The following is a 57,671-nucleotide window of genomic DNA, read 5'->3' on the forward strand; positions in this document are numbered from 1 at the left end:
ATCATCAAAGATAAAACCAGTCCCAATAAAGAATTTTGGTTTATTTCTAATGAATTTGATCTTCCTGCCCAAGAAATAACACGGTTTTACAGGAGAAGATGGGATATTGAAGTGTTTTCCGGTTCATTAAGCAAGAAGTCCATGTAAGCCATTTGGTTTCCATGAATAAAAATGGTATCGAAGTAATGATTTACATGACATTGATTGTCTCCATGCTTATCCTTATCTATAAAAAACCAAACAATATCGCTTATAAAACAGCCAACACAAGATTTAAAGTGGAACTAAGGAATTTAATTATTGCAATGATAGTGACCTTTTCCGGAGGAGATCCCAACAAATTATTTAAAACTTAAAGTGGCCGGAATTTCTTCCGACCACTAGTGGCTTAAAGCCGGTTTTTTTATATATAAAAGATTCTCATTAATCTAGATCTTCTTTTTCTTTAACTCTCTTCTCCCATTTCCATGCACTTGCTAAAGCGGTATCAAGATCGGTATTGGCTTTCCAGCCTAAAATTTTATTAGCTTTAGTAGTATCGGCATAAGCGGCTATTACGTCTCCTTCCCTACGCGGCGCTATTTTGTAATTCAATTTTTCATCTGTAGCGTTTTCAAAAGAATGGACTACTTCTAAAACCGAACTGCCTTTTCCCGTTCCCAGGTTAAAGACCTCGTATTTTGGCGCTTCTTCATTTTCCAAAAGTCTGGTTAACGCAGCTACATGAGCTTCTGCTAAATCCATTACATGAATATAATCTCTAATACAGGTACCATCTTCAGTTGGATAATCATCTCCAAAAATGGATAACTCATTGCGTTTGCCAATGGCCGTTTGTGTGATAAACGGAACTAGATTTTGAGGAGTTCCGAGAGGTAGCTCTCCTATTTCAGCCGAATAATGCGCTCCAATAGGGTTAAAATATCGCAGAGAAATTGCTTTTAATCCCTCAGCAACTTTGCAGCTATCTATAATAATTTCTTCACCTATTTGTTTGGTATTTCCGTAGGGAGATTCTGCTTTCTTTACAGGAGATTCTTCTTTTATCGGTAACTCATCAGCTTGGCCATACACTGTGCAGGAGCTGCTAAAAATAAAATTCGCTTTGTCTTTTTTACTTAATTCCTGAAGTAGATAGATTAATGAGGCAAGATTGTTTTCGTAATATAATAACGGGTTTTGCACACTCTCACCTACTGCTTTAGAAGCTGCAAAATGAATCACGCCTTCAATATCAGTATATTTTTCAAAAAAATCCTTTACAGCACTTTTCTCTCTAAGATCAAGTTTTTCAAATTCAGGAGTTTTTTCCGTAATCCTGGTTATTCCGGCTAATACGTCGATAGAAGAGTTAGACAAATTGTCTATAATGACAACATCATAACCTTTTTGTTGAAGTGCGACCACGGTATGTGAACCAATAAAACCAAGGCCTCCGGTCACTAATATTTTTCCACTCATAATTTATGGTTGATTAACCTGCAATTTAATGAAACTATAGGAAATAATGAAGCTACTTGGGCATCTTAATTGTAATATAATACAGGGCAATTATCGATGATCTTAAACAAAATTCATTTACAAAGACTTATATTTGTAGTCAAAACTTTTGACATGGATAAAGATAAAGTTATTCGTTTATTTAAGATCATTAGCACCTTAGAGGCCATATCATTTTTAGTCTTATTACTGGTTGCCATGCCGCTCAAATATATTTGGGAAATGCCAGAAATGGTGCGTATGGTAGGAATGGCACATGGGGTATTATTTATTCTATATATCCTGGGCGCCTATTATTTATATGAAATTTTAAATTGGAAACTAAAGCAGCTTTTTATTGTAGTACTGTGTTCAGTTTTACCCTTGGGACCATTTTATGCTGAAAGAAAATATTTATAATGATTCAATTAAATGAAGATATAAAGCAACTATCCTGTTTGCTTGAAGATTTTTTACTGAAAAATGGTGTTAATTATAATATTGCTCATTACGCCAATCTATTGCTTAATATTCTTGTATTAATCCTAATTATTCTTGGAATTAATTATCTTATTAAGCGTTTTGTAATACAAACATTTAAGACTTTTACAGATAAAACAAAAACAACTTTTGATGATTTTTTGATTCAAAGTAACTTTCCGCGGTATGTAGGTCAGATCTTACCTTTAATGGCGCTTTATTATCTGATGCCTATCATTTTCGTGGATTATTCGGCAATACTAGCTATTTTCGATAAACTCTTCGATCTTTATGTAATTATCCTGGTTGTCTGGATATGTAGAAGTATACTAAGAACATCCAAGCACTACCTAAAAACCTTACGTCAATTTAATGATAAACCGGTAGATAGCTATATTCAGGTAGTCATGATTTTGGTTTGGGTCATTGGGCTCATGTTTATTTTTGCTGAAATTACCGGAGAATCTGTTCGCAGTTTCATTATTTCTTTAGGTGCGGCTTCGGCAGTTTTAATTTTAGTATTTAAAGATACCATTCTTGGATTTGTCGCCTCAATTCAGGTTGCCGTTAACGATATTGTTAGAATTGGTGATTGGATTACTTTTGATAAGTATGGGGCAGACGGTAATGTGACCGAAATAAGTCTTGCCACCGTAAGAGTTCAAAACTGGGATAACACTTTTACAACGATTCCTACCTATAGCTTAATTTCAGAATCTTTCCAGAACTGGCGTGGAATGCAGGAATCTCCCGGTCGTAGAATAAAAAGAGCGGTTTATATTAAGCAGAATTCCGTAAAATTTATGACTTCTGAAAATTTGGAAGAACTCAAAAAGGTAGCTCTCATCAAAAAATATATAACTTCAAGACAGGAGGAGATCGATAAATTTAACACCGAAAATAATATTGATAAATCGCTGCCGCTAAACGGAAGAAATCAAACCAACTTAGGGATTTTTAGAAAATATGTTGATTCTTATTTAAATGAGCATTCCGCTATTCATAAAGAACTTTATATCATCGTAAGACATCAGGCCCCTACTGATAAAGGAATTCCAATAGAAATTCTGTGTTTTAGCCGTGATAAAAGATGGGAAAATTTTGAGTATATCACTGCAGATATTTTTGACCATGTGATCGCCGCCATCCCTTATTTTGGATTGCAGTTATTTGAATCACCTTCTGGAGATGATATCACAAAATTATACGGTTTCCAACAAGAGAATTAACCTAACTTAAACATAGCGGCTTAGCTTTTTAGTATAAATTGCTGGATATGAAACTACGCCGCATTTTTCAGATCTTTGGTATTTTTACCATCGTTCTAACTATTTTTCCGTTTGTTGCCGCCGATTACTGGTGGATTCGTGTTTTTGATTTTCCACACGTACAATTAACAGTACTAACAATTGTAGCTTTATTGCTCTATTTTATCAAATTTAATTTTCGATGGATAGAAGATTATGTATTTGTCGTTGTCCTTATAGTATGCATCGTGGTACAGATGGGTAAAATTTATCCGTATACTCCGTTTAGCCCAACCGAAATTGGAGATAGTGGTAACCATAAGAAAAGTATCAAATTGCTCACGGCGAATGTTCTACAAAAAAATAAGGATCACCAATCCATATTAAAAGAAGTAGATCGTTTAGACCCCGATCTTTTGATTCTGGACGAAGCTAATTTAAAGTGGGTTAAAGATATTTCACCCTATCTTTCTAAAATATATCCTTATAAGAAAGAGGTACCTTTAGATAATACGTACGGAAAATTATTTTATTCCAAATTTAAACTTATAGATCCTAAAGTCCATTTTATGGTAGAAGACAGTATTCCGTCCATAGATACCAAATTGCTTTTTGAAGGAGACACCTTACAATTTTATAGTATACATCCAACTCCGCCTATGCCCCAGCATAATCCAAGTTCCTCAGATCGCGATGCTGAAATGATGAAAATCGCACTTAGAACTTATGATGCCAAATATCCGGTGATTGTTATGGGAGATTTTAACGATGTGGCCTGGTCCCAAACGACCAGGATTTTTAGAAAAGTTGGCGGCTTACTGGATTTACGTATTGGCAGGGGCTTTTTTAATACTTTTAGCGCTAATAATATTATTATGCGTTGGCCTTTAGACCATGTTTTTACTACCGAAGAATTTAGAGTTAAGCGTATTGAAGTTGGACATGATATTGGCTCTGACCATTTTCCCGCATTTGCCGAAATCACTTACGAACCTGAAAGAGCACAGGAACAAATACCTGAACCACCCACTGAAAATCAGCTAAAAAATGCCAGAAAGCAAATTAAGGCTGAAAAGGAAGAAGACCAGGAAAAAGCTAAAGAAAAAGCTGAAAAAAATAAAGAATAAATGATTTTTCAAGAACCAAATCAGATAGAGGATATCACCGAGGCAACAAATACCTATTATAACAATTTCATAGAACAATTGCCAGGTATAGGATTCGGACTTTTATTGATTATTCTGGGTGTTTTAATAGGTTCTGCTATAGGTAATTTCCTAACCAAAAAAATTGCAAAGCGAACTCATGATCCATTGATGAGCCGTTTTCTTGGAAAAGCGATTAAATTCGTAATTATTGTAGTTGCGATTATTCTGGGATTAAAAGCAGCCGGTCTTGGTGCCATAGCCACCGGGATTTTTACTGCCGCAGGGGCAAGTGCGTTAATTTTGGGATTTGCATTTAAAGATATTGGAGAGAACTTTATCTCAGGTATAATATTAGCTTTTAACCGACCTTTTAATATTAACGATACTGTAGAAATCGGTGGTAATTTTGGAAAAATAAAGGCTTTAGAATTCAGGTATACCAAATTAAAAACTTTTGACGGTAAAGATGTATATATTCCGAATAGCGACGTTCTTAGAAAACCCGTCACCAATTATACGGAAGACGGATTCTTTCGCTGGGATTTTATAATTGGTATCGCCTATGAAGATAATATTGATGCCGCCAAAAAAGTGGTTATGGAAACGCTTGCAAAGGAGCCCACTGTAATAGCGGATGATTTGCACGAAAATTTTGTAATAGAAGACGAACTAGCAACCAGTACAGTGAACTTAAAAGTTTTCTTTTGGGTAGATACCACCGATTTTAGAAAAATGGCGCTTATCACTAAAGGAAACGTGGTAAGAACCATTAAAGAAGCTTTAGAAGCTCATGGTTTTTATATGCCTGCCGATATACAGGAAATCAAACTTTATGGAGACGAAAAAGAATTTCCCGTACGACTGGCAAAAGACACACTCCATAAGAATTAACTTTATTTATCGGCTAAACGATCTTTTACAAATTCTACTTTTGTTTTTCCGTGAGGTTTTGGTTTTCCGTTTTCATCCAGTGCGACCATTACAATTTTATCTACCATAATAATGGTTTCCCTGGTCATCTTATTTCTCACTTCACATTTTAGCGTTAAAGATGCTGATCCAAACTTTACGACCTCGATACCTATCTCTATAATATCTCCCTCTCTGGCCGAGCTTCTAAAATCGATCTCACTCATATACTTAGTAACCGTTTTAGGATTTTCTAATTGAATGATACTATAAAGTGCACATTCTTCGTCAATCCATTCTAATAAACGACCGCCAAAAAGGGTTTGATTTGGGTTTAAATCCTGTGGTTTAATCCATTTTCTTGTATGAAAATTCATTTTTTGTTTTAAAGTTAAAAAGAAATGAGCTATTATCGGGTAATCCTCAATTCTGAAATATAATGATAATATAGAATTAGTATATAGTTACAACTGGCTTTTATGACATTATAAATATTGATAAGCAATTTTTACAATTTCAGCATGATCAAAAGCTAATTCTGGCAGATTATCAATTTCAAACCATTCCGCTTCGGCAGCATCATCATCGGCATGGAGTTGCTCCTCACCATGAATCAAACTAAGGTAAACTATGGAAATGGTTCGTCCTCTTGGATCCCTTCCCGGTTTTCCAAAAGTGCCTATTTGTTCATTTTTTTCAACAATTAAACCGGTTTCTTCCTGTAATTCTCTTTTCGCAGCCTCGGCCAGTTCCTCGTCCTGCTCTACAAATCCACCAGGTAAAGCCCATAAATCTTTAAAAGGATCATTTTTACGTTTTACCAAAACAATCTTAAATTTATCCTCTATTTTGCATAATATTACATTATCTACGGTTACTGCTATCTCTGCTCTCATCTCGTTATTTTTTTGAAGCTAATGTTTGTGGGATCACGATATCTGTCCCAAATTTTTTATTGAACTTTTCAATAAAATAAGCGGAAAGTAACGGCGAAGCCTCCTCCAGATTTTGGTGCACATAAAAGTATAGTTGCTTTAATCCTTGCTCGTACCACTCTCCTATTCTTTCCAGCCAATCATCTAATCGCGTATAATCTGATGGGTGGTTTGCTCCATTATAGCGTATAAATGCTGTAGCATTAGTTAAACGCATATGAAGCAAATCTCTTCTTCCGGCAGCATCTACAATGACGCTCGCTAAATTATATTTTAGTAATAAATCGTTTAATTGATCCGCTATATGTTGATCATTATACCAATCGGTATGACGCAACTCTACCGCCAGAGGGATTTCTTTTGGCCAGTGCTTAAAAAATGGTTCCAATCGTTCCATCCATTTGGGCATAAAATTATCTGGCATTTGTAAAAAACAGCAGCCCAACTTTTCTTTTAAAGGAAGCATATTCGCAACCACATCGTCTACCAGTCTTTCAGTATCATTTAGACGTTTGATATGGCTAATAATCCTTGGAATTTTAGGAGAAAACTGAAAATCTTCAGCAGCTTTGCCATACCAGGTCTCAAATTGAGCATCCGGAAAAATTCGGTAAAAAGAAGCATTTAATTCAATCGCATTAAACTGTGTCGCATAGTACGAGAGTTCATCTTTCGTTCCTCTTGGGTAAAAATTTTTAAGATCCTGCCTGTTCCATTTAGCACAACCAATTCTTACATTTTCAAATTTGCCCTCTTCATACCTGTTTAATACCTCTTTTGTTTGAGGGTGATCCGGAGGAAGCGTAAAATCTACGCTCCCCGGATCGTCAACCTTTCCAAATTTCATGGATGTGTTTTTAAATTAATATTTATTAAAATATACGGTCTTTCTATTTACAAATTCCTGAATACCATGCGAAGAAAGTTCTCTGCCATATCCAGAGATCTTGGTACCCCCAAAAGGTAACCTGGGATCACTTTTCACCAGCTCGTTTACAAATACAGCTCCATCCTCAAAGGCCGGTACGATCTTCTCTGCAAATGTAAAATCTTCGGTAAAAATAGAAACTCCCAAGCCAAAGTCAGAATAATTTACCAGATCTATTGCTTCCTGATCTTCTTTAAAAGTACTTACCGCCATGGCCGGCCCAAAAGTTTCCTGGTCGAAAACAGGCATTCCTTTTTTGACGTTTGTAATAATGGTTGGCTCATAATAAGCTTTATCTCTTTTTCCTCCCAGCACTATTTTTGCCCCCTGTTTTACAGAATCCTGAATTTGTTTTTCCAGATCTTCAGCAAGATCTTCACGGGCGAGTGTTCCTATAAAGGTATCTTCATCCATAGTATCCCCACTTTTTAACTCTCGTACCTGCTTCACAAATTCCTCCATAAATTCATCTTCTATACTTTCATGAAGTAACAGGCGTTTTCCGGCAATACAGCTTTGACCAGTATTTTGAAATCTTGCCTGTACACATGTTTTAACGGCTTCTGCAATATTAGCATCTTTAAATACCACCAGTGCATTACTCCCCCCAAGTTCTAAAACAGATTTTTTAATTTCACTTCCTGCAGTTGCGGCAACGGCGCTTCCAGCCGGTTTACTTCCGGTTAAGGTTACAGCTTTAACGCGTTTATCTTTTAGAATATCCTCTATTTTACTACTGGATATCACCAAATTTTGAAAACAACCATCGGGAAAACCAGCTCTTTCAAACACCTTTTGGATATTATTTGCCGAACGCATCACATTACTGGCATGTTTTAATAAGCCTATATTCCCGGCCATAAGTGCAGGAGCGGCAAATCTAAATACCTGCCAGAAAGGATAATTCCATGGCATAATAGCTAAAACAATACCTATGGGTTCGTAACTTACATAACTTTTTTGAGCATCGGTTTCGATGATTTCCTTTGCAAGATGATTTTCAGCGTTTTCAGCATAATATTCACAAACCCATGCACATTTTTCTATTTCGGCTAAAGCCTGAGCTATAGGTTTTCCCATCTCCTTAGTGATATCTTCAGCATAGGATTGTTTATTATCGCGTAATTCTTTTGCTGCATTTTTCAAAAGTTTACTTTTTTCTGAAAAACTTACTTTTCGCCAGGTTTTATAGCGATCATCTGCCTTCTTTATAGCATTATTTATTTCCTCTTTAGTGTATTCTTTAAATTCTTCTATGACTTCTCCTGTATAAGGATTTTTTGAAGTGATCATAACATCATTTTTTTGTTCTTATTAAAGGTAATAAGAAGCAAATGGTGAATAGAACGATTAAGAGGATTTTAACTGACTTTATCACTTTTTAAAAATCTTTTCATATAAACTAAAAACTTAAATCATCGAAACGTTGAACATAGCAGAATGGCAAAAAATTTGTTAATTGTTTATAACCGGTTTACAATTAATTTTATTGATATTATAAAGCGTCCTATTTATTGTTAATTTAGAACAAACGCCTTTATTATGAATCCACGTGATTACCAATTACTCCAATTAAGGCCAGAAATCCCATCAGCAAAGATTTCAGAGAACATGAGTTCAGAAGAAAAGTTCCAAAACGGAACGCTTAGGCCCATTGTTAAACTTCAAAATGATTTATTAGTAGAAGCATTCAGGAACTACATTACCAAGCACAAAAATGCGTTTTATGAGCTTGGCCTTCAGAAGCGCATTAGTTATATTGAAAATACTATTCAGCGTGATATTAAATTCCGTAATAGTTTAAAAGGAATGATTATAGGCCAGTTTACCATTGAAGAATACCGTACATATATTGAAAATTCTTCTGCCTTAAATAAACGAATGATGAATTTGGTAAAGCAGAGAATACAAGATAATATACAACTTTTAGAACGCGATATGGCGTACTACTAGTCCTATAATTATCGTGATTGAGAAACTCATAAGTGTCCCGATAAGCACATATTCTGTTTGTTTACGGGCACTTGCTTCGTTTTTATCGGCAAAGCGTAATATTGACTTGGCCGCGATTAAAAATCCTATTGCCGAGAAGTTATCGGTTAAGATAAAAGTTAGTACTAAAATACGTTCAAAAATACCTATATAGCGTCCTGCTGCTTTTAAGCTCAGGGGTTCTTTTGTATTTTTTAAAATCTCATCATGCCATTTCTCAGTGGCTTTTCCTATAATAAATCCAACCGGAAAAATAATCAGTAAGTAAGCTATTAGTATGGATAAAAATGAATAAGAATCCAATAACTGAATAAGTCTGGGGCCAATTTGTTCGAAACTAGAACTAAGGTATAAGCAGGCGATGATAATTACTAAAACATGTAGTAATTGATCCAATAAAAAATATTTAAGATTGTCTTTTTTTTGGTTCAGTTTCCAAAGATCAATAACAAAGTGGGTAATGCTAATAAAAACAGGAACAAGAATTTGATCCCAATCCCTTAAAAGTAAATACGATAAAAACCCTGCTAAAAAAGCATGAAGATAAAGGAAAATAGATTTCGATTTTTTCTTTTGCTTCTGTTTTACCCATTTTGAGGTTTGAAAAACAAAATCAGTAAGAACATGCGCTAAAAAAAGTTGTAGAAATATCATAGATTTCCTTTAAAAGTTGCTGAAATTTTTTCATCAAAACGCTTTAATAATCCTGAAATGGGATCCCATCCTGCTGTTTTTTTTCGCTGATTTACAGCACTTTGACTTATCCCTACAATCTGTGCTATTTCTTTTTCTTTGAAGCCCTGAAGCAGATAGTAAATCACTTCGGCTGAGGCGGTACTCCAACGATCTGTAATAAAATCGAAAAGGGCTAAACTGGCATCAAATTCGGCATTGATATCCATATTTGGTGTTTTTAACATCATTTTTCTAGAACCCGCTTTCATTTTATCTAAAGTCCTGCCCGAAAATTGAAAAGCTTCCCCATTACTTTCGGAAATTTCCTCCCGTTTTAAATCAAAACTACCAATTCCTATCGCTAGTTTCAAATCGGCTTTAATAATATTCGACTTCTGGTTCGATTCAAGTTTATTTAGGGCTGTTTTCAATAAAAAAGAGCATAACAGTGATTTTTCAGGCCTATTAATAATTCCCTGAAGGCTATCACCCCGATAAATACTGAAATTGCTTTTCTTTTCCTCTAATTTTTCTTCAAAGTAATCAAACTGCAATTGTAGCGTTTCGATAACCTGCTCTAAAAATTTAGGCTTATAGGTTGAAGAATCAATTAAGTCGGCGGTTAATACTGCGATCATATTCCAAATATAAAAAATATAAGTCAAATATCTAATTTTTGTAAAAAATAAGTCTTAAAGCTTATAAATAATAATTATAAGTATTTAAGCTTATACAATGTCAATACAAACATAATTGCATACTAAACTTTTACTAATTCTTATTAAAGGGAAAAACAGATACTTATTTTTAGGTAATAACTAAAAAAACAAATATGAAAACGAATAAGAAAGAGTTATTTCTAAAATGTATAGATGCGATTAACGATAAAATCGATCAATATCAAACTCGAATGGATGAAATTAAAGAATCCATGGAAAACAATGATATTAAGACCGATTACGATGAAGACAACAAAGGGGAAATGCTAAGTGATTTTGAAAAAAACGCAGGCTATTTAAGTGAAGCGCAAGAGCAAAAAGAAGATCTTAGTAAAATAGACCCTGACTATAAAAATGAAAGAATTGGTTTTGGTAGTGTAGTAGAAACCAATAAGAATTACTACTTCGTTTCTATAGCACTTGGAGAAATAAGTATGGAAAATGGAAGCAAAATCTTTGCAATTTCCACAAAGGCTCCAATTTATAAAGCACTAGAAGGAAAAACAACAGGAGACACCTTTACATTTAACGACGAGGAACATAAAATTACCGGAATAGAATAAAATTTACTCCGGGTATTCAATTCTTAAGTGATAAATATTCTTCAGTTTACGCTTAAGAATTTTCTTTATCATCTGGATTTCTTTGAATGTAATATTTGCATTTAAAAACTGGCCTTCTTCCATCTGTTTATTGATAATTTTCTCAACAAAACCATCAATGAGTATGGAAGTAGGCTCTTTTAAACTTTTACTTGCCGCTTCTACACTATCACACATCATTAGGATAGCTGTTTCTTTACTAAAAGGAATAGGTCCGGGATATTTATAATCATCTGGATCTACATCATCATCGTCCTCCTTAGCCTTCATATAGAAATAATAGACTGTACTTGTCCCATGGTGTGTACGAATAAAATCGATCACCCGGTCTGGCAAATTATTTTTACGGGCAATTTCTATTCCTCGAATCACATGATCAATGATAATTTCAGCACTTTCCTTTGGGGCAAGATCATCGTGAGAATTAACCGATGAAACCTGATTTTCGGTAAAATACGTTGGATTTTCCATTTTCCCGATGTCATGATATAACGCGCCTACCCTAACCAACATGGCATTTGCATTAATTTCGTTAGCTGCAGCTTCAGCAAGATTAGCTACGTTTAAGGAGTGGTGAAAAGTTCCCGGTGCTTTTTCTGACAGTTCTTTTAGTAAAGAGCTGTTAGTATCAGAAAGTTCTAAAAGTGACATATCTGAAACCATTCCGAAAATTTTCTCATAAATATAGATAAGCGGCTGAACAAACAACGTGGCGAGGCCACCTAATAAAAACGTCAAGAAAACTTCGGATTTTATATCGTCGATAGTTCCTTCCTGAATAATGGTAAAAGCAAAATACGAAATAATATAAACCAGCGTAATCTGCCCTACAGAAATAAATAGATTTGCTCTTTTATATAATTCAGATATCGTTAAAATCGTGACAATACCCGCAATGATTTGGAGAAACATATATTCATAGCTATTAGGTACTATAAAACCTAAAAGCAATACGGTGATCACATGCGTAAACATTCCTAAACGCGCATCAAAAAATGCTTTTAAACTAAGCGGAAGAATACATAAAGGCACCACATATACATAATTCACATCAAAATTCACCACTAAGGTGGTTAACATCACCATAAAGATAATGTTAAAGAATATAAATGTAACCTTCACGTTATTTTCGAAAATCGCCGGTCTGTATTTCTGAATAAAAAGCAACAGCATTAATAAAGCCATAGCTACCAGTGCACTATAGCCTACAATAATCCAGCTATAGTTCGATTTACTCCATACCTGAGATTCATATTCAGCCTTTAAAGAACGTAAGATATCATACTTATTTCCTTCTACAACTTCACCTTTGGCAATTACCCTGCTGCCCTGTTCTATATTCCCACGAGTGTAAGATATATTATCGAGCTTACTTTGCAGTACACGCTCGGTAAACTCATTATCGTAAAACATATTTGGTGAGATACTGTTAAAGAATATTTCCAACAGCTCATTGCTAAACCTATCCAGATTAGCATCGTAGATTTTCTGGTTAATATAATCTCTAATCTCCCCTTGTTTAAAAACATTTTTATAAGGAATCTCAAAAGCTTCATTTCCTTTTCTAAGGTAGATAAGATCCCCAGGTTCCATGCGGTCGTTTTCCTGAGCTAAGCCATAGCGATAAATTTCGTCGAGTCTGGAAGTAACAAAATTGGTAATAAGCCCCCGGTAATTCCCCAGGATACTATCGCTAAAAACTTCATTAATTTCCTCTAACGCACGGTTTTTTACACGATCAGCTATTTCCTGATCATATTCATAATAAGGAATATTATGAGCGGCAATTTCTTCGCGTTCCAGCTTTAGCTCCTCATCAGATTTTAAAATCGCAAAATCGAATGGGGCATATAAACTCTCATGCTGCCATGGTTTTCCCTTTGGAATTTCATATTTGAATTTCCCTCCTTTGGGCAGTAAATAAACAATTAAAACTGCCGTTAGTATGAATAAGAAAACTTTGTAAAAAAGCGCCTGATTTTTGTATAGCTTGTTTACGAAATCCACCATATAAGTCGAAGTATTCGTCAAATGTACTAAAAAATAGTGGTCATTAAATAGGTCTTGCCAAGTTCCTTATAAAATCACTAAATTCGCAAAACAGGAATAGCTAAATTACATAATTATGAATAATGAAGTAGTAATTGTAAGCGCTGCAAGAACACCAATAGGAAGTTTTTTAGGCAGCTTATCAGATATACCAGCCACGAAATTGGGATCTATTGCCATAAAAGGGGCCTTAGATCGAATAAACCTAAAACCTGAATTAGTAGAGGAAGTACTCATGGGGAATGTGGTGCAGGCAGGCAATGGCCAGGCTCCAGCCAGACAGGCCGCTTTAGGAGCAGGAATACCAAGCAGTGTGCCCTGTACGACCATTAATAAAGTTTGTGCTAGCGGAATGAAGTCTGTGATGCAGGCAGCCCAATCTATCATGCTGGGAGATGCGAGTATCATTGTGGCTGGAGGAATGGAAAATATGAGTATGATTCCGCACTATCTTCATCTTCGTAAAGGACAAAAATTTGGACCTGCAAATATGGAAGACGGAATGCAAAAAGATGGCCTTGTAGATGCATACGATAAAAATGCGATGGGAGTTTGTGCGGATCTTTGTGCTAATGAGTATGAGTTTTCAAGAGAAGATCAGGATAACTTTGCGATAAAGTCATATGAACGTTCCGCTGCAGCCTGGGCTGCCGGGAAATTTAACGAAGAAGTCGTTCCCGTTGAAGTACCACAACGAAGAGGTGAGCCGGTTATTTTTAAGGAGGATGAAGAGTACAAAAATGTACGTATGGACAAAATCAGAAGCCTACGACCTGCTTTTTCCAAAGATGGAACCGTAACCGCAGCTAATGCCTCTACTATTAATGATGGTGCGGGAGCCGTAGTTTTAATGAGTAAAGCAAAAGCACAGGAATTGGGATTGGAAATTCTTTGCACTATTAAGGGTTTTGCGGACGCTGCACAAGAACCAAAATGGTTTACCACCGCACCTGCAAAAGCATTACCAAAAGCTTTAGCAAAGGCTGGAGTATCGCAAGATGAAATAGATTACTTTGAATTTAATGAAGCATTCTCTGTAGTTGGACTGGCGAATATGAAAATATTGGGATTGTCTGATGAAAAAACCAATGTTAACGGTGGTGCTGTTTCTTTAGGACATCCTCTTGGATGTAGTGGTGTTAGAATTTTAATTACTTTAATTAATGTTCTTAAACAAAACAATGCTAAATTGGGCGCCGCTGCCATTTGCAATGGCGGAGGCGGTGCATCTGCCATGGTAATTGAAAGAAATTAATCCTTAAATTAGAAATATACGTCTTTGATGCAATACGGTATTTGCCCTCTAAGCATTGTGCCACTTCGCTTTGCCCCATCTAATGAAAGCGAAATGATTTCACAACTTCTTTATGGAGAACACTTTAAAATACTTGAAGAACGTGCAAAATGGAGTAAAATTCGTGTTGCTTTTGATGCTTTTGAAGCCTGGGTTCAGAATAAACAAATCAAAAAGATAGAAGAGATTGTTTATGAAGATTTGGACACTCAGGCTCCAGAATTATCGGCTGATTTAATTGAATTTATCATTGATACAAATCAGCAACTCACCCCTGTTCCCATGGGGGCATCTTTAAATGCAAATGCTTATTTAAATCATAAATTCGATGGTCATAGCGTAAGCGGTGTACTGCCAAAAGCACATATCATTCAATCTGCTTTATTTTATCAGAATAGTCCGCATTTATGGGGTGGCAGGTCTCCTTTAGGTATCGACTGCAGTGGTTTTACCCAGATGGTCTATAAATTAAATGGGTATAGACTGAAAAGAAATGCCGCCGAACAGGCAAAACAGGGGGAAGCCTTAAGCTTTATAGAAGAAAGTGAAGCCGGTGATTTAGCTTTTTTTGACGATAATGAAGGCATAATTAACCATGTTGGTATTATGATGCAGGATAATTATATCATTCATGTTGATGAAAAAGTTAGAATAGATAGAATCGATCATTCGGGGATATTTAATACAGAATTACGCAGGCACACCCATAAATTAAGAGTTATTAAAAAGATCATTTAAATTATTATAATGCTATCGAATATTTGTAAAATCAAAAAAGCCCCAAAATTGGGGCTTTTTTGATTGTTATCTCTATTTCGTGATTACTCAAGCAATGCTTTCATTTCAGCAGCTTTTTCGTTCTCACCAATCTGTGTGTAAATATTCATCGCCGTTTTAACAGCATCCTTATTGTCAGGATTTTTCTTTACGATTGCCTCTAAATAAGGAATGGCTTCTCTATAAATCTCTTTACGTTCTTCCGATAATTCTTCGTAACGCTCGTTATCTTTTTTACTCATCCCAAGTCCGTTCATCTCATCGATGATTTCACGTTCTTTACTCAAGATAACGGCAGCAATATTCATACGGGCATTATCCATATCAGGATCAATTTCCAATGCTTTTTTATAATATTCAACTGCTTTTTCCTGATTTCCAAGCTCTGCCGTACTCACCCCTAAATTATAATAAAGGTTTGCATCATTAGGGTTCTTCTTAACAAGCTCGTTCATAAGCTCGTTATATTTTGCTTTGTCTCCCATTTGATAATACATATTGGCTTCTGCCTGTAAAAGACCTAAATCATCTGGATTATTGGCTTTAGCATCGTCCATTGCCGAAATGGCTTTATCATTATTACCTTCCTGGATATGTATTAAAGCAATATTCTTAGCAATCTCCCCTCTTTTAGACGGCTGCTTTTCATCTTTTGGATCAGTGTACTGATCAGACTTTGCCATCATATCTCTTTGTTCTTTAGAACCAAAAGATTCAGTTTCTCCAGATTCACTGTTTACCGCTGTATAACTAATTGAAGATCCATCGTAGTTTAGATCCTTCAATTGCTCATAATACTTTAACGCAGCGTTATAATCCTGAGCGTTTAAAGAGTTTGCGGCGGCATAATAAAGATAGATTGTATCTTGTTTATTTAACTCATAACTCGCTACCAGTTTGTCTGCTGCACTCGTATAATTTTCGGTATTTTGATCATCGATAGCACTTTGAACCAACTGATTTCTAAGACCTGCTAATCCTTCCTGAGCTTCTTCGCTTCCCATCTCTACAGCCTTTTTATAGGCTTCTCCGGCAGTTTTAAAGTCATCAACAGAGGTTGATTTACCATCTCCTAAATAAGCCTTTGCTTTGTACAGGTAAAATTTTTCAGTCCATTTGTCATTAGCTTCAGAAAGTTTTCCTTCAGCAGTCGCCAATTCTGTTTTGGCCTGAGCGAAATTACCATCCTCGATAAGATCTTCAGCATTTTTAATTTCATCTTTTTGTGCTATTGCCGAGAGACCTATGAAAGACAATAGCGACAATGTCAAAATATTCTTTTTCATTGTTTTGGTTTATTAATTTAGTTTATTCTTCTGAGTCATCTTGAACAATATCTGTGCCATCTAAGGCTTCTCCTGCATTATCAGGGTTTTCTACATCTTCAATATCCTCTACTTCTATCTCGTCTTCCTCATGCAACACTTTGGCCACCGCGGCGATAGAATCTTTTCCCTTCAAATTAATTAATCGTACCCCCTGTGTGGCTCTTCCCATTACCCGCAGGTCACTTACTTCTAGTCGTATAGCAATACCGGATTTATTGATAATCATTAAATCATCATCATCTGTCACGTTTTTAATCGCTACAAGGTTCCCTGTTTTCTCGGTAATAGAAATCGTTTTTACTCCTTTACCACCCCGGTTAGTAATACGGTAATCCTCTAAACTAGAGCGTTTTCCGTAACCATTTTCAGAAACTACCAGAATATTAGACTCCATATCGTCTACAGAAATCATTCCTACTACTTCGTCATTATCATCTGCTAAAGTAATACCACGAACCCCTGAAGCATTTCTACCCATAGGTCTTGTCTTACCTTCTTCAAAACGAATGGCTTTACCACTTTTTACGGCTAACATTACCTGACTGTCACCGGTAGTAAGTTTCGCTTCCAGTAATTCGTCGTCTTCTTTAATAGTAATTGCATTAATACCATTAGTTCTTGGACGGGAATATTGTTCTAACGAAGTTTTTTTAACCTGACCTTTCTTAGTGGCCATGATCACAAAGTGATTGTTGACATATTCCTCATCTTTGAGGTCTTGTGTGCATATAAAGGCTTTAACCCGGTCGTCTTGCTCTATATTAATAAGGTTTTGGATCGCTCTTCCTTTAGATGATTTGCTACCTTCAGGAATTTCGTAAACCCTCATCCAGAAACATTTTCCTTTTTGAGTGAAGAATAGCATATACTGGTGATTGGTACCAGAGAATAAATATTCAAGGAAATCTTCATTTCGGGTATTTGATCCTTTTTGTCCTACTCCCCCTCTATTTTGTCTTTTGTATTCGTTTAGTGAGGTTCTTTTAATGTATCCCGCATGAGAAATAGTGATAATTACTCTCTCATCAGGAATCATATCTTCGATACTAAGATCGCCTCCTGCATATTCGATGGTAGAACGTCTACCGTCACCGTACTTTTCTTTTACTTCGAGCAATTCGTCCTTAATCACCTGCATTCTACGCTCTTTACGTGCCAAAATGTCTTTAAGGTCCTTAATGGTCTCTATTATTTCGTCGTATTCAGCTCTTAATTTATCCTGCTCCAGTCCTGTAAGTTGTCGTAATCGCATTTCTACGATAGCTCTAGCCTGTAGTTCGGATAGTTCAAATCTATCGATTAACTTTTGTCGGGCTTCTTCAGCATTATTGGAAGAACGGATAAGCGCGATTACTTCATCAATATTATCTGATGCAATGATTAATCCTTCCAGGATGTGCGCTCGGTCCTCAGCTTTCTTTAATTCGAATTCTGTTCGACGAACAACTACTTCATGCCTGTGCTCAACAAAGTGATAGATAATATCTTTAAGATTCAGCATTTCAGGTCTTCCTTTTACCAGTGCAATATTATTTACACTAAAAGAAGATTGTAATGCCGTATGCTTAAACAAGGTATTTAAAACGATATTTGGGATAGCATCACGCTTTAATTGATAAACGATACGCATACCATGACGGTCTGATTCATCCCTAATAAGACTAATCCCTTCGATCTTTTTATCGTTAATAAGGTCTGCCGTCTTTTTAATCATATCAGCTTTATTAACCTGATATGGAATTTCAGTAACTATAATACACTCTTTGCCGTTTACCTCTTCTAAAGAGCTTTTGGCACGCATAACAACACGTCCTCTTCCGGTCTTAAAAGCTTCACGAACGCCATCGTAACCATATATAATACCTCCTGTTGGAAAATCCGGTGCTTTGATGTGTTGCATTAACTCATCAATCTCAATATCATGGTTATCGATATAGGCTACTGTACCATCAATTACTTCCGATAAATTATGAGGTGCCATATTTGTCGCCATCCCCACCGCAATACCACTGGCTCCATTAACCAATAAGTTTGGGATTCGGGTTGGCATCACGACAGGCTCATTTAAAGAGTCGTCGAAGTTTAACTGAGTGTCTACCGTTTCTTTATCGATATCAGCAAGCATATCCTCACTGATTTTTCGCATTCTAGCCTCGGTATAACGCATTGCAGCTGGACTATCACCGTCAACAGATCCAAAGTTACCCTGTCCATCCACAAGCATATAGCGCATACTCCATTCCTGCGCCATCCTAACCATGGTGTCGTATACAGATGAGTCACCGTGTGGGTGATACTTACCTAATACCTCTCCTACAATTCTTGCTGACTTTTTATATGATCTATTAGAAAGTACACCTAATTCGTACATTCCATATAATACTCTACGATGCACCGGCTTAAGACCATCACGAACATCCGGTAACGCACGTGACACAATGACCGACATTGAATAATCAATGTAGGCCGATTTCATCTCTTCTTCAATGTTGATAGGAATAAGCTTTTCTCCTTCAGCCATATTACAAAATTGTTTAGTTCACAAATCTAACCGGCTAATTTACATATTTTATGTATGTATAATGGCACTTCAGAAAGAGTTTTCACAGTTTTTATTAACAAAATTTTATTGTGACAAAGTTGATAAGTTAACACTCCTATATTTTGATTTTTGGAAGTATTTTTGTCAATTAGCTATATATTCGGGCTTAGGTATAGTTTTTGACTTAATTCAGAATAAAAATTAACATAGTAGAGAAAGGAAAAAACATGGATGATAATTTTTCACCTAGGGTAAAGGATGTAATAGCGTACAGTAAAGAAGAGGCTTTAAGATTAGGTCATGACTTTATCGGTACGGAACATTTGATGCTTGGATTATTGAGAGACGGTGACGGGAAAGCCATAGACATCCTAAACGCTCTGGATATCGATTTAAGCCATTTAAGAAGAAAAGTAGAGATTTTAAGTCCTGCTAATCCAAATATGACAGCGGTTTCGAATGAGAAAAAGAACCTGCATTTAACAAGACAGGCAGAACGTGCCCTTAAAACCACGTTTTTGGAAGCTAAGTTATTTCAGAGTCCAAATATCAATACGGCGCACCTGTTATTGTGTATTTTAAGGAATGAAAACGATCCCACCACAAAATTGCTTAACAAGCTTAAGATTGATTATGATGGGGTAAAAGATCAATTTAAATTTATGATCGCAAACGACGATACAGATTATACTCAGGGCCCTTCAGCAGATTCATTTTCTGATGAAGATGGTACAGATGATGCCACTAAAGATAATCCTTTTAGTGGATCAGGTGCTACTGGTAGTGGCGCAGCCGCAGGTAAATCAAATAAGAAATCCAAAACGCCGGTTTTAGATAATTTCGGTCGTGATTTAACCGCAATGGCAGAAGCCGATAAACTTGATCCTGTAGTAGGCAGAGAAAAGGAAATCGAACGTGTGTCTCAAATTCTTAGTAGACGTAAGAAAAACAACCCTCTATTAATAGGAGAACCGGGAGTTGGTAAATCTGCAATCGCAGAAGGTCTTGCTTTAAGGATCGTAAAACGCAAAGTTTCAAGAATTTTATTTGATAAACGTGTTGTTACCTTAGATTTGGCAAGTTTAGTGGCCGGTACAAAATATCGTGGACAATTTGAAGAGCGCATGAAGGCGGTGATGAACGAGCTTGAAAAGAATGATGATATTATTCTTTTTATTGATGAAATTCATACTATTGTAGGTGCAGGTGGTGCTACCGGAAGTTTAGATGCCAGTAACATGTTTAAGCCTGCGTTGGCGCGCGGTGAAATTCAATGTATTGGTGCTACAACTTTAGATGAATATCGCCAGTATATCGAAAAAGACGGAGCTTTAGAGCGACGTTTTCAAAAGGTTATTGTCGAGCCGACTTCAGTTGAAGAAACCATCGAGATCCTTAATAATATTAAAGATAAGTACGAAGATCATCATAACGTGGAATATACTCCTGAGGCTATCGAAGCTTGTGTAAAGTTAACTAATCGTTATATGACCGATCGATTCCTTCCGGATAAGGCTATTGATGCGTTAGATGAAGCCGGATCCCGTGTACATATTACTAATATTGATGTTCCTAAGCAGATTCTTGATCTGGAGCGTAAATTAGAAGAAGTACGCGAAAAGAAAAATACGGTCGTTAAAAAGCAGAAATACGAAGAAGCTGCTAAATTAAGGGATGATGAAAAAAATCTTGAAAAAGAATTAGCAATCGCTCAGGAACGTTGGGAAGAAGAATCAAAGAAACATAAAGAAATTGTAAGCGAAGATAGCGTTGCTGATGTTGTTTCTATGATGACTGGCGTTCCGGTAAATCGTATAGCCCAAACTGAATCGAATAAACTGGTAGAACTTCCTAATAAGATAAAAGGAAAAGTTATTGGCCAGGATGATGCCGTAGCCAAGGTGGTAAAAGCCATTCAGCGTAACCGTGCAGGATTAAAAGATCCCAATAAACCAATTGGTTCTTTTATTTTCTTAGGTCAAACCGGTGTTGGTAAAACGCAATTGGCTAAAGTACTGGCTCGTCAGCTTTTTGATAATGAGGATACATTAATAAGAATCGATATGAGCGAGTATATGGAAAAATTCGCTGTATCCAGATTAATTGGTGCACCTCCGGGGTATGTTGGCTATGAAGAAGGTGGCCAGCTTACTGAAAAAGTAAGAAGAAAGCCTTACGCAGTTATTCTCTTAGACGAGGTAGAGAAAGCACATCCAGATGTTTTCAATATGCTGTTACAGGTATTAGATGACGGATATTTAACCGATAGTCTTGGTCGCAAAATCGACTTTAGGAATACGATTATTATCATGACTTCTAATATTGGAGCGAGAAAACTTAAGGATTTTGGCCAGGGTATTGGTTTTGGTACACAATCCCAAAGAGCACAGGCTGATGAAAATACTCGTGGAGTCATTCAAAATGCCCTTAAAAAAGCATTCGCTCCAGAGTTTTTGAATAGGATTGACGATGTGATTGTGTTCAACGCTTTAGAAAGAGAAGATATTCATAAAATCATTGATATCGAACTTTCTAAATTATATGGCCGAATTGGTGGTCTTGGATATCATTTAGAATTAAGTGATAAAGCCAAGGATTTTATTGCTGAAAAAGGTTTTGATAAACAATACGGAGCCAGACCTTTAAACCGTGCTATTCAGAAATATATTGAAGATGCGCTGGCGGAAGAGATCATTAATTCTAAGATCGCTGAAGGTGATAAGATTGAAATGGATTATAAGGAAGGTGAAGACGAATTGGTTATAAAAGTTAAAAAAGGAAAAAATACCGAAGAAGAATCTGAATCCAAAAAATAATTTTCATCATTATATTTTTTTTAAAGCCTCACAATTTTGTGGGGCTTTACTTATTTTTACCCCTTCCAAAAAGTAATTATCCCCGAATATGAATCTTATAAAATTTAAAGATTTTCAATTAATCTTCACCCCCTCATATATTCAAATGGAAATTTTTCATGAAGGTCATTTCGGTGTAAAAGATTATGAAGAATGCCTTCAGATGAAATTAGAGGCTTATGGTGAAAAAAAATCGGAATCCTTGTTAAAAGAATAAATCCTGAGGATAAATATTCCTTCGATCCAATGTTACTAATCTCTGGAAAAAAATCTATTGAAGCACATGCAAACTGGGTTATTTTGGTTTCAGATCGCTATGTTGATGCCTTAAATCTTAAGTTTGTAAAAATTTTAACCAGCTTATATTGTCTGCATTTTTTAGAATACAATGAAGCACTACAAATTATTAATTCAGGTAGTCTTCCCGGATAATAAATCCTTCTAAAAATATTTTTGATTGCTGAATTAATGGCGCCATCATCACATCTTCCGTAACAATCGGTACCTTTTTTCTAAAATCAGATAACACATGCTCTATTTTTTCTGAAGATTTTGCCGGTGATCTAAAATGTAAGGCCTGGGACGAATTAAACAATTCGATTGCTAAAACCGAATCCACGTTCTCCATCACTCTGATTAATTTTGTGGCGGCATTAGCCCCCATACTCACATGGTCTTCCTGCCCATTTGAAGAAACAATAGAGTCCACAGATGCCGGCATACATAATTGTTTATTCTGGCTCACAATACTCGCGGCAGTATATTGCGGAATCATAAATCCGCTATTCAAACCTGGATTTTCTACCAAAAAGTTAGGTAGTCCTCGCAATCCTGATACTAATTGATAGGTCCTTCTTTCCGAAATATTAGCCAACTCGGCCATAGCTATGGCTAAATAATCCATCGCCAAAGCTAACGGCTGACCATGAAAATTTCCGCCGGAAATTATTTTATCGGCTTTCACAAAAATATTTGGATTATCGGTAACCGAATTGATCTCGGTTTTTACTGTTTTGTGTACAAATGCCAATGTATCTTTGGTGGCTCCATGAACCTGAGGAACACATCTAAAGGAATAAGGATCCTGCACATTTTCTTTTTCTTGTTGCGCTAACTCGCTTCCTTCCAAAAACAGTCTAATTCGCTCTGCCGTTTTTATCTGTCCGCGATGTGGTCTTACCAGATGCACCAGTTCATCAAAAGGAGACAAATTACAATCAAATGCATCCATAGAAACTGCACTTACAAAATCTGCACAATATGATAATTTATAGGCTTTAATTAAGCCATGTACGGCATGAGCACTCATAAACTGCGTACCGTTTAGAAGTGCTAGCCCTTCTTTTGATTGTAATTTTACGGGCTTCCAGTTCTTTTTTTCCAATATTGAAGCTCCAGAAATTATTTCATTTTTATAATATACTTCCCCTTCGCCTATTAGCGGTAATGCCAGGTGTGCTAATGGAGCTAAATCTCCAGAAGCGCCTAAAGATCCCTGTTCATAGACGACCGGCAAAATATCTTCATTAAAAAAATCAATTAGGCGTTCAGTAGTTTCTAAAGCAACTCCCGAGTTTCCATAGCTTAACGACTGGATTTTCAGTAAGAGCATAAGGCGTATAATAGGTTTGCTCACTCTTTCACCAGTACCACAGGCATGGGATTTTACAAGATTCTCCTGTAAAATGGTTAATTTTTCTGAAGTAATTTTCACATTACATAATGCACCAAAACCGGTATTAATACCGTAAATGGGTACATCACTTTCTTTAATTTTTTGGTCTAAATATTTCCGGGATTTTGTGATATTTAAACGAGCTTCCTCACTTAAAGCCAGTTTCATATTATTATCAATAATATCCCTGATAATATCTAAATCTAAAATTGCCGAGGTGATATAATGTATAGGTTCCATTACTCCGTTTTAAAATTTTCGAAATCGATTTCTAAAAACAACACAGCAAAAATCCAATTTCAAAAAATAGTATCCAAATTATTACAATTTTATTATCAATACCTCAGAATTGTATATTTTTGAGATCTTTCTCAATTAGAAACGCGAGCTTGTATCCACAATTTCAAAATAGAAGACCTATATTTAAAATAAGAATTTCGCCGATCCTTTAATCTGCAAATAAAGACTGGAAAGCTGCCCCCATATTTTCCGCAATATCTCCTGAAATTAATGCTTGATAAGATCGATTTTCGGCAACGATATCCCCAGATAAACCATGCAAATATACCCCAAGAATCGCAGCGGCCAAAGGTTGGTATTGTTGAGAAATCAATCCGCTTATAATTCCGGATAACACATCCCCGCTGCCCGCAGTGGCCATACCCGGGTTACCCGAATTATTTATATAAATATTCCCTTCACCAAAAATAAAGGTATGTGATCCTTTTAAAACCAAAATAACATCGTGATTTCGAGTAAATTCCTCTACTTTTTTCAACTTATCAAAATCATCTTTCCAATCTCCAATTAAACGCTGTAATTCTTTTGGGTGCGGTGTCAAAACAGATTGTTTGGGTAGAAATTTTAATAATTCTTTATGTTCAGAAATCATATTTAAGCCATCGGCATCAATGAGCATTGGATTTTTGGTTTGTTCCAGTAATTGTTTAAAAGCTTCAAGCGTTTCCGGATCTTTTCCTGCTCCCATTCCAAAACAAATAACTGAAGGATCCATACCGTGATCGATATGGGTTAATTTTTCATGGTTTTTATCTACAATTACCATGGCTTCAGGCAGTGCGGTTTGTAAAATGGTATAACCACATTTAGGGATAAAAGTGCTCACCAGCCCAGCGCCTGTTCGTAAAGCTGCTTTTGACGATAAAAGTACACTACCTATTTTCCCGTAACTACCGCCCACTATCAGCGTATGACCATAATTTCCTTTGTGGGAATTCGATTTTCTAGGTTGATAAAGTAAACGCGCTTCAGGTTTACTGATCAGTTCGGCCTGCCCTTTTTCCGAAGATAGAAACTCGCGGTCCAGACCTATATCGAGTATTTGAAGATCTCCTACAAAATCCATGGTTTGCGGTAAAAAGAACACCAATTTCGGAGTTTGAAAACTAATGGTGAAATTTGCAGAAATAACACGATCTTCTTCACCGGGGATACGATCTGAAAATAATCCCGAAGGCATATCGATAGATAAAACAAAAGCATTCGAATCATTGATATGATCTACAAGTTTCGCTATCCACCCCTCTAAAGGTCGGTTTAAACCAATACCAAAAATGGCATCGATTACAAATTCATTTTGATCGATTTCTGGAAAATCACTAGCCGATTTAATATATTCCGGCCAATCATTTGTAGTTTCTCTTAGTCGGTCATAATTAATCAAAAAATCATCAGATCGATTATCGGTATAATTCACCACAAAAACCCTGACATTATAGTCTTTTTCAATCAATTGACGGGCAATTACCAATCCGTCCCCACCATTATTACCCACACCACAAAATATTTTAATGGCAATATCTGAATTTTGCAGGCGTTTATGTATCTCAGCAGAAACATGGCTTGCCGCCCGCTCCATTAATTGTGTTGAAGTAATATTTTGATTTTTGATGCTAAGCTCATCTGCTTTCTTTAATTGCGCTGCAGAAAAAATCTTCATAAATCCTCGGTTTTTATGGTTTTATTCAAATATACGGTATACGCAAAGCTTAGGCGAAGCTTTGACATTTCCTTCACAATTTTAGGGAAACTATGGGCAGTTCAGGCTTAATTCTATAAATTTGCGCAAACTAAATAATCAAAATGAAAGAAGTAGCATTAGCGAATAAACATAAAGAGTTGGGAGCCAAAATGGTTCCTTTTGCGGGTTATAATATGCCGGTTTCTTACGAGGGTGTAAATGCAGAGCATCATAATGTTCGTGAAAAACTTGGTGTTTTTGATGTTTCTCACATGGGAGAATTTTTAGTAACGGGAGAAAACGCCTTAGCGCTCATCCAGTTAATTTCTTCTAACGATGCTTCCAAGCTAGTGGATGGGCAGGCACAATATACTTGTATGCCAAATGAAAAGGGCGGTATTGTAGACGATATGATTATTTATAGGATGAATGCTGAAAAGTATTTGTTAGTAGTCAATGCGGCCAATATAGAAAAAGACTGGAACTGGATTAGCAAACATAATACGATGGATGCTAATTTAACCGATCTTAGCGAAGAGCTGTCTCTTCTAGCCATACAGGGGCCAAAAGCTGCCGAGGCTATGCAATCACTTACGGATGTTGATCTTAGCGCTATGAAATTCTATACTTTTGAAATCGGAACTTTTGCCGGTATGGAAAAGGTGATTATTTCGGCAACCGGATATACCGGTAGTGGCGGCTTCGAGATTTATTTTAAAAATGAATGTGCTCAAGAAATTTGGGACAAAGTGATGGAAGCCGGTAAGGACTATGGTATTCAGCCAATTGGTCTTGCCGCTCGAGATACGCTACGTTTAGAAATGGGGTTTTGTCTTTACGGAAATGATATTGATGATACCACATCGCCTATCGAAGCCAAATTAGGATGGATCACTAAATTCACAAAAGATTTTATCAACGCTGAAGCTTTAAAACAAGAAAAAGAAGAAGGCCCTAAACGTAAACTTGTTGCATTTGAACTTGATGAGCGCGGTATTCCAAGACAAGGATATGATATCGTAAATGACGAAGGAGAAGTTATAGGAAATGTTACATCGGGTACCATGTCACCTTCATTAGAGAAAGGAATTGGCTTAGGATATGTAAAATCGGAATATACAGGTTTTGGAAAGAAAATCAATATTCAGATCCGTAAAAAAGCTGTTTCTGCCACTCAGGTGAAATTGCCCTTTTATAAAGGATAAATTATTTGGAACGTATATTAATATTAGGAGCTAGCGGCTTTATTGGCAATGCCATCTATAAAGAGCTATGCTCCTATTTTGATACGCACGGTACCTACTGTACAGACAGTCGCGCATTAGAAAAAAACCATCAGTTCCATCAATATGATATGGAGACCGATAGCCTGGATCTTTTGCTCTACAATTTAAAACCGAGCATTATCATATCTGCGGTGCGAGGAAGTTTCGAAGCACAAATAGCACTGCATTATTCGGTAATAAGCTATATTTTAACGCATCCCTGCAAACTTATCTTTTTAAGTTCTGCAAACGTTTTTGATGCGTTTACCAACTATCCAAGCTACGAGTATGATAAAACATTATCACAAAGTATCTACGGCCGATTTAAAATCAAAATAGAGAACGCTCTTTTAAGACTTCCTAATGATAAATACAATATTTTAAGATTACCCATGGTTTTTGGCCAGGGTTCTCCCAGACTAAATGAGATTAAAACACTAATCGATTTGGGCGAGGCTATAGAGGTATTCCCTAATGTGGTGATTAATGTTACTGAAATTAGTAAAATAACCCAGCAGATTCATTATATCGTAAATCGAAAGTTACAAGGTGTTTTTCATTTAGGAAGTTCAGATTTGGTGCATCAAAAAGATTTTGTTGAAGATATTTGTGAGATTTTGGGATATGAAAATCCGCTTTTTAAAAACGTATATGATAGCAATAACGATCGCTATTTAGCCGTTTTACCCAAAGATAACTTACTACCCACTAATCTCCAGATAAGCGTACAGGAAGTTGTTGAAGCCAGCCTTAAAAAATAGGTTAATCTTATATTAAAGCACTTCTGTTTATATTATTTCCAGTAAAGTATTCCTAAATTGAATTATAGAAAAAATTGTTTCAATTATGGAAAAACTAACCGAAGAACAAATCAGCAAAAAACTGGAAAGTCTTGAAGGATGGACATATGCAAAAGAAGCTATCCACACTTCTTTTAAATTCGAAAACTTTAAAGATGCTTTTACGGTAATGACCCGAATCGCTTTTGAAGCCGAAGCCATGCAACATCATCCTAACTGGGCAAATTCTTTCAACGAATTAGAAATTTCTTTATCCACGCATGATGCAGGCGGAGTCACTGATAAAGACTTTAAAATGGCCAAAGCTATAGAAGATATTGTTGAAGCCAAATAAGGCCGGAATCAGTATAAAAATTCAATATTCCAGAAAGCTCCTAATTTGAAATCATTTTAGGAGCTTTTTTTATATTTTTGCCCGGATTTCATTTTTATTATCATGGGAAGAGCATTTGAATTTAGAAAAGCACGTAAGATGAAGCGTTGGTCTGCAATGGCCAAAGCCTTTACTCGTATAGGAAAAGACATTGTAATGGCCGTTAAAGAAGGTGGACCAGATCCAGACGCTAACTCTAAGCTTAGAGCGGTGATCCAGAACGCCAAGAGTGTTAACATGCCAAAAGACAATATCGAACGTGCGATTAAAAGAGCTTCAGATAAAAGTCAGGGTGATTATAAAATTGTCCTTTTTGAAGGATACGCGCCACACGGTATCGCTGTTTTAGTTGAAACCGCTACCGATAATAACAACCGTACCGTAGCCAATGTACGATCCTACTTTAATAAATGTGACGGAAACTTAGGAACTTCGGGGTCTGTAGAGTTTATGTTCGATCATACCTGTAACTTCAGGATTAATGCAGAAGGCTTAGACGTGGAAGAATTAGAACTTGAATTTATTGATTATGGAGCTGAAGAAGTTTTTGAAGATGAAGACGGAATTCACATCTACGCTCCTTTTGAGTATTTTGGAAGCATCCAAAAAGAACTGGAAAGTAAAAATATTGAAATTATTTCTTCTGGATTCGAAAGAATACCTCAGGTTACCAAACAGCTTACTCCAGAACAGTCTGCTGATGTAGAAAAATTACTGGAAAAATTAGAAGAAGATGATGATGTACAAAATGTATATCATACGATGGAAGAATCTTCTTCAGAAGAATAAATTAGTGTAAATTACCTAATGGCGATGAGTCCTTTAGTAATAATATTTCCTTCCAGGGTCCCATCCGGAAGCTATAGGAGTATTTAATCTTTTATCGTTTTAATTGGATTCGATAAGGAATTTAAAAAAGTCTTGTTATTCAGTAAATAACAAGACTTTTTTTAGTTTATGACTTTATTTCTTTTTTTTCCGCTTTAAACATCAAATAATGATCCAGCGAATATTTTCCTGCCCCGGTATAAAACAATAAAACATAAGAAAGTAAATACATAAAAGGCAATTCTTGCCTTTCCAGACCATCTGGCGCATGTACAATAATAGCAGCTACGGCCATAGTCACGATAAGTGGAATTGTTGCAATTCGGGTTCCAATACCTAAAATAAGCATTATGGAACAAACAAATTCAGCTAAAACAGCAACAGCTAGCGTCATGGTTTGTCCAACACCCAAAGGATCTGCAAATTGTATCTCTTCAGAAGAAAAAAAGTTTATCAATTTGGGAACGCCATGAAACAGCATTAGGATCGAAATTCCGATTCTAAAAATCAATAGAATAAAATCTAACTTGGGTAGGTTTAAACTGGTAGTATACGTATTTTTCATTAAAATGATAAAATTTGGTGGTTGAATTTGTACAAGATAGGCAATTTTAAAAATTAATATCTAGTTTTATAATAAATACCAAAGCAGGGAGGAAACCCCAAGACCTACAAGAGAGATAATGGTAGTCATCACCGTCCAGCTTTTAAATGTTTGTTTTTCGTTTAGGCCAATATACTGCCCTACCAGCCAAAATCCGCTATCATTTACATGAGATAGGATCAAAGCGCCAGAGGCTACTGCGATTACTATTAAACTAATTTGGCTTTCAGCATAATTCGCTCCTTCTAAAAGCGGTGCGGTAATTCCGGCAGCGGTAATCATAGCTACTGTTGAAGATCCCTGTAATACCCTGATTAATGCCGCCACTATAAACCCAAACAGCAGCGGATTTATAAAGCTTTCATTCAAATTATTTGCAATCATTTCTCCTGCTCCGGTATTGATAAGGATTTGTTTAAAAGCACCCCCCGCACCAGTAAGTAAAATAATAATCCCGGCAGATTCAAAACTCTTTGCGGCTATTTTTAATAATTTGTCTTTGGTGACGCCGCGTTTTACTCCTAAGAAATACCAGGCTAAAAGGTTAGCAATAATCAAGGCGGTAAATGGATGACCTAATAAATCAATCATATAATTTATCCAATTTGGGAAATCGGAAGCGTCTACCAAAGGACTGGCCATCAGCGTATTTAAAACAATCAAAAAAATAGGAACAAAAATGATGGCAGTGATCATTTTAGCAGAGGGCATCTGATCTTCCGGTGCTGAATCTTCGGTAAAACTTTTGGGCGCTACATACAGGCTTTTCGTTAATAATCTTGCAAAAAACGGTCCGCTTAAAATAGCCGCAGGAATTCCGGCAGCAAAACCAAATAAAATTACCCATCCTAAATCGGCTCCTAAAATATCGGCTACCGCAATGGGGCCCGGGGTGGGCGGAATAAAACAATGGGTAATTGCCAGTCCGGCTAAAAGCGGGATAGCATAAAGGATTAACGACTTTCCGGTTTTCTTACTTAAGGCATAAGTAATGGGTACTAAAATGATAAAAGCGACATCAAAAAATACAGGTATGGCAACTATAAAACCGGTAATCATCATGGCCCATGGAGCATTTTTTTCTCCGGTTTTCTTAAGAATAAAAGAAGCCAGGGCTTTTGCTCCTCCGGATTGTTCTAAAATCCCACCAAATAAAGCTCCTAATCCCACTACGGTTGCCACAAATCCCAACGTGCTGCCCATGCCCTCTTTCATGGTTTCCATAATATCACCTGCAGGCATTCCGGCAAGTATTCCAACGAAAATACAAACGATCAGCAGGGCTAAAAATGCCTGAATTTTAAGTTTCAGTATTAAAAATAGTAATAAAGCTATTCCCAGGCCAACCGCCAATAATAATTGTATTTCCATCTAAGAGGGATTTATTTTTGCCAATACCTCATGAACCATTTCAGGTATACCCTGATTAGCATTTACCTTAATCGCATCTTTTGGTTCTTCCAGAATATCAAATTGAGATTTCAGCAACTCTGCTTTAAAATAATGTCCTTTTCTGGCTTTCATTCGCTTATACACCAAATCATATTCCGCATGTAAGTACACAAAAACCACCTGCTTTTTCAAACCTTCCGTTAGCGTTTCCCTATAGCATTCTTTCAACGCAGAACAAGCTAACACCGCACCTTTTTCAGTACTCCAGGCTTTAATATTTTTGGCTAAAATTTGTAACCACCCTTTACGGTCTTCATCATTTAGCGCCATTCCTTTGCTCATTTTTTCGACATTAGCATCAGGATGATAATCGTCGGCATCGTAAAATGGAATTTCTAATTTATCGGCCAGGCTTTTCCCAATGGTTGTTTTTCCTATTCCAGAAACGCCCATCACTACGTAAACTTTCATTCAGGTAATTTATTGGTTTTTATTTATAACTTGTATTGCTCTTTAATATGTGATATCCAGGATTTCCAGAATTCGGGTTTCGGTACCCAGTTTAAATTCCGCTTTTTCTCCAACTTTTAATCCGGTAACCGCCTTTGCTATTGGAGCTACAAATGCGATTTTCTGCTGCTTTACATTCGCTTCATCTACGCCTACAATCTGAAATTGCTGAATACTGTTTGCGGTATGATTTTTTAATTTCACATGTGCTCCAAAACGAACTTCATCATCGGGTTGTTGGTTTGGGTGGATTATTCTGGCAGATGCCCGTCTCTCAGCTAACAATTTCAATTTCCCATCAATCACTGCTTTTGCTCTTCGACTTTCTGTTTCGTTCTCGCTGGTTGTATTTGCCCTTTCACTTTCCAAATCCCGTTGTTCTTTTTCTAAGGCCTCATAACCAAACGGAGTGACGTAGTTTGTTACCCCATTTGGCAATGCAGCTCTTGGCGGTATTACCGGTGCTTCTTCCTGATCTTCTTCTTTTACAAATCCTCTGCTCATATCCTATTTTTCGAAGTATAGAATATACAAAAAATTATAAGATTCTAGATAAAGCACCGGTGTTTTTAAATCCTTTTTAAAAAAGAAGTTTAATTTTGCTAAGTCGATAGAACTATTTTCCATGAAAAATTTACTGGTTATTGGATATGTTTGGCCGGAACCTACCTCTTCTGCCGCCGGAAGCCGAATGTTGCAATTATTACATTTTTTTCTTGCTGAAAATTACAACATCACTTTTGCCACCACGGCAACTCAATCCCAGCATGCTTTTGATCTAAAGACATTAGGTATTGAAACGGCTAAAATCGAACTGAATAATACCAGTTTCGATGATTTCCTAAAAAAAATACAGCCTGAAATTGTGCTTTTTGATCGTTTTATGATCGAGGAACAATATGGCTGGCGTGTAGATGCAATCTGCCCCGAAGCGATTAAAATTTTAGATACCGAAGATTTACATTTTCTTAGGAATGCCAGAAAAAAGGCATTGCGTACAAAGACTGATCTCAACAAACTCATGTTAAACTCCGATGTAGCGAAAAGAGAAATCGCTTCTATCTACCGTTGTGATTTGAGCCTGATTATCTCTAAAATAGAAATGGATTTGTTAACATCTATTTTTAAAATTCCTGCTGAAGTTATTGAATACCTCCCTTACTTACTGGATACTGAAGAAATCGAAAAAGCAGCGCATTCGCCGTCATTTCAAGAACGCCAGGATTTTATGTTTATCGGTAACTTTCTACACGAACCTAACTGGCAGACAACCTTACATTTAAAACAGAAAATATGGCCTAAAATTAAACAAAAGCTCCCCGAAGCAAAACTTCATATTTACGGAGCTTATGCCAGTGATAAAGTATATCAACTTCAAAATAAAAAAGAAGGCTTTGTAGTGCACGGTCGTGCTGATACTGTTGATGAAGTAATGCAAAACCACCGAATTTTGCTATCACCCATTCAATTTGGTGCCGGACTTAAAGGCAAAATGGTCGATGCGATGCAAAACGGACTCGTTTCTGTCACCACACCCATAGGAGCCGAAGGCATTTCTGAAAACCATCGCTGGAACGGTTTCATTTGTACATCTGATGATGAAATTATTGATAAAGCGATTCAGATTTATCATGACGAAGAGGAGTGGATTTCAAGACAAAAACTGGGGAAAGCTATCCTAAAAGATAAATTTTCCGCATTAAATTTCACTGCTGCATTTCAGGAAAAATTAATAGCTTTAAAAAAGAATCTTACGGAACATCGTTCTAAAAATTTTATCGGTACCATGCTAAAATTCCACAATAATCGCAGTACCTATTTTATGTCTAAATTTATAGAAGAGAAGGAAAAAAATAAAAGAAATGAGTACCACACCTGATCATGTCCGTAAGGTAGCCGAAATGAGTTTTGCTTCGGTTTATCCTCATTACCTCGCTAAAATTGAAAAGAAAGGCAGAACAAAAGAAGAACTACACCAAGTAATACAATGGTTAACGGGTTTTACCAATGAAAAATTACAACTGCTAATCGCTAATAAGGTGAATTTTAAGGAGTTTTTTGATCAGGCAGATTTACATCCCAATGCATCACTTATTAAAGGAACTATTTGTGGCTACCGAATTGAAGACATTGAAACACCACTTACCAAAAAAGTTCGATACCTGGATAAGCTGGTAGACGAATTGGCGAAAGCCAGGAAAATGGAAAAGATCTTACGTTAAATGTAACAACTTACAAAAAGCAGGATATTATTATCCCGAGCATGAATGATTATTAAAAACGTCGAATTCCAGTAAAAAACGTCGGTTTTTACTGGAATCTTCAAAACGATATGATACCCTGAGGCTTCCTTCGAAATTGTAAAAAAGGGATCCGGTCTAACAGGTTCCCTCGAGATTTTTTATTATACCATAAAAACGATTAAAGTACCTGATTAAATGAATTTTAAACCAACTGACTTAAACCTTCACTAAACAGTTTTTGATTTAAGGTTCTAAGGGTTTTAATTTTATCTTGCGTATCTACCAGTATAGAAATATTATTGCTACTGCCCCCGTAGCTTATCATCCTTACAGGAATATCATTCAATAGTTCGAATAACTTGTAAGTTGACTGATCCTCGATAACAGATTCTCCCACAATGCACACAATACTTTGATTGCGATCTACGGTAATTTCACCATAAGCATTTAATTCTTCTAGAATTTTATCCAGATTTCGGGTATCATCGATGGTTAGGGAAATTGCAATTTCCGAGGTCGTAATCATATCGATAGAGGTTTCGTAATGGTTAAACACATCAAATATTTTTCGAAGGAAACCATGCGCCATTAACATTCGGTTTGATTTGATTTTAATAGCGGTAATATCATCTTTCGCTGCAATTGCCTTAAGTCCTTTACTATGCACTTCAGAAGAGATTTTAGTTCCGGTTTTCTCTGGAGTAAAGGTGTTTTTCAGGAAAATAGGAATTCCTTTATTGATTACCGGAGATACCGTTTGCGGATGCAAAATTTTAGCGCCAAAATAAGCAAGCTCGGCTGCTTCTTCAAAAGTTAATTCTGAAATTGGATGGGTTCCCTCTACATGACGTGGATCGTTGTTATGGAAACCGTCTATATCTGTCCATATCTGTACTTCTGAAGCCTGTGCCGCAGCACCAAGAATAGTTGCGGTATAATCGCTGCCACCACGTTTTAACGTGCTAATTTCATTATGCCTGTTGATACATACAAACCCCTGGGTGATATATAAATCTGATCGTTTCCCTTGTAAATGGGCGTCTAAAAGTTTGCCAACTCTATCGGTATCCGGATTTTCAAGATTATGTACTTCCATAAATTCCTTGGCATCCAGCCAGATATTTTCGATCCCCTGAGCTTTAAAATACTGAGAAACCATAAAAGTAAGCATGGTCTCCCCGTAAGTGACAATTTCGGCATACACCGCATCGGTATATGCTTTATGCCCGGCAACCGATAAATCCTGCAGGCATTTCCCTACAAAAGATTTTGTTTCCTGATTTAAAATTTCTTCCTGAATAAGGCGATCTATGGCCAAAAAGTGACGATCTCGAAGCTTTTCGATAATCACTTCAATTTCCGTATAATTTTGTGTTTTCGATAAATTGGAAATGGCGACCAGCTCATTAGTAACTCCGCTCATTGCAGATAATACCAATAATTTTCTACCCTCCTGTCCTAAGGTAATATTTTTTACATTTTCGATACTTTCAGGAGTTCCTACAGATGTTCCTCCAAATTTTAAAACTTTCATCTTCATTCTTTTGATGTTGCATAATTAAAATGAAGCGTGATGAGATTAAAAAAAATGATTCATTTTATATACATTTGTACAAAATGTGTAATATTTAACAATGAAGACGATAACTACCTGTGTTCATGATATTATAAGGCACCAACCTTTTCTGGATGACGCCATTGCGCGCGATATTGTAAACTTTAGCGGATTGGCGGAAGATTTACGTCCTGAAGTTGAAAAAGAGATGCGAAAACCGGTAAAGGTGGGTAGTATAATTATGGCTTTACGCCGTTATGCACCCAAGCGCACAAAGATCAACATGAACAGTTTACGCGAATTAGGTGATATTATCGTTAGATCCGGTATTACGGAATACACATTTTTGAATTCGAAAACAATTATCGCAAATAAATCCAGGCTATTAGATGCGGTAAAAGATCAAACAGGTGTTTATCTTAATTATTCGAGCAATTATCAGGAAAGTAATATATTAGTGTCGTCTTCTTTAACCAACCTGGTAGAAGATTATTTTAAAAATGAAGTACGAGTAACGATTAAAGAAGATTTATCTTCTATTACTATCGCCCTTCCTAAAAATAGCAGCCAATCTGTTGGATTGTATTTTTATATCTTTAAACTACTCGCTTATGAAGGGATACCGGTTTTCGAGATGATCTCTACCTCAAATTATTTTGCCCTGTTTTTAGAGCGGGAATATGTAAATAAAGCTTTTTTACTGTTAAATGAAATAAAGACCAATTAAGCGGTCTTTACCAGTAATCGAAGTATACCCCTGTCATGGCAATTACTGCTATAATTATGACTACAATTATTGCTATAAAAGTAGCGCCAAACTTCGTTTTCTTGTTTTTCTGAAGAATATAGTCTTCAGATTCATTGTCTTCTTTGTCTCTTATTTGCATTATTGTGAGGCTTTATTGCAGCTGAAAAACCTATCATTGGTAATCGCAATATCCTTTTCAACTATCTATCAAACTTTTTGAATAAAATAAAATTAAATAAAAGTTTTCAATTCCATTTTGTTCGAATTGATAAAAACATGCTAAAATTTTGTAAAATATGCAGGAGTAACTTCACTTTATCCATTTAGCTATCGTTCACTCTCTAGTCTAAAATAAATAAATTAATACAGTATTATATTTATTCATCAGGATGCTTATTTATATTCTTTATTAAGATTTTCCCATTCCATTCTTTTAAGCATGCGTACTAAGGCAGGATCTATTTGATCTACCAAATCCGAGTTTTTAGGGAACGAATAACTGTAATAGTCCTTTTTGAGTGTTTTTTCTAAAACTTCAATACTATTTCCCAGGTTTAGTTTGTCGATTTCATAGCGCAATATCGGTTCGTCATACACCAAAACATCGATTTCCTTATTATTTAGTAATGCGATCCCCTCTTCCTCTGTTACTAATTTTTCAGAATCAATTCCGTATTGATCTAAAAGCTCTGCCGCACTACTGCTATTTACCGTTGCCACTTTAAAACGGCTAAGGTCTGTTATTCCTTTAATTTCGCCACTAATACTTTTCACGGTAAGTGATGAAGCAATACTTGCCGTAAGACTGGAGATAATAATAATAATAGCCATAAACATCCAGATCAAACCAATAATACGTCCTCCTGTAGTTCTGGGAGATTTATCACCATAACCAACAGTTGTCATGGTCACTGCACTCCACCAAAACCCTTCCATTAATCCTTTTCCTTTGCTCCCACCAAATTCTTCGGCATTTTTCTTTCGCTCAAATAGCCATACCAGAAAACCGAAAATAAAAATGACTCCTAACAGTGCCAGTATCGCCGAAATAAATTCCCAGCTCCATAAATTTTTAAGAATATTAATTACCTGGGATTCTTTTCTTTTTGCTATACCGGTATGAGAAATAAAATAAGGTTGGGAAAAATCCAATCGCTCCATCCGGCTATCGGTCACGGTAATAGGATTGATACTAAAGTCTACTTCACCGCTTTCAACGGCATTTAGAAGAGCCTTGAGTGTTTTATACTCCTGATATTTAAAATTGTAATCTAAACTTTCATTCACCAAATTCCAGCTTTTAATACTTAAGCCATCGTAAGTCCCGTCCGGATTTTGCGTTACGAATGGCGGTGTATGCTGTATCCCAATTTTATAAGTTTTAGGAGCAGATTTTAAAGAATCCTGGGCATTGATAAGGAAAGAAAAAAATATAAATAAAAAGGATAATATATACTTCATAATTTTCAGCTGAAGGGAAGTTTTTCGTTACGTAAGTTCTGAAAAGTACTTAATACTGAAATATTTTCAAAATCCAGTTTATTCTGACGTCACTTCTGCAGCAGCATTGGTTGAAGTCGTATCCTTTTTTCGATAGTAAATTTCTAATTTTTTTCGCCCAAAGTTTCTGGCCTTTGCAATGTCCTTTCCCATATAAATATCTACTCGTTTTTTCCAGCGATAATGCATTTTATCTTTAATTAGAAAAACCGAATCGAATCCCTGAATTCTAATTTCATCATCATGATCAAGACCTAAGTCTATAAGATCCCGTGATATCGCAACTGCATTCATCCCTGGTTTTAAGGTATCTCCCCACGCCGCCAGGTTTGAATTGTTACCGGCGGTTTGATATCCAACCGAATTAAATGCAGAAACCGTAACCTTTAAAGTATCCCAATCTTCTTCAATAGGATGGTCATCTACCTTGGTATCAGAAAAATTACAGGCTGAAAAACCTACAGCACCAAAAAATAAACAAAAGGAAAGTATTCCTAAAAAGTATTTTCTGATCATTGTAAAGTTTTTCAGCCTGTACTATTATTGCTAAAAGCTAATATAGACAAAGTTTTTTTTCAAAACAAGTCCAAAGGATGATATGGGCATTCCACTAAACTTCTCCTAACTTCCAGCCATCACGATAATCTCGTTTCACAAATTTATTTGCTTCTTCAAGATTTTCTACGCGCATATTATCACTATCCCAAATCATTTGAATATAACGTCCTGGATATTCAAATTCTATATTTCCATTGGCATTTGTTTTCTCTCTTCGAATATCTGTACCTCTTATGGCCAGGTTAGCAATCAATAAAATTTCGGTTAAAGGTCCTGCTATTTCGAAAGGTGAACTAAGTTCTTTTTTACCGGGTCCGGCTATCGCGGCTTCTACCCACTGTCCATAATGCCCATTGGCACCACCGGGCACACGATCAAACTGTTTTGGTACATTTACCTCATTGGTTCTGGAAGTTGGCAATAATTGAGGGTTCTCTCCATACGTACCACACATCATTTTTCCTTTAGTACCAATGATTAAAACTCCGTTTCCACCATCTCCAAACACTTCATTTGGGCCTAATTCTTCCGGTCTGGTAGGTTGAATACCACCATCCATCCAGTGTAGTTTAATATCACCATCTGTATTTTCATTACCATCAAATGTCATGGTCACGTGGCTGGACGGCGGGCAACTTTCAGGAAAATAACCACGTTTAAATTCATCTACATAAACACTACCAACGCTACATTCTACGTTTTTAGGATATTTTAAGTCCAGTACGCGATAAGGCGCTTCAATTAAGTGACAGCCCATATCGCCAAGCGCTCCAGTACCATAATCCCACCAGCCTCGCCAGTTAAAAGGAACAAGACCATTAACATACTCTTTATAAGGAGCAGTTCCTAACCAAAGATCCCAATCTAACTCGGCCGGAACACTCGCTTTTTTCTCTGCAGGCCATGGAATACCCTGTGGCCAAACCGGTCTATCTGTAAAACAATAGACTTCTTTTGCTTTACCTATTAATCCTGCATTAAACCACTCGCGCATTTTACGCACTCCGTCACCAGATGACCCCTGATTTCCCATTTGGGTAACCACATCATATTTTTTAGCGGCATTGGTTAGCGCTCTTGCTTCGTAAATATCATGCGTTAATGGCTTTTGCACATATACATGTTTCCCTAACTGCATGGCCGCCAAGGTTTGAATGGCGTGATTATGATCTGGCGTAGATACCGAAACCGCATCAAAATTCTTTGATTCTTTATCTAACAGTTCTCTCCAATCTTTATAATATTTTGCTTTAGGAAAACGTTCTCGCGATGTTTTAGCGCGACGATCATCCACGTCGCATAAAAATGCGATATCGGCTTTTCCTGTTTGATGAAAGCTCCAGATATCACTTTGTCCTTTTCCTCCAACACCTATTCCAGCGACTACCAGTTTATCACTTGGCGCAGTAAAACCGGGACCGCCCAACACATGACGCGGAATTATACTGATACCCGCCGTGGCTAGCGCAGTACTTTTTATAAAATCTCTTCGTGAGGAACCTAAAATTTTCTTGTTTTTTTCCATAGTTAGGGTTTAAAAGATAAATCGATTTAGTTGATTATTCGTATTATATGATTAAAAAGCCATCATTAATAATAAAAAGATAAGCTTTGAATTTGCATATTAACATTTTCTAAAGATATCTTTTAATTTTTAAAAATCCAACTTTCTGATTTTATATAAGATTTAATCTTTATGTTATGCCTATAAAAAACTTACGAAATAGGCGATTTTGAACGCTAAAAACCTAAAATTCCAGTTAAACTCCTCTTTTAGTGTTAAGAAAAATAGAAAGCAACCGAATTAAATCCCTATATCCTTGTGAGTGCATTTGAGAGCTGTACCTTTGCACACTTAATTGGCTGAAAACAAGAAATCGGCCTTAATTAATCTTTGAAAAACAAATTTATGAGTCAAGTAAAGCAAAATGACACTGTAAAAGTTCATTACACAGGAAAATTAACCGATGGCCAGGTATTCGATAGCTCTGTGGAACGCGGAGAGCCAATCGAATTTACTATGGGACAGGGACAATTAATTCCTGGATTCGAAAAAGGACTTTTAGATATGGAAGTTAACGAGAAAAAAACCATAAATATACCAAAAGAAGAAGCTTACGGTGAGCCTAGAGAAGAGCTTGTACAGGAAGTGGAGAAAAGTCAGCTTCCAGAAGATCTTGAACCTAAGGTTGGAATGGGATTAGTTTCTAAAACTCCAGATGGTCGTGAGATGAATCTGGTAGTGAAAGAAGTTAAAGATCAATCTATCGTGGTAGATGGTAACCACCCATTAGCTGGTAAAGATTTGGTATTTGATCTTGAAGTGGTAGAGATTAAGTAACGATCACATAAAATCATTGCTTTTGAAAAAGCCATGATTGTAATACTAAAAATCCTTTTTTGGAGTCTCCAAAAAGGGATTTTTAATTATTGAATATCTTTGAAATACTGTTCCTCTAAATTTACCTGCCGGACAAAAATAAAACGAATTAGAGCTTCCCAGTAATTTACAGGACTTAAGAATGTTCCCATTTTTTAAGCGCGCTCCTACATTTCCAAAAATACTATTAATTCTACAGCCTTTAGACTTAAGCTTTTTATAAAATGTTTTCGCAGCTTATTTTTAGACAGTATCTTTATTCCAAACCAAAACTAAAAATAAATTATGATTAGAAAAGCAAGCGCAGTTTGGAATGGAACACTAAAAGAAGGACACGGAAAACTTTCTACTGAAAGTGGTGTTTTAAATGAGACTCAGTATTCTTATAAAACCCGATTTGAAGATGGGAAAGGTACCAATCCTGAAGAATTAATTGGTGCGGCTCATTCTGGGTGTTTTACCATGCAGTTATCTGCCTTTTTAGCGGAAGAAGATTTTCCTGCGGAAACACTAAATACAAAAAGTGAAATTACCTTTAAAGATGGAGTGGTTTCTAAATCACATCTAATTCTTGAAGGAAAAGTTCCTAATATCAGTGAAGAGAAATTCCTGGAAATCGCTAAAAAAGCAAAGGAAAACTGCCCATTATCTAAATTATTGGATACAGAAATTACCTTAGATGCCAAGCTGGTAAAGTAAGAATACTTTACATTTCACATAGCAACTTAAATTGAAAACGTCCTGTACATTTATATGCAGGACGTTTCTTTTTTGGTTGGTTGTTAAAAATAAAATTTCAGGAGATCTGTTAATAGTACGATCCCATAAAAAATTAAAATTTACTATATACTGGGCATATTTATGTAATGACGCTGCATGGCTTTAAAAAGGCCTTGCTTAATATGCTGCATAAAATCGTTAGAAAAACGGTTGTTTTTGGCGAATTTTTGATTTACTTCCAGTTCAACTCCAATATATTTAGTAGTAAACTTGGTTCTAAGATAGGTGGTAAAACCATCAGCTGTTCCAAAATAAGGATAATTAGACCTAACCCTCACATCTAATTCTTTTATAAGTTCGTGCTTTAAATGCCTGGAAAAGTTTTTTTCCCCTTCCCTTGTAGGATCGTATAAAAGTCCGATATCCGTTTGGCGTTCCACAGCGTCTAAAACCGGCGTAAAGCTATGCACAGAAATATGTACCACTTCTTCTCCTGCTTCCCTACAGGCAGCAATACAATGCTCTACCTCATTCCTGTACTTCAGGTAAAAGGAGTCAATCAATATTTTTTTTTGCTCCGCAGTCAGCGATTTAGAATATTCTGAAAATAAATTACGATGATGTAAAGAACGATTGGGTTCAATTAACAATCGGCTAAATTTATAATCAAAACTAAAATCCGCTATTTTTGATAATTCCTGAAACAATTTAAAAGCCCCGGGATCATAAGCACGATGCGTTTTCCAAACCGGATCTTTTGCATCTTTTATAAATTTAAATTGTTGTGGCAATGCATTCCCAGCATGCTCACAACTTAAAACTAATTTCAAATCGTAAATAATTGATTTTTAGACAAACAATCAGCTATTTTTAAATAAACACTTTTAATTTTTTCGTCGGAATAATTTTTGTTTAAAGCTTTTATAATCCTGGTGGATAATGACCCTTCTTTCAATAAAAATTCAATTGTTTGGGCATGTTTTTCAGAAATATTATTTTTAATTTTCTGGAATATTACCTGCCAGATTTCTTGAATTTCGGCTTCTTTTTTTAAGCCGAAAATAGCTAAATAGGCCTCGTTTTTTACTTTACCCACTTCCGCATCTTTAATAGCTATATTCAGAATATCAAGTAAATCATCTTCCTTCCAGGGTTTTTGTTCCTCCAAAGGGATAAATTCCTCATTTACTATCGATTTTAAAGTTTCGATTACCAAAATGGCAATTGCCATATCAGCTTTAGGACACTCCTGTAAGTCAATGACCCGTATTTCTATTGCGCCACGATCAAAACGTGCAATAGCACCCCTGGAATTTAAAAAATGATGTTCCAGAATCCCTTTTTTATCATAAGGCTTTATCGCTTCTTTGATAGGCGCAAAAATACCACGATGATATTCTTCCTTGGTGTAAAGGCATTCCGGGATGACTTTTCCAGCAATTTGAGGAACTTCTTTTTGATTGGTTTTATACATTTCCATACGACTATCCATAAATCCGGTAAGCTGCCCTTCGAAAATTGGTGAAGATGCACTTAGGCCAGGGATAATAGGTAATAAAATCCTTATGGCTGCATGTAACTTTTCAAACTCGTTATCATTGGCAAATGGCAAATTGATGTGCATACTCTGTACGTTGCTCCAGCCATGCCCGTTACAATCAAAAATTTGATTATAAAGCTCATAAATCTCGTTATAATCGTGTTCCCAAAGTTTTGTCTCCTTCAGTGGATCCATTAATGGGTGTGCCGCGGTTGGCAAAAGTTGAGATTCTAACGGTTTTAATAAGGTATTAATTTCAGTGATGTTTTCTGCAAAAAGCTCATCCAGATGTTCAATTTCTGAAGTGGGACAAGCCGTTTTTAATTCCACTACATGTCCTACCAGCTCATTGCTCCATTCGATCTTACCATTTTCAACATCTGAAGTAATCTTCCCGGTTTTTTCAATAAAAAGCTTGTCAGTAACAGGATTTACCTGCAGGTCTTTATTCACCAGCATATACTCTAACTCTATCCCGTAAACTTCGAAAATATGATAACTCATGTTACTTTTTTTCCAGCCTGTTTTTTAGGGCTGTAATAATAGATTTATATACTTCTTCTCCATAAAAAGCATCTTCAACCCCAAAATCAATATTTGGGTTGTCATTTATTTCAATAACCAGGGCTTCACCGTTAATTTGCTTAACATCTATACCGTAAAGTCCATCGCCCATTAATTTGGCCGAGCGTAATGCTAAATCCAATACTTTTTCCGGAACTTTTTCTAAGGCCATTGCATCGGCATTCCCATCCTGATCGTCTTTCTTTTTAGCACTCCAGTTATATATTTGCCAGTGGCCTTTAGCCATGTAGTATCTACAGGCATAAAAAGCTTTTCCATCTAAAACGCCAATACGCCAATCATAATCTGAAGGGGTAAACTGCTGGGCAATTATCAACTCTGATTCTTTTAGCATCTTGGTGACCAGTTCCTGATATTCTTCCTGGGTTTTCGCTTTTTTCACCCCAAAACTAAAGGTAGAATCAGGAGATTTTAAAACCACCGGTAATCCAATTTCATCTATGACCAAATCCTTATTCTCTTTGTGAATAATCATGGTTTTTGGCGTAGGAATACCGGCATTTTGCAATGCTTCAGCCATAAAAACCTTATTACAACATTTTAAGATCGCATCCGGATAGTCAATAATAGCGATCCCTTCCTGCTGTGCTTTTCTTGCAAATGCATAGGCCTCATTATGCACCTCTGTACTTTGGCGAATAAAAAGCGCGTCGAAAGCCGATAATCGCGATAAATCTTTTGGTGAAATAATTTCCACATAAAAATTCATTTTTTCGGCCACTTCGGTGAATTTCTTTAAGGCTTTTAGGTTACTTGGCGGTGCTACATCGTCTTTTTGTACCAGGATAGCCAAATCATAATCATAAGACTGTGGCTTAACGGTGTCATATCTTTTTTTAGAAAAATAATCACTCGCAAAAATATGCATGCTCTCTAGATGATCCTTCGGAATTTCAGATTCAGATAAGGCTTTGATACTTTTTATAGTCCATTTATTGCTAAAACTAAACTTTACCTGCAAAAAAGGAATCTGGAAATGCCTAAAAAAAAGGGAGCTCAGTTCCCGGTACTTCTGGGCTACGTTTTGTCCAAAATAAATACTGAGCACAAACTCGGTTGATTTTATCGATTTCAGGGATTTCTGAATAACATCATCAAACTCTTCAGAAATTACTTTAACCAATTTGGGTTCTCGTAAATCTACGAGGTTTTTAACGGTAGGTATCGCCAAATGTCCCCGAGCTTCTGCTAACAGGGAAACGTAATATCCTTTGGACTGGTAACTATAGTTTTTGGATAAATTGAAAATACGAGCATTTTTTATTTTCGCATACAAAGGGTTGGTTAAATAATCCTGAGCAGCGATAATACTTATATTTTCAAGCTGAACTGGCCATTTTTCAGGCTGATTCACCACTAAAAATTTGTTCATTTATAATATAAAATATCACACAAATGTACTGGAAAATTAAATTGGGAAATCATAAAGTTTTAAAAATTAAAACATAAAAAGCCACGTATTCTGATAAGAATAACATGGCTTTTATTAAAGGATTAGTAATCTTATTACAATGAATATTGAAGCCCAAAAGTCCAGCTTCCATCATTTTTTAATTGAATTCCGTTTACATCCTGATACAATGGGAATGCATATTCTATACCTAATCTGATATTTTCAAAAGTTCCATCGGGAATATAAAAATTAGTCCCAAAAGCAGCATTTACATATTCCCCACCCTGGTTTTGGGTATTCGCCGTCGTCACCATCATCGGGTTTAATTGGCCATAGGTACCATCGATCTTCCCTACTGCTTTTCCTTCAATCCGTGCAGAAAGACTTAAAAAACGAGCTATTTTAGTAGCCATCCAGTTATTCCATACCAACTGATTTCCGAAGCGATAATCATTATCATTCTTCCCTAATCGTAAGGTCCCGTTTAGTTGTGATCCAAAAGACAGCAAACTTCCCTGTAGCAAGTAAGTAACGCCCAAATTAGGATCCCAGGTGCCGCTACCGTTTTGCATAGGATAGGGCAAAGGGATTTCCTTAGGCGCACTCATTGGCATCACATCTTTTTCGTCTATACTCCCGGTAGGAATACTAACCCCTGCGGTAAAATGCAGACTTTGCCGATTCATATCTAATACTTTAAACATTCCGGAGAGTTTAATATCGCCAAAACCCGAAGAACTGGTTTTAAAATGGTTTCCCATTTGGTTTACCAATTGCATATCATTCCCTACAATATTACCCATAAGCATTAAAGTAAACCGATCTGATGGAGCATACATCGCTCCCAGCATATGCATGTTCATCGTCATAGCTACCGGTGAAACCATATAATTATCTAAAACCGCTTGTTGTGAAATAGCATCATTACCCCTGTTGAGTCCTTCCATATCCATTGTCATAAACCGGTAAGAAAACATCCATTCTCCTTTATGATGTACGTGATCCCCCATTACTCCAATTGGTGCATGCCCATCTGATCTGCCTGCCGTCCATTTTATATTATCATTTTCTGTTTGTGCCATAAGGCTGGTTGCGATAAAGCATAAGCTTATCACTATCATTATTTTTTTCATGTAAATTGTAATTATGGCCTTTTAGGCCGGTATTTTATGTTGAATTTAAAATATACACCTCACTGAAACTTCAATAATTTCTTCAGAAGAATCGAGTCTCAAATTTAAATTCAACTATAACTGGGTGGATGTTCGATTTCTGGGAAGAAGGGATTGTCTTTAAAATGCTTACGGAAGCAACACTCCCCTATTTCAACATAAAAAAAGGTATGGATCAATTGATAATCTGGCGGAATGTGAAAATAAGCAGGTAAAAAGGAAGCGGCAATATTCACGCTAGCTTTAGAATTTCCTAAATTATTTGATTTTTCAAGTTGTTGCATTAAATAACATTTTCCATTGCAATGAAGTGCTGGCTTATTTTTATTGATGCAATAACTTTTAATGATATAATCCAAATTGAACTGATAATAGCTTATTTCACCTATTTGGAATACCGGGCGGTACGCAAAAGAAAGTAAGAGTAGAATAGCTAAAATCTGCCTTGGCATGATTAGGAAATTATCCATACAAAAGTAAAGCACATAGTTATATTAGCAGATAGAGTCATGTTAAAGTATTCTTTAAATAATAGAATTATACTCCTATAATTTTTCAATTATCTCAAAAAATATGGCTTAAATTCTCAATGTCTAAATGGTATATTCTATTTGAAATTTTATCCCTATTTTACCATTTTAAACCACGTACTTACTATGAAAATAAAACAACTTGGCCTTTTTGCACTGCTCTTTGCACAGGCAGGTTTGACACAAACCACCGATGAAAAATTAGTTGCGAAAGCAAAAAAGATTCACGAAAGAGTGATCACTATCGATACCCATAACGATATTAATGTAAACAATTTCACTCACGATCATAATTATACCCAGGACCTGGATACCCAGGTAAACCTTCCTAAAATGGACAAAGGAGATTTAGATGTTTCCTGGCTTATTGTTTATACTGGACAGGGAGATTTAGATGACGAAGCTTATAAAAAAGCATACGAAAATGCCATCTCGAAATTTGAAGCCATACATCGTTTAACCGAAGAAATAGCCCCGGATAAAATTGGTCTCGCCACCACTTCTAAAGAAGTTAGAAAACTGGTTAAGCAGGGCAAAAAAGTAGCGATGATTGGGGTAGAAAACGGCTATCCTATTGGTACCGATATTAAAAATGTAGAGAAGTTTTATGATATGGGTGCTCGTTATATGTCTTTAGCGCATAACGGTCATAGCCAGTTAAGCGACTCAAATACCGGAGAGGCCGACGGTGAATGGCTAAATAATGGCTTAAGCGATCTTGGTAAAGAAGTGATCAAAGAAATGAATCGCTTAGGGATCATGATCGATGTTTCGCATCCTTCTAAAGAGGCGATCAAACAAATGTTCGAACTTTCTGAAGCACCACTTATTGCTTCGCATTCTTCAGCCAGGGCCTTATGTGATCATAGTAGAAATTTAGATGACGAATTACTGGCCCTTTTCGATAAACATGGCGGTGTGATCCAAACCGTAGCATTTAGCTCGTACGTGAATACAGAGAAGCACGAAGCTTTTAATGCTGCAAAAACCAAAGTGTATGAAGCTAAAGCAAAGGAACTGGGTTTTGAAATCCTTTCCTGGGGAGAAGTACGTGAGCTTGAAGAAGATGAAAGAGAAGCTTATATCGCAAATTACAAAAAACTAGTTGCTGATGCTGAAAACGAGGTAGACGCGATAAAAGAAACCATTAGTCCGGTTGATGTTTCAGATTTTGTAGATCATATTGATTATTTAGTTGAAAAAGTGGGGATTGAACAGGTAGGGATCAGTTCAGATTTTGACGGCGGCGGCGGAATTGATGGATGGAATGACGCATCAGAATCTTTTAACGTAACACTGGAATTAGTTAAACGTGGCTATACCGAAAAAGAAATCGCTAAACTATGGGGAGAGAATTTGCTTCGCGTTTTAGACGAAGTGGAAGCGGTTGCCAAAAAAATTCAGAAAGCCTAAATCATTAAATTAGTGTAATGATACGCCTGGAAAGGCCCGTGGAGGATTGTGTAAGGACAGGTTTTCGAACTTTAAAATTCACTAGCGAGCTACGTCTTTGGCCAGGATACTTCTGTTATCAGAAAAAGAATCGTCATCTAAATTCAAGCAACCTTGACATAGATGACGATTTTATTTTGTCTAAATTCTAGAATCTTGACATTATTCCTTCTAGTTTATTTTTTGTTTTTACGCTTCTTTTTGTCCCAAAAGACATAGGCTCCAAAAAGCACTAAACTTACCAAAGATCCCCATAACAAACCAGATTTTAACTGATCTGTACTTCTACCCAGGATGGCGATAAAAATGGTTAAGGGTGCGATTCCTACCAAGGTAGCCCCAATAAACTTCCAGTAGGTCATTTTTAAAATTCCGCCAACAAAACTTATAGCGTCATTTGATAAAAACGGATTTACCCGGGTCACTATGACCGCCCAAAAGCCGTAATCATCTATAAAATCGGCTATTTTTTGTTCATTCTTCTCCCCTATTAAACGCTCTACGATAACAGGACCAAAATAACGCCCGATAATATAGCCAATGGTACTGGCCGAAAAAACTGCGGCAAAAACAATCAAACTTCCCCATATTGGCCCGTAGGCAATGATCGATACTACCATTAAGGCTACAGAGGGAATAACGATTAAAAACATTTGGATGATCATGGCAAGAATTAAAACAACGGGACCAAACCATCCAAAACCATCTACCCACTGGGTAATTCTCTTTTCGTCGCCACTGGTAAGTACGGCCCAGGCTTTATTTAAAAATTCCTGTACAGACGGAATTAAAAAATAACAGGCTACTATAGATGCGACAAGCGCCAATGAAATATACAATGGCGCTTTACTTTTACTTACCGAGGCAGTTTTTATATCTTTCTCCATACATTATTGTAACTCAACTTCAAGAATATTGGCAGGATCGCTGTGTCCTTCGTTCGAGATAAACAGCGCTCCGTTTTTACGAAAAGCAATTCCCTCAGGTTGATAAAATTTTTCTCTTTTTAATAAATATAACTTTTTGGAACGCCCGTCTGGAGACAAGATTAATAATTTAGGATTTCTAGCATCGGTAATATACACATCTCCTGTTTTAGGATGAATTTTTACTTCAGAAGGCATCATTACCGTTAGTTTATTCTTGGTTTTTACCTCTTCGAATATAGGATCTTTCAGGTCTATTGCGAATGCCGGTGTTTTAAGGAGCTTTTTAGATTTTAAATCAAAAGCATAAATCCCTTTTGTATTATTACTTAAAGGGTCACGGTCTTTCACCGCTAGCAATAAACGATTATTTTTTAGATCTGCGCATAATCCCTCGGCATTATGTTTTGCCTTAATAAAGGTTTTATGCTCGGTAACTTTTGGATGTTTACCTAAATAATCTTTAACTTCAAAAAGAACACCATCACTTCGCAATACAAAAGCATCATTTCTTACAATTGCAAAACCTTCATAATCTCCGGATTTACCAAACTTAATCTCCCGTTCGATCTTTTTTGAAGTTAGATTGTAAATGAAAATAATACCTTCTTCATCCTGGATGGCAGCCATACGCTCATCATCTATAAAATCCATTCCTGAGATTTCTTCTAATCGCTTAGGTAAATCCCATTTTTGCTGAATGGTATATTCTTCTTCAAAATCCTTTCTATCCAGACTAAAAGGGAAATCCATTGTAAAATATACAAAAGCAACAATGGCTAAAATACCTATTGTTATGGCTGCTACAATTTTATTCATCTCTAAAATTAATCTTATTCTCTAATTACTAATCCCAATACGTTATGGATGCATTTTCGCTTCCATCCTCGTTTAATACCAAATGTTTATCTGGTTTGCCATCTAATTCCACCTGATAATACAAGTCTTTATTGATAACCAGAATATCAGTATCATCGATCTGATAATTTCCATAATTAGTAGTAATTGCTTTTTTAACGGCTTCTGGAAGCTCTGTAGATGATATCTCGTATTTATACTTAAGCATATCTCCTTCTGCACTAAAAATGGCTTCATAATCTACCCTTTCTATTTCAAAATCCACCTGGTAATCATCACCTAGCATCTCCCATTCTACATCACTGGCCTTGGGATAATTTGATTGAAAAGCATTTAAAACCACAGAGGGAACATCTGCCCTAAAATCATCTTCGTCGTCTGATTCACAACCAGCGCCTATTAACAAAGATACTAAGCTAAATAGATAAAGTGTCGTTTTCATATTTTAAAAATTTTATAAAACAAAGATGAAAACGAAAACTGTAAAGAAATGGGAATACTAACAATCCGGTATATTTTATTCAGAAAGTGTATCATTAATTAGTTTTTTTAAATCTTTGGTGATTGGCCTCTCCAAAATCCCTTCTTTATCTTTAAGGTAGGTCATAATCTCTACGGGAGTGAGTTGATAGGTTTCTCGTAATCCCGCAATAATCTTTTCCAGATAATCCGGATTTGGGGTATTAATCTCATTTTTAAGAAACTCGGCATTTGTAAAACTAAAAACCGGCATTTCTTTGTGATAGCCTAAAAACAAAATACGATTGTACCATGCATTGCTCTTAAGGTCTAAATATCCTCTTTCAATTGTTTTTTCTAAATTGATCTCAAGTTCCTTTTCTGTATCAATCTCCTGTTTTACAAGGTCGATAAACTGGTTTTGGGAAATACTATAGATTTTGCCAAATGTTTTAACCTCCTTATTTTGTTTTGGCTTCACAAAAGCCGCCGCGCCCCCACTCCAGGTTTTAGCGCTTTTTGCAAAATAAAGTTGATGAGGAATTAAAAAACTGTCCTTTGCTTTGGGCAGGGCTTTATCTCTACACCCTATATAGTTTCGTTTTGCTCCTTTTGGTGTACCACCGTTGATATAGCATAAAAATCGGTCTTCCATCAAATTAGAACCATAACAGGCATACCAAACACGCTCAAAATTTCTCATTAATTGCTTTTTTTAGAACCTACTAAAATTTAATGGGAAAACGCCTCATCTTAACTATTCTTTAGGTTTACAGGGAATTTTGTAAGGAACAGATGTCCTTCGCGGAATTGATAGTGTAAACCCAGCTCATATTTATCGGCTATGGCTTTTGCCAGGGCCAAACCAATCCCGGTGGAAGATTTTACTCCTGATTTTTTATAAAATCGTTGAAAAATCACCGCCGTATTTAGTGAATGTTCGCCTTCATTTTGAATCACCACCTCATTTTGTGCTACATTAATGTATATCCTGTTATTTTTTGAGGAATGAATAATCGCATTTTTGATAAGGTTTACATATAAAATGAAAATCAATTCTTTATTGCCCTCAAAAAGGAGCTGTTGCTGCTGTTCAAATTCAATGTTTATTTTCCGCAAATCAGCTAAATCTTCCAGGCTATCTATAATTTCCTGTAGCACCTGATTAATATTAAGCGTTTCTATATTCTCGAATTGTCTGTTTTCGATTTTGCTAAGCAGCAACAGAGATTTATTGAATTTTGACAGGCGTTCCAGATTCTGAATACCATCAGCTAAAAGGCTGATATCTTTTTCATTTAAATGCTCACTTTCTAACAACAACTCTAACTTATTTATACTTATCGCGAGTGGTGTTTGTAACTCGTGTGAAGCATTTTCTATAAACTGTTTTTGATTTACATAGGATTCCCGGGATTTTTTAAGTAGTCGATCTACATTTTTATTCAGTAGTTTGAATTCTTCAATATTGGTTTCAGCATAATGTATTTCCTGATCACTCTCGATATTAAAATTCTTCAATTTTCGGAGTAAATCATAAAACGGATGCCATACTTTTTTCAATAAAAAGTTGTTCAGCAACAAAATAGAAACCACCATTCCAATATAAAGCCATAAAATACTATAAAACAAATCCTCGATAAGGTCATCTTCTTCCACCATCGAGGTGATCACCTTTACTTTATAGTACTCATCCTCGTGCCTAAAAATACTTTCCAATAGTCGTACCGGTTCAAAATCATCTTCATTTAGCATATACATAGTGGTATCCCGGTACTGATCTCTATGGCTTAGTATTTTATCTGATTTTGTAACCTTTCTAAAGGTATAATAACCATCATCAAAATTAGTCTTTTGTAAGATCGAGGGATCTTTAATAGCTTTCTGAATCACCAGCATTTTCTGATTTTCGAGTCCGTCGTCCATGCTATCATAAATTTCATCCAGCATTTGCCAGTAAAAAATAAGCGCCCAAACCGTAATGATTAGCAACAGTAAGAAAGCAAAGTATGTTGTCGTGTAATTAAGTAATTTCATTCAACCACTAATTTATAGCCTATGCCGTAAACGGCTTTGATGTTTAATGCCGAATGATGGGTTTTTAATTTCTTACGCAGGTTTTTAATTTGGGAATAAATGAATTCAAAACTATCTGCCTGATCGATATTATCCCCCCAAACATGTTCTGCCAGGGATGGCTTTCTTACCAGGCGTTCTTTATTGGCCACCAGGTACATCAAGATATCAAACTCTTTGCGATTAAGTTCTACTGCTTTATTTTTAATTTTTACGCGACGCTGCTCTGGGAAAATTTCGGTATTGGCGAGTTTGATGGTATTATTCCCCTCAAAATTTTTGCGTCTTAGCACCGCTTTTATTCGCGCATTTAATTCGGCCATATAAAAAGGTTTGGGCAAATAATCATCTGCCCCCAGCTCTAAGCCTTTTAATTTATCATCTAAGGAGTCTTTCGCAGAGACGATAATCACTGCATCCATCAGGTTTTGCGATTTTAGATATTGTAAAAGTTCTAATCCGTTACCATCGGGCAAACCAATATCCAGTAAGATACAATCGTAATTATAGACCCCAATTTTTTGCTGTGCTTCCTCACAGGTTTGGGCCGTTTCCACCAAATATTTTTCTTTTTCCAGATTTTGCTGAATGTTTTCTAACATTTGCAGCTCGTCTTCTATCACTAAAATCTTCATCGTAGGCAAATTTCAGCAAAATTATAGATGAAATTGGGAATAAATCTGGATAATTTTTTTCTACAATAAATCACCTTAGAGAACACCAAAAGACATGCATTAGCAAAATATTATTTGTTTAGGCTATCGGCAGGAGCATTTAATCTCGATCATCGAGTAAAATACAAAGGATAAGCCTATAATCATTGATTGAAAGATTATTGATTTTGGGCTGCTTATTTGGATCTTTGAGGGATGTTACATCCAATTCTAATTTTTAAAATTACCTTAAAAACAAATCTTAATTTTATAAGTCTTTGTTTATTTGTACGCAATTATTCAATGCTATGCTGTCAAAACTTAAAAAATCGCCCAAATTAAAATGGGCTGTACGGATTATTCTCGGACTAATCGCTTTGTTTATTTTGTTTTTTGCCAGCATTTACTTTGGAATGTGGGGTAAAATCCCATCACGGGAAGAGCTTAGTGCTTTGCAGCAAAATAAAGCGACACAGGTTTTATCTAGCGACGGACAATTAATTGGCAAATTTTACATTTTTGATCGCCAACCTATAACATTTGAAGATCTCCCAAAGCACTTAATCGAAGCTTTAATCGCTACTGAAGATGCCCGGTTTTATGAGCATAACGGTATCGATAATCGTAGTTTGGGGCGGGTGTTTTTTAAATCCATTCTTTTACAGGACGAAAGTGCCGGGGGTGGGAGTACCATTACGCTCCAGCTTGCTAAAAACATCTACGGAAGAAAAGATTATGGCGCCCTTGGAATTGTTATCAATAAATTTCAGGAAGCCATCATGGCTAAACGCATTGAAAAAATATATAGCAAAGACGATATTATTACTTTATATTTTAATACCGTTCCTTTTAGTGATAACACCTACGGAATTGAAAGTGCTTCAATGAAATTTTTTGGGAAGCATGTAAAAAATTTAAATGTTGAAGAAGCCGCTGTTTTAGTAGGTATGCTGAAAGCTTCGCATCGGTACAACCCCAGAATTTTTCCAGAAAGAAGCAGGTTACGCCGTGATGTTGTTCTTACACAGATGGAAAAATATGGTTATCTAACCGAAGCCGAAAAAGACAAGTATATCAAAAAAGATCTGATCCTGGATTATAAAAATTACAGCAATAAAAAAGGTCTTGCCCCCTACTTTAGGGAGCAAATTCGTAAAGACCTTAGTCAAGTTCTGGATACGATTAAAAACAAAGATGGGGAGAAGTATAATATTTATAGAGACGGACTCATTGTTCATACCACATTAGATTATAAACTGCAAAGTATTGCAGAAGCTGCAATGAAAGAGCACATGGCTGTTTTGCAAAAAACGCACGAAGATTCTTATGGCAGCAGAGCGCCCTGGCTTACTAATGATGCTATTTTAAAAGACGCCATTCATCGTTCCAAAGCCTACCAAAATTTAAAAGAAGATGGTTTTTCTGAAGAAGGGATCATGCAGGAGCTTCAGAAGAAAAAACAAATGGAATTGTTTGAATATGATGGTACAGTTACCCGCCAGGCCAGTACTATTGACAGTATAAAACACTATTTAAAATTCTTAAATGCGGGCTTGCTTTCTATAGATCCAAAAGACGGTGCTGTAAAAGCCTGGGTTGGAGGCGTAGATTTCAGATATTTTCAATACGATCACGTATCACAAAGTAAGCGTCAGGTAGGTTCTACCTTTAAACCTATTGTATATACTACTGCTATTGATAAAGGTATTGCTCCCTGTACCTATTATTCAGGCCGGGCCGTGACCTATAAAGATGGCTGGAAGCCTACTAATGCTTCTACTGAGGAGGAAGATGAAGACATGAATTACAGCATGAAATATGCCCTTAGCCATTCTATGAATACCATTGCGGTTAAAGTACTGCTCGATGCCGGCATTCCAAATGTGATCGAAAAAGCCCATAAAATGGGAATCTCTTCAGAGCTTCCGGCTGTTCCTTCTATTGCTCTGGGAACTGCGGAAATCAATATGGAAGAATTGGCCACAGCGTATACCTGTTTTGTAAACTCTAGCAAGCCTTCCACCCCTTATTATATTACCAAAATTGAAGATGGCTCTGGAAACTTGCTGGCCGAGTTTAAAGCTTCAGAAAAACAAGAAGCTGCATTTTCTGAGGAAACCAGGGAAATCATGGTGAATATGATGCAGGCCACCGTGAATGAAGGCACCGCTAACCGACTGCGATATACCTACGGATTAAACAACGATATTGCCGGGAAAACCGGGACGACCCAAAATAATAAAGATGGTTGGTTTGTTGGTCTTACGCCAAACCTGGTGACCGTTACCTGGGTGGGGAGTGATGATCACCGTATTGGTTTTAGAAATACCCGAATTGGCCAGGGAGCGAATTCGGCTTTACCCATTTTTGGGAAAATGATGCAAAAGATGAATGCTGATGCTTATTTTAATGAAATCACAAATGCACGATTTAAGCGCCCCTCTAGCGAAGTTGCAGCACTTTTGGATTGCGAACCCACCAAAGAAGATAGTTTCCTGAAAAAGCTTTTTGGCAGTAAAAAAGACGAGCCTAAGGAAATCGATATGGATGAACCGGTTAAGGAAGAAAAAGAAAAAAAGAAAAAAGGCTTTTTTAAACGACTATTTGGCGGAAAGAAGAAGGAAAATTAAAAGTCAAGAACCTTCGGGCAAGCCCATACGCTATAAACCCGGATATCTTTTTACAATTTAAAGGCAAGCTTGGGGATATTATCATCTTTTGGCGGTGCCAATAAACTAGCTGCTACTCTACCTGTATGGTAAGCACATCAATGCTATAACTCCCGAATGCACGATCTTGTGTATTCGGGAGTTTTATTATTCATATTTAGAGATTTAACAGTTATAATTAAATCTTTAGTTGAAAAAGTATAAATTATAGCTTTAACTAAAAGAACGATTATTCATTAAAAATTGTTTCAACTTATTTATAGTTTCTAAAAATTAGAACTATTTATTTTTAAGTAAAATACACACATAAATTTTTTATTTATTTAGGCTCTCTGACTTTAATGAATGAGTAGGTAAATGCTTGCCGCAATTCGACGACAAAGTGCTTGAATCGCAAATTGAATTCCGTAAAGCGCCTAAAAAAAATATTATTAAATTGTAACTTCAACAGTTAGATTTAGGAGCTTTTACCAAACTTAATTTCTTAACTAATTTAATGGTATTCTGAATTGGAAAAAATCATGAAAAAACTGCTATATATTTTAATTATTCTGCTGTTAGGCTGCGTACCTGAAAAAGAGAATTTTCAAGAAATGACTATACAAGGAAAGATCACTGGAAAAATTCCTGAGCGTATTGAATACACTATTCCTATAAATGGAATCTCATACGTTGGATTTGAAAATGCTGTTCAACCTGACTCTTTAGGAAACTTTAAAATTTCGCTGGTCATTGATAAAGCAAGTTTTATTGAATTATCAGACGGTCATAAGGCTTATGGAACCATCATAGCTGAACCCGAAATGAATTATGATGTTAGCATTGCGGTCGAGGAGAAAAAAAACAAATTTACTATTAAAGGGCCTAACCAAAAAGGACAGGATTTATACAATCAGAATCCCAATCGAAGTTTGTTAACGGGGCATTTTGAGGTAGAAGCAACGAAGTACAGCAAAGATTCTATCCCTAAAAGAATAAAACAAAATCTTGAAGAAAGTAGAGAACATACATTAAAAACATATAACGACTTATTAAGCGATAATTTAATTTCTAAAGAATTTTATGAATTGGTGAGCATAGATCAACATTATTTTTATGCTGGTGCTCAAACCAGTATTGCTTTATTAAATTATCTTTTAAGTGAACGTAAAATGAATTTTTTAACTGAAGAGGAATATACCGATTTATGGGAAGAAGCCTTTCAGTCAAATCCCGTTTCCAATCCAGCATTGATGCGTTCTCCCTGGTTCTTTTATTATGTAAAATCATATTTGTGGTATAAAGATCTTGTTGAAGACAATATAAAACCGGAAGCCTTACTGAAAATTAAAAAACAGGAGCTTCCTCATACGTATCATATTGAGCTGGCTAAAACATATCTAGCCGGCAAGCAACTTGAATATTATTATGCTGCATATCTGTACATGGAGGCTATAAGTCAAAATTATGAAAAAGAATTGGTTAGACTATTTGAGCTATTTAAAGAAGCTTATCCTTCCAGCGAGTATACCCAATTTATAGCGTCTGAAATTATACCAATCATTGCTTTTCACAGAAAACAAGATGAAGAATTAAATGAGCACACCTATATTCTGGAAAACCCCAAGGATATAAACTCTCTTAAAGATGCTGTGCATAAATTGAATGCACAAAGAGTGTATGTAGATATATGGGCTACCTGGTGTGCACCGTGCAAAAAAGAATTTGAGTACAACAGCAGGTTATATCAACTCTTAGAAAATGAAGACACGGCTATGCTTTATATTTCTGTTGATAAGGATGATAGGGCTGAAAAGTGGATGGAAATGATAAAATATTATCAATTGGAAGGCTATCATATAAGAGCAAATGAAAAACTTTACGAAGATATAAAGCGTTTACGAGGCGAGGATCGTTTTGGTATTCCCTGGCATTTTCTAATGGATGGGGAGGGAAATATAATCCAAAAATACATGAGTGGCCCTTCTGAAATTAATACCTTAAAAAAACAGTTGCAAGGGAATTAATTTATTAATAATAGCCCAATCAGTTAGATGATTTTTGTCTCCTTCGACAACTTACAAGCGCTGTACATTGTATGTGGAAGAACACCAATAATACATATAGCGAAGAAAAACTACTGATCACAGGGAAGATAAACAGATAAATATGTATTTTTATATGAGTATCACCAGTTAATATCAATCATGAAAAGACTATTCCTATTATTATCCCTGATCACATTTTCATTAAATGCGCAGCAGAAAGAAACTGTGGATTTGAAATGG

Annotated in this window: 55 protein-coding genes (1 of these 55 running past the window's edge); 23 read left to right on the forward strand and 32 right to left on the reverse strand. The window is 36.1% G+C overall.

Translation table 11 applies throughout. From position 1 onward, the window contains the following. Positions 1-423: 423 nt before the first annotated feature. Positions 424-1,461 (reverse strand): UDP-glucose 4-epimerase GalE, encoded by a 1,038-nt coding sequence (gene galE, locus AC13DP_RS21330; RefSeq protein WP_483068432.1) that lies wholly within the window; start codon positions 1,459-1,461, stop codon positions 424-426. A gap of 153 nt (positions 1,462-1,614) precedes the next feature. Between galE and AC13DP_RS21335 the strand changes: the two genes are divergently transcribed. Genes AC13DP_RS21335 through AC13DP_RS21350 form a run of 4 tightly spaced genes read left to right on the forward strand, consistent with a single transcriptional unit; the run spans position 1,615 to position 5,245 of the window. After that, positions 1,615-1,899 (forward strand): DUF3817 domain-containing protein, encoded by a 285-nt coding sequence (locus AC13DP_RS21335; RefSeq protein WP_228250472.1) that lies wholly within the window; start codon positions 1,615-1,617, stop codon positions 1,897-1,899. Continuing rightward, positions 1,899-3,188 carry a mechanosensitive ion channel family protein gene (locus tag AC13DP_RS21340; RefSeq protein WP_228250473.1) on the forward strand — a complete coding sequence of 430 codons (1,290 nt, stop codon included), beginning with the start codon at positions 1,899-1,901 and terminating at the stop codon, positions 3,186-3,188. Before AC13DP_RS21335 ends, AC13DP_RS21340 begins: the two co-directional genes overlap by 1 nt. A 47-nt stretch (positions 3,189-3,235) precedes the next feature. Then, positions 3,236-4,333 carry an endonuclease/exonuclease/phosphatase family protein gene (locus AC13DP_RS21345; RefSeq protein WP_483068433.1) on the forward strand — a complete coding sequence of 366 codons (1,098 nt, stop codon included), beginning with the start codon at positions 3,236-3,238 and terminating at the stop codon, positions 4,331-4,333. Further along, the gene (locus AC13DP_RS21350) at positions 4,334-5,245 is read left to right on the forward strand and encodes a mechanosensitive ion channel family protein (RefSeq protein ID WP_483068434.1); all 912 of its coding nucleotides are present in this window, start codon (positions 4,334-4,336) and stop codon (positions 5,243-5,245) included. It abuts the gene before it with no gap. Positions 5,246-5,247: 2 nt separating this feature from the next. On the opposite strand, the gene AC13DP_RS21355 is transcribed toward AC13DP_RS21350, so the two are convergent. From AC13DP_RS21355 to AC13DP_RS21370, 4 genes are all read right to left on the reverse strand, one after another. Continuing rightward, complete coding sequence (locus tag AC13DP_RS21355) at positions 5,248-5,640, reverse strand: acyl-CoA thioesterase (protein WP_228250476.1); 393 nt, start codon at positions 5,638-5,640, stop codon at positions 5,248-5,250. Between the two features lie 108 nt (positions 5,641-5,748). Beyond that, entirely contained in the window at positions 5,749-6,159 is a 411-nt protein-coding gene (locus tag AC13DP_RS21360) for an NUDIX domain-containing protein (protein ID WP_347407211.1), read from the reverse strand. A gap of 4 nt (positions 6,160-6,163) precedes the next feature. After that, a complete protein-coding gene (locus AC13DP_RS21365; RefSeq protein ID WP_347407212.1) occupies positions 6,164-7,045 on the reverse strand; it encodes a DUF72 domain-containing protein in 882 nt (293 codons plus the stop codon). 15 nt (positions 7,046-7,060) lie between these two features. Beyond that, positions 7,061-8,419 carry an NAD-dependent succinate-semialdehyde dehydrogenase gene (locus AC13DP_RS21370; RefSeq protein WP_483068435.1) on the reverse strand — a complete coding sequence of 453 codons (1,359 nt, stop codon included), beginning with the start codon at positions 8,417-8,419 and terminating at the stop codon, positions 7,061-7,063. 249 nt (positions 8,420-8,668) lie between these two features. On the opposite strand from AC13DP_RS21370, the gene AC13DP_RS21375 reads away from it, so the two are divergent. Then, entirely contained in the window at positions 8,669-9,079 is a 411-nt protein-coding gene (locus AC13DP_RS21375) for a glyoxalase (RefSeq protein ID WP_483068436.1), read from the forward strand. Here AC13DP_RS21375 and AC13DP_RS21380 read toward each other — a convergent pair. Continuing rightward, entirely contained in the window at positions 9,053-9,772 is a 720-nt protein-coding gene (locus tag AC13DP_RS21380; RefSeq protein WP_483068437.1) for a DUF3307 domain-containing protein, read from the reverse strand. The genes AC13DP_RS21375 and AC13DP_RS21380 overlap by 27 nt on opposite strands. Beyond that, entirely contained in the window at positions 9,769-10,431 is a 663-nt protein-coding gene (locus AC13DP_RS21385; RefSeq protein WP_347407216.1) for a SatD family protein, read from the reverse strand. The genes AC13DP_RS21380 and AC13DP_RS21385 overlap by 4 nt, the downstream gene beginning before the upstream one ends. Before the next feature lie 194 nt (positions 10,432-10,625). Between AC13DP_RS21385 and AC13DP_RS21390 the strand changes: the two genes are divergently transcribed. Then, positions 10,626-11,075, forward strand: coding sequence for a transcription elongation factor (locus AC13DP_RS21390; RefSeq protein WP_281683344.1), 450 nt, complete (start codon positions 10,626-10,628; stop codon positions 11,073-11,075). A 3-nt stretch (positions 11,076-11,078) separates the two neighbouring features. Here AC13DP_RS21390 and AC13DP_RS21395 read toward each other — a convergent pair whose 3' ends face one another. Beyond that, a complete protein-coding gene (locus AC13DP_RS21395; RefSeq protein WP_228250484.1) occupies positions 11,079-13,124 on the reverse strand; it encodes an HD family phosphohydrolase in 2,046 nt (681 codons plus the stop codon). A 115-nt stretch (positions 13,125-13,239) separates the two neighbouring features. Between AC13DP_RS21395 and AC13DP_RS21400 the strand changes: the two genes are divergently transcribed. Together AC13DP_RS21400 and AC13DP_RS21405 are read left to right on the forward strand one after the other, a co-directional pair. Beyond that, complete coding sequence (locus tag AC13DP_RS21400; RefSeq protein ID WP_483068438.1) at positions 13,240-14,418, forward strand: acetyl-CoA C-acyltransferase; 1,179 nt, start codon at positions 13,240-13,242, stop codon at positions 14,416-14,418. A gap of 27 nt (positions 14,419-14,445) precedes the next feature. Beyond that, on the forward strand, positions 14,446-15,195 hold the full coding sequence (locus AC13DP_RS21405; RefSeq protein ID WP_228250486.1) for a C40 family peptidase: 750 nt from the start codon (positions 14,446-14,448) through the stop codon (positions 15,193-15,195). 83 nt (positions 15,196-15,278) lie between these two features. Here AC13DP_RS21405 and AC13DP_RS21410 read toward each other — a convergent pair whose 3' ends face one another. Both AC13DP_RS21410 and gyrA read right to left on the reverse strand, forming a co-directional pair. Next, positions 15,279-16,520 (reverse strand): tetratricopeptide repeat protein, encoded by a 1,242-nt coding sequence (locus tag AC13DP_RS21410; RefSeq protein WP_483068439.1) that lies wholly within the window; start codon positions 16,518-16,520, stop codon positions 15,279-15,281. Between the two features lie 22 nt (positions 16,521-16,542). Next, entirely contained in the window at positions 16,543-19,083 is a 2,541-nt protein-coding gene (gene gyrA / locus AC13DP_RS21415; protein ID WP_483068440.1) for a DNA gyrase subunit A, read from the reverse strand. A 248-nt stretch (positions 19,084-19,331) separates the two neighbouring features. On the opposite strand from gyrA, the gene AC13DP_RS21420 reads away from it, so the two are divergent. Both AC13DP_RS21420 and AC13DP_RS21425 read left to right on the forward strand, forming a co-directional pair. Beyond that, positions 19,332-21,920 (forward strand): ATP-dependent Clp protease ATP-binding subunit, encoded by a 2,589-nt coding sequence (locus AC13DP_RS21420; RefSeq protein ID WP_347407222.1) that lies wholly within the window; start codon positions 19,332-19,334, stop codon positions 21,918-21,920. An 88-nt stretch (positions 21,921-22,008) separates the two neighbouring features. Next, positions 22,009-22,176 (forward strand): hypothetical protein, encoded by a 168-nt coding sequence (locus tag AC13DP_RS21425; protein ID WP_347407223.1) that lies wholly within the window; start codon positions 22,009-22,011, stop codon positions 22,174-22,176. A 189-nt stretch (positions 22,177-22,365) separates the two neighbouring features. Here the strand turns inward: AC13DP_RS21425 and hutH are convergent, their stop codons facing one another. Both hutH and AC13DP_RS21435 read right to left on the reverse strand, forming a co-directional pair. Then, positions 22,366-23,874 carry a histidine ammonia-lyase gene (gene hutH, locus AC13DP_RS21430; RefSeq protein ID WP_347407224.1) on the reverse strand — a complete coding sequence of 503 codons (1,509 nt, stop codon included), beginning with the start codon at positions 23,872-23,874 and terminating at the stop codon, positions 22,366-22,368. 208 nt (positions 23,875-24,082) lie between these two features. After that, a complete protein-coding gene (locus tag AC13DP_RS21435; RefSeq protein ID WP_483068441.1) occupies positions 24,083-25,594 on the reverse strand; it encodes an NAD(P)H-hydrate dehydratase in 1,512 nt (503 codons plus the stop codon). A gap of 143 nt (positions 25,595-25,737) precedes the next feature. Here AC13DP_RS21435 and gcvT point away from each other — a divergent pair, with 143 nt between their 5' ends. From gcvT to AC13DP_RS21455, 4 genes are all read left to right on the forward strand, one after another. Then, positions 25,738-26,820: a glycine cleavage system aminomethyltransferase GcvT gene (gene gcvT / locus AC13DP_RS21440; RefSeq protein WP_013072008.1), complete on the forward strand. Its 1,083-nt coding sequence runs from the start codon at positions 25,738-25,740 to the stop codon at positions 26,818-26,820. Positions 26,821-26,825: 5 nt separating this feature from the next. Next, the gene (locus tag AC13DP_RS21445; RefSeq protein WP_013072007.1) at positions 26,826-27,641 is read left to right on the forward strand and encodes a sugar nucleotide-binding protein; all 816 of its coding nucleotides are present in this window, start codon (positions 26,826-26,828) and stop codon (positions 27,639-27,641) included. An 85-nt stretch (positions 27,642-27,726) separates the two neighbouring features. Next, complete coding sequence (locus tag AC13DP_RS21450) at positions 27,727-28,014, forward strand: 4a-hydroxytetrahydrobiopterin dehydratase (protein WP_013072006.1); 288 nt, start codon at positions 27,727-27,729, stop codon at positions 28,012-28,014. Between the two features lie 102 nt (positions 28,015-28,116). Further along, positions 28,117-28,842 carry a YebC/PmpR family DNA-binding transcriptional regulator gene (locus tag AC13DP_RS21455; RefSeq protein ID WP_228250493.1) on the forward strand — a complete coding sequence of 242 codons (726 nt, stop codon included), beginning with the start codon at positions 28,117-28,119 and terminating at the stop codon, positions 28,840-28,842. Positions 28,843-29,008: 166 nt separating this feature from the next. Here the strand turns inward: AC13DP_RS21455 and AC13DP_RS21460 are convergent, their stop codons facing one another. The 4 genes from AC13DP_RS21460 to AC13DP_RS21475 all read right to left on the reverse strand — a co-directional run bounded on the left by AC13DP_RS21460 (position 29,009) and on the right by AC13DP_RS21475 (position 31,891). Further along, positions 29,009-29,446, reverse strand: coding sequence for a DoxX family protein (locus AC13DP_RS21460; protein ID WP_228250494.1), 438 nt, complete (start codon positions 29,444-29,446; stop codon positions 29,009-29,011). Between the two features lie 66 nt (positions 29,447-29,512). After that, positions 29,513-30,856, reverse strand: coding sequence for a GntP family permease (locus AC13DP_RS21465; RefSeq protein WP_272957383.1), 1,344 nt, complete (start codon positions 30,854-30,856; stop codon positions 29,513-29,515). Next, positions 30,857-31,348 carry a gluconokinase gene (locus AC13DP_RS21470; protein WP_273299923.1) on the reverse strand — a complete coding sequence of 164 codons (492 nt, stop codon included), beginning with the start codon at positions 31,346-31,348 and terminating at the stop codon, positions 30,857-30,859. It lies immediately after the preceding gene. Positions 31,349-31,390: 42 nt separating this feature from the next. Next, the gene (locus tag AC13DP_RS21475; protein ID WP_013072001.1) at positions 31,391-31,891 is read right to left on the reverse strand and encodes a GreA/GreB family elongation factor; all 501 of its coding nucleotides are present in this window, start codon (positions 31,889-31,891) and stop codon (positions 31,391-31,393) included. Between the two features lie 121 nt (positions 31,892-32,012). On the opposite strand from AC13DP_RS21475, the gene AC13DP_RS21480 reads away from it, so the two are divergent. Then, complete coding sequence (locus AC13DP_RS21480) at positions 32,013-33,266, forward strand: glycosyltransferase family 4 protein (RefSeq protein ID WP_272957382.1); 1,254 nt, start codon at positions 32,013-32,015, stop codon at positions 33,264-33,266. Continuing rightward, positions 33,250-33,609 (forward strand): DUF2200 domain-containing protein, encoded by a 360-nt coding sequence (locus AC13DP_RS21485; RefSeq protein ID WP_272957381.1) that lies wholly within the window; start codon positions 33,250-33,252, stop codon positions 33,607-33,609. Before AC13DP_RS21480 ends, AC13DP_RS21485 begins: the two co-directional genes overlap by 17 nt. A 223-nt stretch (positions 33,610-33,832) precedes the next feature. Here the strand turns inward: AC13DP_RS21485 and AC13DP_RS21490 are convergent, their stop codons facing one another. After that, entirely contained in the window at positions 33,833-35,164 is a 1,332-nt protein-coding gene (locus AC13DP_RS21490) for an aspartate kinase (RefSeq protein WP_483068442.1), read from the reverse strand. Between the two features lie 100 nt (positions 35,165-35,264). Here AC13DP_RS21490 and AC13DP_RS21495 point away from each other — a divergent pair, with 100 nt between their 5' ends. After that, the gene (locus tag AC13DP_RS21495; protein WP_013071996.1) at positions 35,265-35,912 is read left to right on the forward strand and encodes a hypothetical protein; all 648 of its coding nucleotides are present in this window, start codon (positions 35,265-35,267) and stop codon (positions 35,910-35,912) included. A 7-nt stretch (positions 35,913-35,919) separates the two neighbouring features. On the opposite strand, the gene AC13DP_RS21500 is transcribed toward AC13DP_RS21495, so the two are convergent. The 4 genes from AC13DP_RS21500 to AC13DP_RS21515 form a co-directional block, all read right to left on the reverse strand. Beyond that, entirely contained in the window at positions 35,920-36,072 is a 153-nt protein-coding gene (locus tag AC13DP_RS21500; RefSeq protein WP_013071995.1) for a hypothetical protein, read from the reverse strand. A gap of 254 nt (positions 36,073-36,326) precedes the next feature. Further along, entirely contained in the window at positions 36,327-37,394 is a 1,068-nt protein-coding gene (locus AC13DP_RS21505) for a transporter substrate-binding domain-containing protein (protein ID WP_483068443.1), read from the reverse strand. A 78-nt stretch (positions 37,395-37,472) separates the two neighbouring features. Then, positions 37,473-37,949: a 3D domain-containing protein gene (locus AC13DP_RS21510; RefSeq protein WP_483068444.1), complete on the reverse strand. Its 477-nt coding sequence runs from the start codon at positions 37,947-37,949 to the stop codon at positions 37,473-37,475. Positions 37,950-38,043: 94 nt separating this feature from the next. After that, a complete protein-coding gene (locus AC13DP_RS21515; RefSeq protein ID WP_013071992.1) occupies positions 38,044-39,516 on the reverse strand; it encodes a Gfo/Idh/MocA family protein in 1,473 nt (490 codons plus the stop codon). 384 nt (positions 39,517-39,900) lie between these two features. Here AC13DP_RS21515 and AC13DP_RS21520 point away from each other — a divergent pair, with 384 nt between their 5' ends. Beyond that, positions 39,901-40,332 carry an FKBP-type peptidyl-prolyl cis-trans isomerase gene (locus AC13DP_RS21520; RefSeq protein ID WP_228250503.1) on the forward strand — a complete coding sequence of 144 codons (432 nt, stop codon included), beginning with the start codon at positions 39,901-39,903 and terminating at the stop codon, positions 40,330-40,332. Positions 40,333-40,656: 324 nt separating this feature from the next. Further along, positions 40,657-41,070 carry an OsmC family protein gene (locus tag AC13DP_RS21525; RefSeq protein WP_013071989.1) on the forward strand — a complete coding sequence of 138 codons (414 nt, stop codon included), beginning with the start codon at positions 40,657-40,659 and terminating at the stop codon, positions 41,068-41,070. A gap of 143 nt (positions 41,071-41,213) precedes the next feature. On the opposite strand, the gene AC13DP_RS21530 is transcribed toward AC13DP_RS21525, so the two are convergent. From AC13DP_RS21530 to AC13DP_RS21550, 5 genes are all read right to left on the reverse strand, one after another. Beyond that, the gene (locus AC13DP_RS21530) at positions 41,214-41,921 is read right to left on the reverse strand and encodes an N-formylglutamate amidohydrolase (protein ID WP_272957130.1); all 708 of its coding nucleotides are present in this window, start codon (positions 41,919-41,921) and stop codon (positions 41,214-41,216) included. After that, on the reverse strand, positions 41,918-43,135 hold the full coding sequence (locus AC13DP_RS21535; protein ID WP_272958060.1) for a glutamate-cysteine ligase family protein: 1,218 nt from the start codon (positions 43,133-43,135) through the stop codon (positions 41,918-41,920). Before AC13DP_RS21535 ends, AC13DP_RS21530 begins: the two co-directional genes overlap by 4 nt. A 1-nt stretch (position 43,136) precedes the next feature. Then, entirely contained in the window at positions 43,137-44,588 is a 1,452-nt protein-coding gene (locus AC13DP_RS21540; protein WP_483068445.1) for a RimK family protein, read from the reverse strand. 134 nt (positions 44,589-44,722) lie between these two features. After that, complete coding sequence (locus AC13DP_RS21545) at positions 44,723-45,742, reverse strand: transporter family protein (RefSeq protein ID WP_483068446.1); 1,020 nt, start codon at positions 45,740-45,742, stop codon at positions 44,723-44,725. Positions 45,743-45,852: 110 nt separating this feature from the next. Beyond that, complete coding sequence (locus AC13DP_RS21550) at positions 45,853-46,233, reverse strand: hypothetical protein (protein ID WP_013071984.1); 381 nt, start codon at positions 46,231-46,233, stop codon at positions 45,853-45,855. Between the two features lie 204 nt (positions 46,234-46,437). On the opposite strand from AC13DP_RS21550, the gene AC13DP_RS21555 reads away from it, so the two are divergent. Further along, complete coding sequence (locus AC13DP_RS21555) at positions 46,438-47,724, forward strand: dipeptidase (protein WP_483068447.1); 1,287 nt, start codon at positions 46,438-46,440, stop codon at positions 47,722-47,724. 215 nt (positions 47,725-47,939) lie between these two features. On the opposite strand, the gene AC13DP_RS21560 is transcribed toward AC13DP_RS21555, so the two are convergent. From AC13DP_RS21560 to AC13DP_RS21585, 6 genes are all read right to left on the reverse strand, one after another. Then, a complete protein-coding gene (locus AC13DP_RS21560; RefSeq protein ID WP_483068448.1) occupies positions 47,940-48,650 on the reverse strand; it encodes a TVP38/TMEM64 family protein in 711 nt (236 codons plus the stop codon). A 3-nt stretch (positions 48,651-48,653) separates the two neighbouring features. Continuing rightward, the gene (locus AC13DP_RS21565) at positions 48,654-49,508 is read right to left on the reverse strand and encodes an SdiA-regulated domain-containing protein (RefSeq protein ID WP_272957391.1); all 855 of its coding nucleotides are present in this window, start codon (positions 49,506-49,508) and stop codon (positions 48,654-48,656) included. Between the two features lie 28 nt (positions 49,509-49,536). Further along, positions 49,537-49,989, reverse strand: a complete 453-nt coding sequence (locus tag AC13DP_RS21570) for a PepSY-like domain-containing protein (RefSeq protein ID WP_041578888.1) — start codon at positions 49,987-49,989, stop codon at positions 49,537-49,539. A gap of 75 nt (positions 49,990-50,064) precedes the next feature. Next, positions 50,065-50,709 (reverse strand): hypothetical protein, encoded by a 645-nt coding sequence (locus tag AC13DP_RS21575; RefSeq protein ID WP_483068449.1) that lies wholly within the window; start codon positions 50,707-50,709, stop codon positions 50,065-50,067. Positions 50,710-50,759: 50 nt separating this feature from the next. Beyond that, entirely contained in the window at positions 50,760-52,043 is a 1,284-nt protein-coding gene (locus AC13DP_RS21580) for a sensor histidine kinase (protein WP_483068450.1), read from the reverse strand. Then, complete coding sequence (locus tag AC13DP_RS21585; protein ID WP_483068451.1) at positions 52,040-52,717, reverse strand: response regulator transcription factor; 678 nt, start codon at positions 52,715-52,717, stop codon at positions 52,040-52,042. Before AC13DP_RS21585 ends, AC13DP_RS21580 begins: the two co-directional genes overlap by 4 nt. Positions 52,718-53,043: 326 nt before the next feature. Here AC13DP_RS21585 and AC13DP_RS21590 point away from each other — a divergent pair, with 326 nt between their 5' ends. The 3 genes from AC13DP_RS21590 to AC13DP_RS21600 all read left to right on the forward strand — a co-directional run. Next, a complete protein-coding gene (locus AC13DP_RS21590; RefSeq protein WP_483068452.1) occupies positions 53,044-55,365 on the forward strand; it encodes a penicillin-binding protein 1A in 2,322 nt (773 codons plus the stop codon). 560 nt (positions 55,366-55,925) lie between these two features. Next, complete coding sequence (locus AC13DP_RS21595) at positions 55,926-57,410, forward strand: TlpA family protein disulfide reductase (RefSeq protein ID WP_483068453.1); 1,485 nt, start codon at positions 55,926-55,928, stop codon at positions 57,408-57,410. 180 nt (positions 57,411-57,590) lie between these two features. Further along, positions 57,591-57,671, forward strand: the 5' end (the start) of a protein-coding gene (locus AC13DP_RS21600; protein WP_483068454.1) for a hypothetical protein. The gene runs 756 nt beyond the window's last position; 81 of the gene's 837 nt are visible here — the first part of the coding sequence; the start codon lies at positions 57,591-57,593; its stop codon lies off the right edge, out of view.

The organism is Zunongwangia sp. L-65 (assembly GCF_056859415.1).

Bases quoted from the DNA above. Each gene is read 5' to 3' on its own strand.
- AC13DP_RS21350 (WP_483068434.1), top strand. From the start codon at position 4,334: ATGATTTTTCAAGAACCAAATCAGATAGAGGATATCACCGAGGCAACA.
- AC13DP_RS21560 (WP_483068448.1), bottom strand. From the start codon at position 48,650: ATGGAGAAAGATATAAAAACTGCCTCGGTAAGTAAAAGTAAAGCGCCA.
- AC13DP_RS21375 (WP_483068436.1), top strand. From the start codon at position 8,669: ATGAATCCACGTGATTACCAATTACTCCAATTAAGGCCAGAAATCCCA.
- AC13DP_RS21475 (WP_013072001.1), bottom strand. From the start codon at position 31,891: ATGAGCAGAGGATTTGTAAAAGAAGAAGATCAGGAAGAAGCACCGGTA.
- AC13DP_RS21480 (WP_272957382.1), top strand. From the start codon at position 32,013: ATGAAAAATTTACTGGTTATTGGATATGTTTGGCCGGAACCTACCTCT.
- AC13DP_RS21370 (WP_483068435.1), bottom strand. From the start codon at position 8,419: ATGATCACTTCAAAAAATCCTTATACAGGAGAAGTCATAGAAGAATTT.
- AC13DP_RS21540 (WP_483068445.1), bottom strand. From the start codon at position 44,588: ATGAACAAATTTTTAGTGGTGAATCAGCCTGAAAAATGGCCAGTTCAG.
- AC13DP_RS21515 (WP_013071992.1), bottom strand. From the start codon at position 39,516: ATGGAAAAAAACAAGAAAATTTTAGGTTCCTCACGAAGAGATTTTATA.
- AC13DP_RS21360 (WP_347407211.1), bottom strand. From the start codon at position 6,159: ATGAGAGCAGAGATAGCAGTAACCGTAGATAATGTAATATTATGCAAA.
- AC13DP_RS21435 (WP_483068441.1), bottom strand. From the start codon at position 25,594: ATGAAGATTTTTTCTGCAGCGCAATTAAAGAAAGCAGATGAGCTTAGC.
- AC13DP_RS21425 (WP_347407223.1), top strand. From the start codon at position 22,009: ATGAATCTTATAAAATTTAAAGATTTTCAATTAATCTTCACCCCCTCA.
- AC13DP_RS21490 (WP_483068442.1), bottom strand. From the start codon at position 35,164: ATGAAAGTTTTAAAATTTGGAGGAACATCTGTAGGAACTCCTGAAAGT.
- AC13DP_RS21535 (WP_272958060.1), bottom strand. From the start codon at position 43,135: ATGAGTTATCATATTTTCGAAGTTTACGGGATAGAGTTAGAGTATATG.
- AC13DP_RS21495 (WP_013071996.1), top strand. From the start codon at position 35,265: ATGAAGACGATAACTACCTGTGTTCATGATATTATAAGGCACCAACCT.
- AC13DP_RS21585 (WP_483068451.1), bottom strand. From the start codon at position 52,717: ATGAAGATTTTAGTGATAGAAGACGAGCTGCAAATGTTAGAAAACATT.
- AC13DP_RS21335 (WP_228250472.1), top strand. From the start codon at position 1,615: ATGGATAAAGATAAAGTTATTCGTTTATTTAAGATCATTAGCACCTTA.
- AC13DP_RS21400 (WP_483068438.1), top strand. From the start codon at position 13,240: ATGAATAATGAAGTAGTAATTGTAAGCGCTGCAAGAACACCAATAGGA.
- AC13DP_RS21340 (WP_228250473.1), top strand. From the start codon at position 1,899: ATGATTCAATTAAATGAAGATATAAAGCAACTATCCTGTTTGCTTGAA.
- gyrA (WP_483068440.1), bottom strand. From the start codon at position 19,083: ATGGCTGAAGGAGAAAAGCTTATTCCTATCAACATTGAAGAAGAGATG.
- AC13DP_RS21575 (WP_483068449.1), bottom strand. From the start codon at position 50,709: ATGAGAAATTTTGAGCGTGTTTGGTATGCCTGTTATGGTTCTAATTTG.
- AC13DP_RS21570 (WP_041578888.1), bottom strand. From the start codon at position 49,989: ATGAAAACGACACTTTATCTATTTAGCTTAGTATCTTTGTTAATAGGC.
- AC13DP_RS21420 (WP_347407222.1), top strand. From the start codon at position 19,332: ATGGATGATAATTTTTCACCTAGGGTAAAGGATGTAATAGCGTACAGT.
- AC13DP_RS21520 (WP_228250503.1), top strand. From the start codon at position 39,901: ATGAGTCAAGTAAAGCAAAATGACACTGTAAAAGTTCATTACACAGGA.
- hutH (WP_347407224.1), bottom strand. From the start codon at position 23,874: ATGGAACCTATACATTATATCACCTCGGCAATTTTAGATTTAGATATT.
- AC13DP_RS21365 (WP_347407212.1), bottom strand. From the start codon at position 7,045: ATGAAATTTGGAAAGGTTGACGATCCGGGGAGCGTAGATTTTACGCTT.
- gcvT (WP_013072008.1), top strand. From the start codon at position 25,738: ATGAAAGAAGTAGCATTAGCGAATAAACATAAAGAGTTGGGAGCCAAA.
- AC13DP_RS21580 (WP_483068450.1), bottom strand. From the start codon at position 52,043: ATGAAATTACTTAATTACACGACAACATACTTTGCTTTCTTACTGTTG.
- AC13DP_RS21405 (WP_228250486.1), top strand. From the start codon at position 14,446: ATGCAATACGGTATTTGCCCTCTAAGCATTGTGCCACTTCGCTTTGCC.
- AC13DP_RS21485 (WP_272957381.1), top strand. From the start codon at position 33,250: ATGAGTACCACACCTGATCATGTCCGTAAGGTAGCCGAAATGAGTTTT.
- AC13DP_RS21460 (WP_228250494.1), bottom strand. From the start codon at position 29,446: ATGAAAAATACGTATACTACCAGTTTAAACCTACCCAAGTTAGATTTT.
- AC13DP_RS21455 (WP_228250493.1), top strand. From the start codon at position 28,117: ATGGGAAGAGCATTTGAATTTAGAAAAGCACGTAAGATGAAGCGTTGG.
- AC13DP_RS21590 (WP_483068452.1), top strand. From the start codon at position 53,044: ATGCTGTCAAAACTTAAAAAATCGCCCAAATTAAAATGGGCTGTACGG.
- AC13DP_RS21510 (WP_483068444.1), bottom strand. From the start codon at position 37,949: ATGATCAGAAAATACTTTTTAGGAATACTTTCCTTTTGTTTATTTTTT.
- AC13DP_RS21390 (WP_281683344.1), top strand. From the start codon at position 10,626: ATGAAAACGAATAAGAAAGAGTTATTTCTAAAATGTATAGATGCGATT.
- AC13DP_RS21395 (WP_228250484.1), bottom strand. From the start codon at position 13,124: ATGGTGGATTTCGTAAACAAGCTATACAAAAATCAGGCGCTTTTTTAC.
- AC13DP_RS21555 (WP_483068447.1), top strand. From the start codon at position 46,438: ATGAAAATAAAACAACTTGGCCTTTTTGCACTGCTCTTTGCACAGGCA.
- AC13DP_RS21410 (WP_483068439.1), bottom strand. From the start codon at position 16,520: ATGAAAAAGAATATTTTGACATTGTCGCTATTGTCTTTCATAGGTCTC.
- AC13DP_RS21595 (WP_483068453.1), top strand. From the start codon at position 55,926: ATGAAAAAACTGCTATATATTTTAATTATTCTGCTGTTAGGCTGCGTA.
- galE (WP_483068432.1), bottom strand. From the start codon at position 1,461: ATGAGTGGAAAAATATTAGTGACCGGAGGCCTTGGTTTTATTGGTTCA.
- AC13DP_RS21465 (WP_272957383.1), bottom strand. From the start codon at position 30,856: ATGGAAATACAATTATTATTGGCGGTTGGCCTGGGAATAGCTTTATTA.
- AC13DP_RS21345 (WP_483068433.1), top strand. From the start codon at position 3,236: ATGAAACTACGCCGCATTTTTCAGATCTTTGGTATTTTTACCATCGTT.
- AC13DP_RS21380 (WP_483068437.1), bottom strand. From the start codon at position 9,772: ATGATATTTCTACAACTTTTTTTAGCGCATGTTCTTACTGATTTTGTT.
- AC13DP_RS21505 (WP_483068443.1), bottom strand. From the start codon at position 37,394: ATGAAGTATATATTATCCTTTTTATTTATATTTTTTTCTTTCCTTATC.
- AC13DP_RS21550 (WP_013071984.1), bottom strand. From the start codon at position 46,233: ATGCCAAGGCAGATTTTAGCTATTCTACTCTTACTTTCTTTTGCGTAC.
- AC13DP_RS21355 (WP_228250476.1), bottom strand. From the start codon at position 5,640: ATGAATTTTCATACAAGAAAATGGATTAAACCACAGGATTTAAACCCA.
- AC13DP_RS21450 (WP_013072006.1), top strand. From the start codon at position 27,727: ATGGAAAAACTAACCGAAGAACAAATCAGCAAAAAACTGGAAAGTCTT.
- AC13DP_RS21565 (WP_272957391.1), bottom strand. From the start codon at position 49,508: ATGAATAAAATTGTAGCAGCCATAACAATAGGTATTTTAGCCATTGTT.
- AC13DP_RS21525 (WP_013071989.1), top strand. From the start codon at position 40,657: ATGATTAGAAAAGCAAGCGCAGTTTGGAATGGAACACTAAAAGAAGGA.
- AC13DP_RS21385 (WP_347407216.1), bottom strand. From the start codon at position 10,431: ATGATCGCAGTATTAACCGCCGACTTAATTGATTCTTCAACCTATAAG.
- AC13DP_RS21545 (WP_483068446.1), bottom strand. From the start codon at position 45,742: ATGAAAAAAATAATGATAGTGATAAGCTTATGCTTTATCGCAACCAGC.
- AC13DP_RS21500 (WP_013071995.1), bottom strand. From the start codon at position 36,072: ATGCAAATAAGAGACAAAGAAGACAATGAATCTGAAGACTATATTCTT.
- AC13DP_RS21470 (WP_273299923.1), bottom strand. From the start codon at position 31,348: ATGAAAGTTTACGTAGTGATGGGCGTTTCTGGAATAGGAAAAACAACC.